Annotated in this window: 52 protein-coding genes (1 of these 52 only partly in view); 42 read left to right on the forward strand and 10 right to left on the reverse strand. The window is 72.9% G+C overall.

All coding sequences use genetic code 11. From position 1 onward, the window contains the following. The first annotated feature begins 205 nt into the window (after window positions 1–205). Window positions 206–1,582, forward strand: a complete 1,377-nt coding sequence (locus AB0M03_RS05640) for a transcriptional regulator (protein WP_363488748.1) — start codon at window positions 206–208, stop codon at window positions 1,580–1,582. A gap of 164 nt (window positions 1,583–1,746) precedes the next feature. Then, window positions 1,747–2,949, forward strand: coding sequence for a hypothetical protein (locus AB0M03_RS05645; RefSeq protein WP_363488750.1), 1,203 nt, complete (start codon window positions 1,747–1,749; stop codon window positions 2,947–2,949). An 81-nt stretch (window positions 2,950–3,030) separates the two neighbouring features. Here AB0M03_RS05645 and AB0M03_RS05650 read toward each other — a convergent pair whose 3' ends face one another. After that, the gene (locus AB0M03_RS05650; RefSeq protein ID WP_363488752.1) at window positions 3,031–4,347 is read right to left on the reverse strand and encodes an ABC transporter substrate-binding protein; all 1,317 of its coding nucleotides are present in this window, start codon (window positions 4,345–4,347) and stop codon (window positions 3,031–3,033) included. 172 nt (window positions 4,348–4,519) lie between these two features. Between AB0M03_RS05650 and AB0M03_RS05655 the strand changes: the two genes are divergently transcribed. Further along, window positions 4,520–5,038, forward strand: coding sequence for a hypothetical protein (locus AB0M03_RS05655; protein ID WP_363488754.1), 519 nt, complete (start codon window positions 4,520–4,522; stop codon window positions 5,036–5,038). 106 nt (window positions 5,039–5,144) lie between these two features. Further along, the gene (purU, locus tag AB0M03_RS05660; RefSeq protein WP_363488756.1) at window positions 5,145–6,011 is read left to right on the forward strand and encodes a formyltetrahydrofolate deformylase; all 867 of its coding nucleotides are present in this window, start codon (window positions 5,145–5,147) and stop codon (window positions 6,009–6,011) included. Window positions 6,012–6,058: 47 nt separating this feature from the next. Here the strand turns inward: purU and AB0M03_RS05665 are convergent, their stop codons facing one another. Next, a complete protein-coding gene (locus AB0M03_RS05665; protein WP_363488758.1) occupies window positions 6,059–7,192 on the reverse strand; it encodes a zf-HC2 domain-containing protein in 1,134 nt (377 codons plus the stop codon). Next, window positions 7,189–7,728 carry a sigma factor gene (locus AB0M03_RS05670; RefSeq protein WP_363488760.1) on the reverse strand — a complete coding sequence of 180 codons (540 nt, stop codon included), beginning with the start codon at window positions 7,726–7,728 and terminating at the stop codon, window positions 7,189–7,191. Before AB0M03_RS05670 ends, AB0M03_RS05665 begins: the two co-directional genes overlap by 4 nt. 575 nt (window positions 7,729–8,303) lie before the next feature. Here AB0M03_RS05670 and AB0M03_RS05675 point away from each other — a divergent pair. Continuing rightward, the gene (locus AB0M03_RS05675; RefSeq protein ID WP_363488762.1) at window positions 8,304–8,777 is read left to right on the forward strand and encodes an ATP-binding protein; all 474 of its coding nucleotides are present in this window, start codon (window positions 8,304–8,306) and stop codon (window positions 8,775–8,777) included. Between the two features lie 350 nt (window positions 8,778–9,127). Here the strand turns inward: AB0M03_RS05675 and AB0M03_RS05680 are convergent, their stop codons facing one another. Then, entirely contained in the window at window positions 9,128–10,201 is a 1,074-nt protein-coding gene (locus tag AB0M03_RS05680; protein ID WP_363488764.1) for a helix-turn-helix domain-containing protein, read from the reverse strand. 86 nt (window positions 10,202–10,287) lie between these two features. Here AB0M03_RS05680 and AB0M03_RS05685 point away from each other — a divergent pair, with 86 nt between their 5' ends. From AB0M03_RS05685 to AB0M03_RS05705, 5 genes are all read left to right on the forward strand, one after another. Beyond that, entirely contained in the window at window positions 10,288–11,562 is a 1,275-nt protein-coding gene (locus tag AB0M03_RS05685) for an MFS transporter (RefSeq protein WP_363488766.1), read from the forward strand. 97 nt (window positions 11,563–11,659) lie between these two features. Next, window positions 11,660–12,967, forward strand: coding sequence for an MFS transporter (locus tag AB0M03_RS05690; RefSeq protein WP_363488768.1), 1,308 nt, complete (start codon window positions 11,660–11,662; stop codon window positions 12,965–12,967). Window positions 12,968–13,077: 110 nt separating this feature from the next. Continuing rightward, window positions 13,078–13,605: a GNAT family N-acetyltransferase gene (locus AB0M03_RS05695; RefSeq protein WP_363488770.1), complete on the forward strand. Its 528-nt coding sequence runs from the start codon at window positions 13,078–13,080 to the stop codon at window positions 13,603–13,605. Between the two features lie 174 nt (window positions 13,606–13,779). Then, window positions 13,780–14,112, forward strand: coding sequence for a DUF4229 domain-containing protein (locus tag AB0M03_RS05700; protein WP_363488772.1), 333 nt, complete (start codon window positions 13,780–13,782; stop codon window positions 14,110–14,112). 2 nt (window positions 14,113–14,114) lie between these two features. Further along, window positions 14,115–15,113, forward strand: a complete 999-nt coding sequence (locus AB0M03_RS05705) for a LacI family DNA-binding transcriptional regulator (protein ID WP_363488774.1) — start codon at window positions 14,115–14,117, stop codon at window positions 15,111–15,113. Between the two features lie 62 nt (window positions 15,114–15,175). Here AB0M03_RS05705 and AB0M03_RS05710 read toward each other — a convergent pair whose 3' ends face one another. Continuing rightward, window positions 15,176–16,387: an MFS transporter gene (locus AB0M03_RS05710; RefSeq protein ID WP_363488776.1), complete on the reverse strand. Its 1,212-nt coding sequence runs from the start codon at window positions 16,385–16,387 to the stop codon at window positions 15,176–15,178. A 137-nt stretch (window positions 16,388–16,524) separates the two neighbouring features. Here AB0M03_RS05710 and AB0M03_RS05715 point away from each other — a divergent pair, with 137 nt between their 5' ends. The 3 genes from AB0M03_RS05715 (at window position 16,525) to AB0M03_RS05725 (ending at window position 20,362) form a co-directional block, all read left to right on the forward strand. Beyond that, window positions 16,525–16,662: a hypothetical protein gene (locus tag AB0M03_RS05715; RefSeq protein WP_363488778.1), complete on the forward strand. Its 138-nt coding sequence runs from the start codon at window positions 16,525–16,527 to the stop codon at window positions 16,660–16,662. Window positions 16,663–16,753: 91 nt separating this feature from the next. Then, window positions 16,754–18,073, forward strand: a complete 1,320-nt coding sequence (locus AB0M03_RS05720; protein WP_363488780.1) for a dicarboxylate/amino acid:cation symporter — start codon at window positions 16,754–16,756, stop codon at window positions 18,071–18,073. Window positions 18,074–18,277: 204 nt separating this feature from the next. Further along, the gene (locus AB0M03_RS05725; RefSeq protein WP_363488782.1) at window positions 18,278–20,362 is read left to right on the forward strand and encodes a glycosyl hydrolase family 28-related protein; all 2,085 of its coding nucleotides are present in this window, start codon (window positions 18,278–18,280) and stop codon (window positions 20,360–20,362) included. Between the two features lie 92 nt (window positions 20,363–20,454). On the opposite strand, the gene AB0M03_RS05730 is transcribed toward AB0M03_RS05725, so the two are convergent. From AB0M03_RS05730 to AB0M03_RS05740, 3 genes are all read right to left on the reverse strand, one after another. Next, the gene (locus AB0M03_RS05730) at window positions 20,455–21,657 is read right to left on the reverse strand and encodes an Ig-like domain-containing protein (protein WP_363488784.1); all 1,203 of its coding nucleotides are present in this window, start codon (window positions 21,655–21,657) and stop codon (window positions 20,455–20,457) included. A gap of 152 nt (window positions 21,658–21,809) precedes the next feature. Next, the gene (locus tag AB0M03_RS05735; protein WP_363488786.1) at window positions 21,810–22,853 is read right to left on the reverse strand and encodes a bile acid:sodium symporter family protein; all 1,044 of its coding nucleotides are present in this window, start codon (window positions 22,851–22,853) and stop codon (window positions 21,810–21,812) included. Between the two features lie 209 nt (window positions 22,854–23,062). Then, window positions 23,063–23,266 (reverse strand): cold-shock protein, encoded by a 204-nt coding sequence (locus AB0M03_RS05740; protein WP_095873528.1) that lies wholly within the window; start codon window positions 23,264–23,266, stop codon window positions 23,063–23,065. Between the two features lie 352 nt (window positions 23,267–23,618). On the opposite strand from AB0M03_RS05740, the gene AB0M03_RS05745 reads away from it, so the two are divergent. From AB0M03_RS05745 to AB0M03_RS05780, 8 genes are all read left to right on the forward strand, one after another. Continuing rightward, on the forward strand, window positions 23,619–24,503 hold the full coding sequence (locus AB0M03_RS05745; protein WP_363488788.1) for a menaquinone biosynthesis protein: 885 nt from the start codon (window positions 23,619–23,621) through the stop codon (window positions 24,501–24,503). 67 nt (window positions 24,504–24,570) lie between these two features. Next, a complete protein-coding gene (locus AB0M03_RS05750; protein ID WP_363488790.1) occupies window positions 24,571–26,202 on the forward strand; it encodes a serine/threonine-protein kinase in 1,632 nt (543 codons plus the stop codon). Window positions 26,203–26,321: 119 nt separating this feature from the next. Next, window positions 26,322–27,536, forward strand: coding sequence for a cyclic dehypoxanthinyl futalosine synthase (gene mqnC / locus AB0M03_RS05755; protein ID WP_363488792.1), 1,215 nt, complete (start codon window positions 26,322–26,324; stop codon window positions 27,534–27,536). A 10-nt stretch (window positions 27,537–27,546) separates the two neighbouring features. After that, complete coding sequence (locus AB0M03_RS05760; RefSeq protein WP_363488794.1) at window positions 27,547–28,155, forward strand: hypothetical protein; 609 nt, start codon at window positions 27,547–27,549, stop codon at window positions 28,153–28,155. Between the two features lie 206 nt (window positions 28,156–28,361). After that, a complete protein-coding gene (locus AB0M03_RS05765) occupies window positions 28,362–28,934 on the forward strand; it encodes a hypothetical protein (protein ID WP_363488796.1) in 573 nt (190 codons plus the stop codon). A 169-nt stretch (window positions 28,935–29,103) separates the two neighbouring features. Further along, entirely contained in the window at window positions 29,104–29,796 is a 693-nt protein-coding gene (locus AB0M03_RS05770; protein WP_363488798.1) for a demethylmenaquinone methyltransferase, read from the forward strand. Between the two features lie 91 nt (window positions 29,797–29,887). After that, window positions 29,888–31,168 carry a geranylgeranyl reductase family protein gene (locus AB0M03_RS05775; protein WP_363488867.1) on the forward strand — a complete coding sequence of 427 codons (1,281 nt, stop codon included), beginning with the start codon at window positions 29,888–29,890 and terminating at the stop codon, window positions 31,166–31,168. Window positions 31,169–31,227: 59 nt separating this feature from the next. Continuing rightward, window positions 31,228–31,776 (forward strand): DUF1707 and FHA domain-containing protein, encoded by a 549-nt coding sequence (locus AB0M03_RS05780; RefSeq protein WP_363488800.1) that lies wholly within the window; start codon window positions 31,228–31,230, stop codon window positions 31,774–31,776. 21 nt (window positions 31,777–31,797) lie between these two features. Here the strand turns inward: AB0M03_RS05780 and AB0M03_RS05785 are convergent, their stop codons facing one another. After that, entirely contained in the window at window positions 31,798–32,103 is a 306-nt protein-coding gene (locus AB0M03_RS05785; RefSeq protein WP_363488869.1) for a MazG-like family protein, read from the reverse strand. A gap of 565 nt (window positions 32,104–32,668) precedes the next feature. On the opposite strand from AB0M03_RS05785, the gene AB0M03_RS05790 reads away from it, so the two are divergent. From AB0M03_RS05790 to AB0M03_RS05875, 18 genes are all read left to right on the forward strand, one after another. After that, window positions 32,669–33,028, forward strand: a complete 360-nt coding sequence (locus tag AB0M03_RS05790) for an NADH-quinone oxidoreductase subunit A (protein WP_014137597.1) — start codon at window positions 32,669–32,671, stop codon at window positions 33,026–33,028. A 60-nt stretch (window positions 33,029–33,088) separates the two neighbouring features. Beyond that, window positions 33,089–33,643: an NADH-quinone oxidoreductase subunit B family protein gene (locus AB0M03_RS05795; RefSeq protein WP_363488802.1), complete on the forward strand. Its 555-nt coding sequence runs from the start codon at window positions 33,089–33,091 to the stop codon at window positions 33,641–33,643. After that, the gene (locus AB0M03_RS05800) at window positions 33,640–34,344 is read left to right on the forward strand and encodes an NADH-quinone oxidoreductase subunit C (protein WP_363488804.1); all 705 of its coding nucleotides are present in this window, start codon (window positions 33,640–33,642) and stop codon (window positions 34,342–34,344) included. Before AB0M03_RS05795 ends, AB0M03_RS05800 begins: the two co-directional genes overlap by 4 nt. Beyond that, window positions 34,344–35,672 carry an NADH-quinone oxidoreductase subunit D gene (locus tag AB0M03_RS05805; RefSeq protein WP_363488806.1) on the forward strand — a complete coding sequence of 443 codons (1,329 nt, stop codon included), beginning with the start codon at window positions 34,344–34,346 and terminating at the stop codon, window positions 35,670–35,672. Before AB0M03_RS05800 ends, AB0M03_RS05805 begins: the two co-directional genes overlap by 1 nt. Next, window positions 35,669–36,409: an NADH-quinone oxidoreductase subunit NuoE gene (gene nuoE, locus AB0M03_RS05810; protein ID WP_363488808.1), complete on the forward strand. Its 741-nt coding sequence runs from the start codon at window positions 35,669–35,671 to the stop codon at window positions 36,407–36,409. Before AB0M03_RS05805 ends, nuoE begins: the two co-directional genes overlap by 4 nt. Beyond that, window positions 36,409–37,767 (forward strand): NADH-quinone oxidoreductase subunit NuoF, encoded by a 1,359-nt coding sequence (gene nuoF / locus AB0M03_RS05815; protein WP_363488810.1) that lies wholly within the window; start codon window positions 36,409–36,411, stop codon window positions 37,765–37,767. Before nuoE ends, nuoF begins: the two co-directional genes overlap by 1 nt. Continuing rightward, window positions 37,764–40,223, forward strand: a complete 2,460-nt coding sequence (locus AB0M03_RS05820; RefSeq protein ID WP_363488812.1) for an NADH-quinone oxidoreductase subunit G — start codon at window positions 37,764–37,766, stop codon at window positions 40,221–40,223. Before nuoF ends, AB0M03_RS05820 begins: the two co-directional genes overlap by 4 nt. Further along, entirely contained in the window at window positions 40,223–41,569 is a 1,347-nt protein-coding gene (nuoH, locus tag AB0M03_RS05825; RefSeq protein WP_363488814.1) for an NADH-quinone oxidoreductase subunit NuoH, read from the forward strand. The genes AB0M03_RS05820 and nuoH overlap by 1 nt, the downstream gene beginning before the upstream one ends. Window positions 41,570–41,575: 6 nt before the next feature. Then, entirely contained in the window at window positions 41,576–42,178 is a 603-nt protein-coding gene (nuoI, locus tag AB0M03_RS05830) for an NADH-quinone oxidoreductase subunit NuoI (protein WP_363488816.1), read from the forward strand. Further along, the gene (locus AB0M03_RS05835; RefSeq protein ID WP_363488818.1) at window positions 42,175–43,032 is read left to right on the forward strand and encodes an NADH-quinone oxidoreductase subunit J; all 858 of its coding nucleotides are present in this window, start codon (window positions 42,175–42,177) and stop codon (window positions 43,030–43,032) included. The genes nuoI and AB0M03_RS05835 overlap by 4 nt, the downstream gene beginning before the upstream one ends. Continuing rightward, window positions 43,029–43,328, forward strand: coding sequence for an NADH-quinone oxidoreductase subunit NuoK (gene nuoK / locus AB0M03_RS05840; protein WP_030268988.1), 300 nt, complete (start codon window positions 43,029–43,031; stop codon window positions 43,326–43,328). Before AB0M03_RS05835 ends, nuoK begins: the two co-directional genes overlap by 4 nt. A 14-nt stretch (window positions 43,329–43,342) precedes the next feature. Continuing rightward, on the forward strand, window positions 43,343–45,241 hold the full coding sequence (nuoL, locus tag AB0M03_RS05845; protein WP_363488821.1) for an NADH-quinone oxidoreductase subunit L: 1,899 nt from the start codon (window positions 43,343–43,345) through the stop codon (window positions 45,239–45,241). A gap of 46 nt (window positions 45,242–45,287) precedes the next feature. Beyond that, the gene (locus tag AB0M03_RS05850; RefSeq protein ID WP_363488823.1) at window positions 45,288–46,904 is read left to right on the forward strand and encodes an NADH-quinone oxidoreductase subunit M; all 1,617 of its coding nucleotides are present in this window, start codon (window positions 45,288–45,290) and stop codon (window positions 46,902–46,904) included. Next, window positions 46,901–48,538, forward strand: a complete 1,638-nt coding sequence (gene nuoN / locus AB0M03_RS05855) for an NADH-quinone oxidoreductase subunit NuoN (protein ID WP_363488825.1) — start codon at window positions 46,901–46,903, stop codon at window positions 48,536–48,538. Before AB0M03_RS05850 ends, nuoN begins: the two co-directional genes overlap by 4 nt. A gap of 223 nt (window positions 48,539–48,761) precedes the next feature. Beyond that, the gene (locus AB0M03_RS05860) at window positions 48,762–49,775 is read left to right on the forward strand and encodes a polyprenyl synthetase family protein (RefSeq protein WP_363488827.1); all 1,014 of its coding nucleotides are present in this window, start codon (window positions 48,762–48,764) and stop codon (window positions 49,773–49,775) included. A gap of 49 nt (window positions 49,776–49,824) precedes the next feature. Next, on the forward strand, window positions 49,825–50,484 hold the full coding sequence (locus tag AB0M03_RS05865) for a response regulator transcription factor (protein WP_363488871.1): 660 nt from the start codon (window positions 49,825–49,827) through the stop codon (window positions 50,482–50,484). Between the two features lie 174 nt (window positions 50,485–50,658). Then, window positions 50,659–52,629 carry a 2-oxoacid:acceptor oxidoreductase subunit alpha gene (locus AB0M03_RS05870; RefSeq protein ID WP_363488829.1) on the forward strand — a complete coding sequence of 657 codons (1,971 nt, stop codon included), beginning with the start codon at window positions 50,659–50,661 and terminating at the stop codon, window positions 52,627–52,629. Further along, complete coding sequence (locus AB0M03_RS05875; protein WP_363488831.1) at window positions 52,626–53,669, forward strand: 2-oxoacid:ferredoxin oxidoreductase subunit beta; 1,044 nt, start codon at window positions 52,626–52,628, stop codon at window positions 53,667–53,669. Before AB0M03_RS05870 ends, AB0M03_RS05875 begins: the two co-directional genes overlap by 4 nt. A 76-nt stretch (window positions 53,670–53,745) precedes the next feature. Here the strand turns inward: AB0M03_RS05875 and AB0M03_RS05880 are convergent, their stop codons facing one another. Next, a complete protein-coding gene (locus AB0M03_RS05880) occupies window positions 53,746–54,354 on the reverse strand; it encodes a DUF5701 family protein (RefSeq protein WP_363488833.1) in 609 nt (202 codons plus the stop codon). A gap of 69 nt (window positions 54,355–54,423) precedes the next feature. Here AB0M03_RS05880 and AB0M03_RS05885 point away from each other — a divergent pair, with 69 nt between their 5' ends. From AB0M03_RS05885 to AB0M03_RS05895, 3 genes are all read left to right on the forward strand, one after another. Continuing rightward, window positions 54,424–55,194 (forward strand): TetR/AcrR family transcriptional regulator C-terminal domain-containing protein, encoded by a 771-nt coding sequence (locus tag AB0M03_RS05885; RefSeq protein ID WP_363488835.1) that lies wholly within the window; start codon window positions 54,424–54,426, stop codon window positions 55,192–55,194. A gap of 106 nt (window positions 55,195–55,300) precedes the next feature. Then, the gene (gene rarD / locus AB0M03_RS05890; RefSeq protein ID WP_363488837.1) at window positions 55,301–56,305 is read left to right on the forward strand and encodes an EamA family transporter RarD; all 1,005 of its coding nucleotides are present in this window, start codon (window positions 55,301–55,303) and stop codon (window positions 56,303–56,305) included. Window positions 56,306–56,481: 176 nt separating this feature from the next. Further along, a protein-coding gene (locus AB0M03_RS05895) for a hypothetical protein (protein ID WP_363488839.1) crosses the window boundary here: on the forward strand, window positions 56,482–56,722 show its 5' portion. It continues 200 nt past the right edge of the window; 241 of the gene's 441 nt are visible here — the first part of the coding sequence; the start codon lies at window positions 56,482–56,484; the stop codon falls past the right edge of the window.

The following is a 56,722-nucleotide window of genomic DNA, read 5'->3' on the forward strand; positions in this document are numbered from 1 at the left end:
GGCCGGTCGAGGGCGGTAACGGGCGCAGTGGGGGCGCACAGAGGCATTCACCAGGGCGCGTGGGGAGTGGATGCGTCACCCTGGGTATTCCGCTGGTGTCGCCGGGTACCCGGCCGGGGGAGGTCGCCCCGCCCGCCGGCGCAGGCACCAGCAGCAGAATCGTCGCCCCGCGGTCAGGGCCGGGGGCGTTGGGGAGGCGAAGTCCATGGCCGCGAGACCACTCGTCGCACGAGAGCCCAACGAGCGCTTGCAGCAGCTGATCCAGGAAGCGGGCTGCTCCAACGCGGGCCTCGCCCGCCGGGTCAACCTCTGCGGCGCCGAGCACGGCCTGGACCTGCGCTACGACAAGACCTCGGTGGCCCGCTGGCTGCGCGGGCAGCAGCCGCGCGGCCAGGCGCCGGCCGTGATCGCCGAGGCGCTCGGCCGCAAGCTGGGCCGCGGCGTCACGGTGGACGAGATCGGCATGGCCGACGGCAAGGGCCTCAGCTCCTCGGTCGGCCTGCAGTTCGCCCCCAACCTGAACGCCGCGCTGGAGCAGGTCTGCGAGCTGTGGCGCAGCGACGTGGGCCGGCGGGACTTCCTCGCCGGGGCCACCGTCGCCGCCTCCGCACTGGTCGAGCCCAGCCGGGACTGGCTGATCACCCCGCCGGACCCGGTCGTCGCCCGCGCCGGCGCCACCCGGGTCGGCCCGACCGACGTCGCCGCCGTCCGGGCCACCACCCAGATGCTGGTCGAGCTCGACCACCGCTTCGGCAGCGGCCACGTCCGCCCGGTGGTCGTCCACTACCTGAACAGCGTGGTGTCGAACCTGCTCTCCGGCGGCTACCGGGACGAGACGGGGCGTCAGCTCTTCGCCGCGGTCGCCCGGCTGACCGAGCTCGCCGGCTACATGGCGGTGGACACCGGGCAGCCCGGCCTCGCCCAGCGCTACTACATCCAGGCGCTGCGGCTGGCCCAGGCGGCCGACGACCGCGGTTACGGCGGCTACGTGCTGGCCGCCTCGATGAGCCACCTGGCGGCCACCCTCGGCAACCCGCGGGAGATCGCCCAGCTCGCCCGGGCCGCCCAGGAGGGCGCCCGCTCGGTCGCCACCCCGACCGCGATGGCGATGTTCTACGCGGCCGAGGCGCGCGGCCACGCGCTGCTCGGCGACGCCAGGGCGTGCGAGGCGGTGGCCGCCCGGGCCCAGGAGGCGATGACGCACCGCAACCCCGCGGACGACCCGGACTGGATCGTCCACTTCGACGAGGCGTACCTGGCCGACGAGCTCGCGCACTGCCACCGCGACCTGGAGCAGGGTGCGAAGGCGGAGGCGTACGCCCGTACTGCGCTGGAACTGCACCCCGTGAGCCGTGTGCGCCGGCGCGCCGTGGACCTCGTCCTGCTGGCCACGGCGCAGTTGCAGCAGCGCGAGGTGGAACGGGCCTGCGAGACGGGCACCCAGGCCGTGCGGCTGCTGAGCGGTCTGCGGTCGAACCGCGGTGTGGAGTACCTCCACGACTTCCGGAGCCGGCTGGAGCCGTACCGCGAGCACCGGGTCGTCCGGGAGTTCCAGGCCAGGCTGGCGGGGGAGGCCGCCTGAGCCGGGGACGGTCCGCTTCGTGAGGAGCAGGTGAGGAACGCCCTCCCTGCGTAGTCACCCGTGCAGGTGACGGGGTAGCGTGGGCGTGCTATGCAGCGTTACCCAGGTCGTCGAGCAGTTGTGGTCCGCCGTCAGCGTGCGCGCGGCACAGGTGAGGAATCGCGTTGAGCCAGCGCCGCTTCTCCCACTCCCATTCCTCCAGCGACTTCAATCTGGACGATCTGTTCAGGCCGGAGTCCGGAGGGGAGCAGGGTCAGCCGGGCGTGCCCGCACAGCAGGCACCGCCCGCCCAGCAGCCGGTGCCGCAGGCCGCGCCACCGGTGCCCGGCCAGGGCGGCCCGGAGTACTGGGGCCCGGCGCCGGGCGTCGCGCAGCAGGCTGCCCAGCCCGCTGCGCCGGCCGAGCACGCCCCGGAGACGCAGTACCTGCCGCCGTACCCGACCTCCGACCCCTCGGTGGGCGGGATGCCGCAGCAGACACCGGGTCAGCCGATGCCGGGTCAGCCCGGGCAGGGCACGGGGCAGTCGTACGGCGGCCAGCAGGCCTACGGGGACCAGCACGCCTACGGCGGCCAGCAGTCGTACGGGGGCCAGGCCTTCGGCGGCGGCTTCCCGGCCGAGGCGCAGCAGGCCGTTCCGCAGCCCGGGTACGGCGCGCAGCAGACCTTCGGCGGGCAGTCCTTCCCGTCCGCCCCGACGGTCGTTCCCGGGTCTGGCGGCCGCTCCGGCGGCTCCGCCGGGCGCCCGTCCAACAAGATGATCATCGGCGGTGTGATCGCCGGCTGCGCGGCGGCGGGCATCCTGGTCGCCGTGCTGATGAGCGGCGGCGACGAGACCCCCTCGGGGGCCGACGCCACCCCGGTGGCCAAGGCCTCCAGCGGCGCCCCGGCGACCTCGGGCGCCGGCGGGCTGAGCCCGGAGGCCAAGGAGCAGGCGAAGGCCCTTTCCGACCTGCTGGGTACCGCCAGCGCCAGCCGCCAGGCCGTGGTGGGTGCGGTGGCCGCGGTCGGCAAGTGCGAGAAGCTGCCGGAGTCGCAGGCCGCCCTGACCGACGCCGCGGCGCAGCGGCAGGGGCTGCTGACCAAGCTGGGCGCGCTCAAGACGGACAAGCTGACCGGCGGCGCCGAGCTGTCCTCGCAGCTGCAGAAGGCCTGGCAGGCCTCGGCCAACGCGGACACCGAGTACGCGGCCTGGGCGGGCGACGCCGCGGCCGGCTGCGACCCGGCGACGGTCAAGAACAACCCGCACCTGAAGTCGGCCACCGAGGCCAGCGGCACGGCGACCGGGGCGAAGGAGAAGGCCTCCTCGCTGTGGAACGCGATCGCCGCCCAGGCCGGCCTGCCGACCAAGGACAAGACCGAGCTCTGAGGCCCTGCAGCAGGCCTTGAACGGCGCGAGGGGCGGACGGGATGATCTCCCCGTCCGCCCCTCGCGCCGTTCAGGCCGCTGTCACGCCGTGGGCTTGCCCCCGGCGAGCACCCAGCGGATGTCGACGAAGCCCTTGTGCTGCTCCACCAGCCGGCCGCCCTGCACCTGCTGGAAGGTGACCGAGGTGTTGACCAGCCGGGGCGAGTCGGCGCTGGCGAGCATGTTGGTCATGCCCCAGCTCAGCGGCGGGGTGGCCCCGCTGGTCTCGATCGGGTCGCCGCTGTCCAGCACGGCCCGCAGGGTCTTGGCGGTGAGCGGCTTGGACGCGTCCACCCGTGCGGCCGCGGCCCGCAGCACCTCGTATGCGACCCAGGTGGTCTGCACGCCCGGGTCGGCGGTGTCGATGGCGGTGTCGCCGGCACCGTAGCTGCGGACGGTGCCGCGCAGGGCGTCCCAGACGGGCGAGGACTCGGCGGGGAACCAGCCGGTGGCGTAGGCGCCGCCGAGCGGGCCGTTGTCGCCGCCGGTGGAGTCCACCACGGACTGCTGGAAGCTGCCGATCACCGAGGCCAGCGCGGTGTGCTTGGGGCCGAGCCGGCGGAACGGGTCGAGCAGGTTGGCGGTGGGCTCGGGGCCGAGCGCGACCGTCACGCAGTTGCCGTTCCGGTCGTCGCCGATGGCCTTCTGGGCGATCGGGGTGTAGTCGTTCGACCGCTCGGGCGCCTTGACGTCGGTCAGCTTGATGTTGGCGGGCCGCAGCGCCGCGTCCAGGTAGCCGACCAGGGTGTCGCCGGCCCGGGTGTCCGGGCGGATCAGCGAGACGGTCTTGCAGCCGGCCTCGACCAGCTGCCGGCCGCTGCCGGCGATCAGGGCGGGCGTGCCGCCGGCCACCGGGTAGGACAGCGGGCTGCTGAACTCCGGCGTGGAGAGGCCGTAGCCGCCCAGGTAGGGGATGCCGGCCCGCTCCAGCATGGCGACGAAGCCGGAGCCGTACTGGCTGTAGGAACCGACCACGGCGATCGCGTGCGCGTCCACGGCCTGCCGGGCGCAGGCGGTGACGCCCTCCGAGGTGTTGTGCTCGTTGCAGGACAGCACCCGCAGCTTGCGGCCGTGCAGGCCGCCCTTGGCGTTGATCTCGCGGCCGACCGCCTCGGCCAGCGCGGTCATGCCGGGCCGGTCGGCGGAGCCGGTGCCGGCCGGCGCCCAGGTCATCACGGTCAGGTCGGCGGAGGCGGAGGCGGCGTCCGCCGGGCCGCCGCAGGCGGAGGTGGCGAGCAGGGCGGGAACGAGGGCCGCCGCGGCGGCCAGGGCGCCCGCTCTGCGGCGCGCTCCCCGACGGGGGCCGGCGATCCGCCGACCGGTCGGCTGATGGTCGTCGGGCGATCCGTTCCGCCTCATGATGACTCCCTCCCCGGGTCCTCACGGCCGCTGCGACCGGCCGAAAACAAGCCTTGACCTGACCGGGCAAGGCGAGAGGGACGAAAGGCGAACGGAAAGCCAACGCGGGCGGAACTCCGGGGGGTGACGCGTGTAGAGCGCAACTCGTCGGGGAACGTACGATCGAAGGACGATGTCCGACAGCACAGATTCTTCGTATCGGTCCGCCAACAGCTCTTCTCGCGGCGGCCGTCGCTCCAGCACGATGGGCCGCATGCCGCTCAACGACCTGCCCTGGTGGCGCTGGCGCGCCCGCATCCGCTCGGCGCTGCACATGCTCTCCGACCCGACCTTCCAGCAGCACGCCTGGCTGGCCGGCCTGGACGGGTACGGCGACGTCACCGACGCCGTCTACCGCCTCGTCGAGGACAGCTGGCTCGACCGCTGGTCCGCCGAGAAGTACATCGGCACGGTCGTCCGCGACGCCGCCGAGGCCGCGGCCGTGGACGCCGCCGTGCTCCGCGTCCTCCGGGTGCTGCACCAGGTCGGCGCGGACGCCCCCGCCGCCGCCTACCTCGGCCACCAGCTCTGGCCCGAGGCGGTCGCCGCCGCCCGCGAGGCGCACGTCCTGCTGGCCGTCAACGACGGCGAGGACCCGGACACCCCGCCGCGCAGCCTGGAGGTGCTGCGGATCATGACCCGGGCGGCCTGACCCGGGGCGTCCGGGCGGCGTCCCGGAGTCCGGTCAGTGGCGCACGGGCCGTCCGGAATGTGACACGCTTGGCCGGCCCGTCGTGAACGAGTGGAGGAAGCCGCACGTGGAAGAGCAGAGGGCCGACGCCCAGTACGTCCTCACGCTGTCCTGCCCGGACAAGCAGGGCATCGTGCACGCGGTCTCCAGCTACCTCTTCATGACCGGCTGCAACATCATCGACAGCCAGCAGTTCGGCGACGCCGACAGCGGGCTGTTCTTCATGCGCGTGCACTTCTCCGCGCCCGGGCCGGTCACCGCGGAGAAGCTGCGGGCCAGCTTCGCCGCCGTCGGGGCCTCGTTCCACATGGACTGGCACCTGCACTCGACCGCCGAGCGGATGCGTGTCGTGCTCATGGTGTCGAAGTTCGGCCACTGCCTGAACGACCTGCTGTTCCGCACCCGGATCGGCGCCCTGCCGGTGGAGATCGCCGCGGTGGTCTCCAACCACACCGACTTCCGCGCGCTCACCGAGTCCTACGGCATCCCGTTCCACCACATCCCGGTCACCCGGGAGACCAAGGCCGACGCCGAGCGCCGGCTGCTGGAGCTGGTCGCCGAGGAGCAGGTCGACCTGGTCGTGCTCGCCCGCTACATGCAGGTGCTCTCGGACGACCTCTGCAAGGAACTGTCCGGCCGGGTGATCAACATCCACCACTCCTTCCTGCCGAGCTTCAAGGGCGCCAAGCCGTACCACCAGGCGCACGCCCGCGGCGTGAAGCTCATCGGCGCCACCGCGCACTACGTGACCGCCGACCTCGACGAGGGCCCGATCATCGAGCAGGAGGTGGCCCGGGTGACCCACGACGTGACCCCCGAGCAGCTGGTCGCCCTCGGCCGGGACGTCGAGTGCCAGGCGCTGGCCCGCGCGGTCAAGTGGCACAGCGAGCGCCGCGTCCTGCTCAACGGCAGCCGCACCGTCGTCTTCGCCTGACGCAGCACCGGGCGGCACCTGGGGCGGCACCCCGGGCGGTCCCGTGCTCAGGGCCGGGACAGCAGCGGCAGCGCGTGCAGCACCTGCCGGATGGCCTCCCGGTCGCCCTCCTCGCCGACCGGGATGCGGTCCGGGTCGCGGTGGGCCGCCGCCAGGTAGCAGAACTCCAGCCCGTCGAGGGCCATTTCGGCGACCGGCTCGGCGCCCTCGCCCGCCCCGTCCAACGGGATCAGCCACTCCCCGGCCGCCGGACCGTCGATCACCAGCCGCAGCGCCCGCCCGGGGACGGCCGCGGCAGCGGTCGGCTGCGCCCGGCGGCGGGCCGCCAGCAACTGCGGCAGTATCCGGGCGCCGAGGTCGATCAGCCGCCGCAGGTGCGCCGGGGCCGGCGGCGGGTAGGGGTAGTCCACGGCGCGGGCGATGTCGTCGCCGTGGATCCAGCACTCGAAGGCGCGGTCCAGGAAGGCGTCGCGCAGCGGCAGCACGGCGAACCCGTAGTCGACCGGGACGCCGCCGTCGCCGCCGTGCACCGAGGCGGCCTGCAGCAGGTCGTGGCTCTGCCGGCGCCAGCGCCGGCGCACCTGCTCAGGGTCCTCCCCGCCGGCAGCCGTGATGAGTGCCCAGGTGCGGCCCAGGACGCCGGACGGGCCGCCCTGCTCCGGGCCTCCCTGCTCAGGGACGCGGGACACCGGCGGACGGCGGCCGACCAGCGGCGGGCGGGCACCGCCCAGCGGGTCGGGCAGGCCGACCGAGCGGGCGAGGTAGCCGTCGACCGCGGTGAGGTGGCAGAGCACCTCGGCGGGCCGCCAGCGCTGCACCCCGCCGTGCCAGGGCAGCTCGGCGACCTCCTGCCACTCGGCGGGGCCGAGGTCGCGCATCAGGGCGTCCAGTTTGGCGCTCTCCGCCGCGTACGGGCCGGCCCAGGCCGGTATCGGCAGCCGGGCCGGACGGCGGGTCAGGCACCAGTCGAGGACCTGGCGGCGGAGCGCGGAGGACAGGTCGAGCGGGTCGTCCGGGGTGAGTTCGGCGGCGGCGCCGCTCAGCCGGGCGGCCTCCTCGGCGCACTCCGGACAGCCGGCCAGGTGCCGGGCCACCTCGGCGGCCTCGTGCCGCGGGCAGGCACCGAGCGCCCACGCCCCCAGCAGGGAGCGCAGTGCCTCGTGCCGCCCGGGCGCCGTCACGGCCCCGGCCGTCCGGCCACCGGGACGGGCTCCGGGCGGCAGCCCTCGCGGGCGGCGGCGAGCTCCCCGGCGACGAGCTGCAGGCCGAGCCGCATCCGGTGTTTGGCCGCCTGGTCGCTGATGCCCAGTCGGCGGGCGGTGTCGCGGTAGGTCCGGCCGTCGTGGTGGCCGGGGGCGATGGTCTCGCGCAGCGGGTCGGGCAGCGAGGCGACGGCGTGGTGGGCGCGGGCGGCGGCGGAACGGGCGGCGACCTCCCGCTCGTCGCCGCAGGCGGCGCGCAGCTGCTGCACCGCGCAGCGGTGGGTGAGCGTGCCGAGCCAGGACCGCAGGGTGCCCTGCTCGGGGTCCCAGGCGCCCGGGTCCGTCCAGACCCGGGCGAAGACGTCGCGGGTGAGCTGCTCGGCGGCGTCCTCGTCGTCCAGGACGCGCAGCGCGAGGCCGTGCACGAGCGGCGCGAACCGGTCGTACAGCTCGCCGAGGGCCGTCTCCTCGCCGCGGACGAGGCGGAGCACGAGTCGTTCGTCGCAGCTGCTCATGCGGTGCCGCCCTCTCTGCTCACGAGGGTGTCCCTCCCCGCTCTCCCCGGCGTGTCGCCGACGCGTTCTCCTTGCGGCGGACGGCCGGCGGGCCATGCCTGCCACCACGGTATCCAAGAGCGCGGACCGGCCGGGTGAAATGCGGAAATGAGAGGGCGGGAAGTTTCACCCCGTCAGATCCTGCTGCCATCCCGGCGGCGACGGCGGGTTCGGACAGATGCGGGAAGGGTGGTTCGCTCGTGGCGGGCGCTCCGTTCGGCCGTGGTGGGGGGTACCGTCGTTGTGCTCGTGCACAGGCCCCGACCCGGCCGGACGATCATCGGCGCGTACGACGCTCGTCAGGGTGAGCGGGACAGTATGCACCGAGCTGTCCCCCGATCGCTGGAATATGCCCGAAGCGCTTGCTGCGACCCTCCGGTCGAATCATCCTGAGGCGTATTCGTGTCGAAGCCATGGGTAATCCGACCAGGCAGACCGGCCGAGCGCGGCCGGCCGACCGGTGTGATGAAGGCGCTGCCGCCCGGGCCGGGCGGCAGGGTGTGGGTGGCCGAATACCGAGTGCGGGTGGTGGAGCGGTGCAGGTACTTCAGGTGCAGCTGGCGGTCCAGGCGGACCCGGCGGAGGTCGGCAGGGCACGCCGCTGGGTACGGACCAGGCTTCAGGGCCACGGGCTCGACCCGGACGCGCCCATCTCCGAGACCCTCGTGCTGGTCGTCTCGGAACTGGTCACCAACGCGGTGGTGCACACGGGCTGTCCGGCCGTGCTGAGACTCACCATGCCGGTGCCCGATGCCGCGGCGCCTGACGCGTCCTCATCGCCGGTACGGGTCGAGGTCGCCGACGCCAGCCGCACCGCGCCCGCCCCCCGCCACGCCGGCCGGGACGCGACCAGCGGCCGCGGCCTGGAGCTCGTCGAGCTGCTCTGCGCGCGCTGGGGCTGGTACCCGGAGGGCTCCGGCAAGCGGGTCTGGTGCGAGATCGACCCCGCCGCGCAGGCCGCCCTCCCGGCCGAGGCGCCCGTCCTCAACGAACTCGCCTGGCAGCTCTGACCGCGCACCGCGGCACGCCCGCGGCCGCGCCGCACGGCTCCGCGCCGGACCGCGCCCCTGCACCCGCTCCCGCACAGCGCGGGTGCCCCCGCCCGGCGGCGCCCCGGCGCGCGGGAGCGCGGCGGTCGTCCGTGTCGGACCGGGCGTGCTTCCGGCCCCGCCCGGTGCGCCGCAACCTTGCCGAATTTACGACAAGCCATTGACGTGACGTATCCGACTGATCACTCTTGGGTGCAGCTCCGTCGCGAGGGGACGCCGAGGGACGCCCGGGTGGTGCCAGCACATCAGGGGGACCGGCTGCCGACCGCCCGCAGGCCTCCTCGGCGAGTGCGGAGCGCAGGCGCGCGGGTTCAGGGCTCGTGCGTCCGCTCGGACGGTGTTCCGGCGTGCCGTGCTCGGGGCGTGCGCGGCGGGGCACCGTCCGGCGAGCGGCGCCGCACCGGCGCCGTACTGCGGAAGGTTCGCCGGTAGGCGCTCGGCGCCACGTCCAGCCGGCCGCGCAGCCGCAGCCGCAGCGAGGCCGCCGTGCCGAACCCGGCCCGCCGGGCCACCTCCTCGACCGGCAGGTCCGTCTCCTCCAGCAGCTGCCGGGCCAGCTCGGTGCGCTGCACCGCCAGCCACTCGCCCGGGCTGCTCCCGGTCTCCTCGCGGAAGCGCCGGGTGAAGGTCCGCACGCTCATGCCGGCCCGGGCGGCCAGCTCGCCCAGCGGCAGCGGGCGGTCAAGGTGCTCCAGCGCCCAGCCGCGGACGGCGGCGGTGCCCGCGCCCTGCAGCGGGTCCGGGCCGGGCACGCCGACGTACTGCTTCTGCCCGCCCTCCCGCCACGGCGGCACCAGGCAGGTCCGGGCCACCGCGTTGGCGACCGCGCTGCCGTGGTCGCGGCGGACCAGGTGCAGGCAGACGTCGACGCCCGCGGCGACCCCGCCGGAGGTCAGCACGTCGCCGTCGTCGGTGAAGAGCACGTCCGGGTCCAGCCGCACCTGCGGGAACATCCGGGCGAAGCGCTCGGTGTACGCCCAGTGCGTGGTCGCCGGGCGGCCGTCCAGCAGGCCGGCCGCGGCGAGCACGAAGGCGCCGGTGCAGATCGACACCAGCCGGGCGCCGGGGCGGACCTGCGCCAGGGCGGCGGCGATCCGCGGGTCGAGGACCCCGTCGACCACGTCGCCGGGGCCGTCCTGCTGCGCCGGGATCACCACGGTGTCGGCCTCGGCGAGGAGTTCGGGGCCGTGGTCGACCGCGATCCGGAAGTCCGTGCCGGTGGCGACCGGCCCGCCGTCCACGGTGCAGGTGGCCACCCGGTAGAGCGGGACCCCGTCCGGGTCCTTCGCCGACTCGAAGATCCGCGCCGGGATGGCCAGTTCGAAGGCGATCACCCGGTCCAGGGCCAGCACCGCGACCCGGTGCTGCCGCGCGGCCTCTGCCATCCTGGTCTCCCTTCGCGCGGGGCGGTGCCACATTGTGACCCGTAAACCCCTGGCTTGCGGAAGTGGTCTGGACCAAAACTGCTGCTGTGCCCGAACCGACACCCCCGCCCGCGCCTGCCGGCGCCCCGGCCGCCCCCTGCGCCGCACCCGCCCCGCCGGCCGCCGGCCCGGCCATCTGGACCCGCAACTTCCGGCTCTACTTCACCGCCCGCAGCTCCGGCCTGCTCAGCGACGCCATGCTCCCGGTCGCCGTCGCAGCCGGCCTGATCGGTGCCGGCCACCCGCTCGGAAGCGTCGGCTACGCCATGGCCTTCCTGATGGCCCCCTTCGCCGGCCTGGTGCTGGTCGGCGGCGTCCTCGCGGACCGTTTCACCGCCCGCCGGCTGATGATCACCGCCGACCTGGTGAACCTCGCCACCCGGGTGCTGATGGCCTGGCTGTTCTTCGCCGGCGTCGACCGGCTCTGGCAGCTGTACGCACTGCTCGCCCTGGCCGGCACGGCCGCCGCCATGTTCCAGCCCGGCGCCGCCTCCACCGTGCCGCTCACCGCCCGCGACGTGCACGGCGCCAACGGCGTCCTGCGCACCTCCGAGGCGCTCACCGCCCTGCTCGGCCCGGCCGTCGCCGGACTGCTGGCGGGCGCGGCCGCCACCGGCTGGGTCATGGTGCTCGCCGCCTGTGCCTACGCACTGAGCGCCTGCTGCCTGCTCGCCCTGCGGCTCGGCCCGGCCCCCGCGCCGCCGCCCGGCAACAGCCTCTGGCGCAACCTGGTCGAGGGCTGGCACGAGTTCCGCTCCCGCACCTGGATGTGGGGCGTCATCGTGATCTGGTTCTTCTACAGCGCCCTCAGCTTCGGCCCGCTGCTGCCGGTCGCCGCCGGCCTGCTCGTCCCCGAGCACGGCTCCACCGCGTACGGCGTGCTCAACGCCGTCTTCGGGGCCGGCACGGTGCTCGGCGGACTGCTCGGCATCCGGATCAGGCCCCGGCACCCGTTGCGAGGCGGGGCGCTGGCCATGCTGGCCTTCCCGCTCACCCCGCTCGGCATCGCCCTCGGCCTGCCCGTTCCGGTGCTCGCCGCCTGCTTCCTCGTCACCGGTGTCGGCGTCACCTTCTGGGGCGTCATGTGGGCCACCAACGTGCAGACCCAGGTGCCGGCCGAGGTGCTCAACCGGATCCACGCCTACGAGGTGGCCGGATCGGTCTGCATGGCGCCGGTCGGCTCCGCCCTGGCCGGGCCGGCCTCCGAGGCCTTCGGCCCGAGGGCGGTACTCCTCGCCGGAGCCGCGGTCGCGGTGCTGGTGGTGGCCACGCTCCTGCTCGTCCGCCCGATCCGCGACCTGCGGCAGGCGGCCGGCCACTGACCGCGGGCCGGGCGGCCGGGACCGTTTGGCCCGATCCTGACGAAAGCTGGCAGTCAGGCCACTCGTTCGCGGCCGCCCCGCCCGGGAGACTCGTCCGGTGACCGAACTGACCACCCGCAGACCCGCACCCCCGACGGACAGCCGCACCCCCCGCCTGCACTACGCCTGGGTGGTGGCCGGCGTCTCCCTGCTCGTCCTGCTCGGCTCGGCCGGGTTCCGCTCCACCCCCGGCCTGATGATGGACGCCCTGAACGGCGAGTTCGGCTGGTCGCACGCCACCATCGGCAGCGCCGTCTCGGTCAACCTCACCCTCTACGGGCTCACCGCGCCGTTCGCCGCCGCGCTGATGGACCGCTTCGGCATCCGCCTCGTCGTGGTCGGCGCCCTGCTCGCCATCTCCACCGGCGCCGGGCTCACCGTCCTGATGACCGAGAGCTGGCAGCTCGTCCTCTGCTGGGGCGTCCTGGTCGGCCTCGGCAGCGGTTCCATGGCCGGCGCCTTCGCCACCACCGTCACCGGCCGCTGGTTCCAGGCCCGGCAGGGCCTGGTCACCGGCGTCCTCACCGCCGCGGGCGCGGCCGGCAACCTGGTCTTCATGCCGCTGCTCGCCGCCCTGGTCGAGAACCACGGCTGGCGGACCGCGGTCGTCGTGGTCTCGCTGTCGTCCACCGCGGTCGCCGTCCCCGTCCTGCTGCTGATGCGCGAGCGCCCCGCCGACCTGGGCCTCCTCCCGTACGGCGCCACCGAGGCGCCGCCCGCCCCGGTCACCGACGGCAGCGCGCTCGCCCGCTCGCTGCGGGTGCTGCGGGACGCCGCCCGGAGCCGCGCGTTCTGGCTGCTGGCCGGTTCCTTCGCGATCTGCGGCGCCACCACCGCCGGCCTGGTGGGCACCCACTTCATCCCGGCCGCGCACGACCACGGGATGCCGGTCACCACCGGCGCGAGCCTGCTCGCCCTGGTCGGCGTGTTCGACGTCGCGGGCACCATCGCCAGCGGCTGGTTCACCGACCGCTTCGACTCCCGCCGCCTGCTGGTCGTCTACTACGGCCTGCGCGGGCTGTCGCTGCTCTTCCTGCCGCAGCTGTTCGGCCACTCGCTGCAGCCGCCGATCCTCGCCTTCGTGATCTTCTACGGCCTGGACTGGGTCGCCACCGTCCCGCCCACCGTCGCCCTCTGCCGCCGCCACTTCGGCGAGGACGCCCCGATCGTCTTCGGCTGGGTGCTCGCCGCGCACCAGATCGGCGCCGCCGTGGTGGCCGGCCTGGCCGGCCTCGTCCGCGACCGCTTCGGCGACTACGACCTCGCCTGGTACGCCGCCGGCGGGCTCTGCGCGATCGCCGTGCTCCTCTGCCTCGCCCTGCGCGGCGGCACGCCGAAGCGCGCGGCCGTGCCGGCGGCCGCCTGAGCACCGGGGCGGGTCGGTCCGGCGGCGACGGGAGGCCGCCGGAGCCGCCGGTGTCCGGTCCGTGGCGCGGAACGGGCAGCTGCCGTAAGGACCGGATAGCCTCATCGGCTATGACACTGTCCTTCACGCTGGACCCCGAACCCACCCCGGAACTGCGCGCCGAGATCATCGCGCTCTGGACGGACGTCAGCAATGCGGGCGGCGCGGTCGGCTTCGTCCCCCCGGTCACCGCGGAGCAGGTCCGGCCCACCGCCGAGGAACAGTTCGCCGGCCTCGGCCCCGGCGGCCCGGACCGCCTGCTGATCGGCCGCGACCCGGACACCGGCCGACTGGCCGCCCTCCTCGTCTTCGTCTCGCAGCGCTTCGAGCTCATGGAGCACTGGCGGCTGCTCCAGCGGGTCATGGTCGACCCCGGCCTGCAGGGCCGCGGCCACGGCGCGGAACTGCTCGCCGAGGCCGAGCGCATCGCCCGCGGCTGGGGCCTGGCCGGCCTCAAGCTCACCCTCCGCGGCGGCCTCGGGCTGGAGAAGTTCTACGGCCGCTCCGGCTGGAACGAGGTCGGTCGGGTGCCCGGCGCGATCCGCGTCGGCCCCGGCGACGACCGCGACGACGTCGTCATGTGGCTCGACCTCCGGTAGGCGCACCCGGCCCACCGGGGCGCCCCGCCGACCCGATCGGCAGGCACGCCCGGCCCCGTGCGGGCGCGGGCGTCCGGCATGCTTCACTGGGAGACCGGCACCAGGAGACGGCCGCCCCGCGGCGGCCCGCACCCGCGCCGCCCGTCGTACCCCCGGCCGAGAAGGACGCCACCCGTGAGCAGCCGCAAGTCGCACGCCACGCTCCGCTACACCTCCCTGCGGGCGAGTATCTTCCTCGGCTGCCTGCTGCTCTCGCTGATGCTCGGGCACTTCGGCGTCATCCCGGTCGCCGGCAGCAGCGGCGTCGTCTTCCTCGTCCTGATCGCCATGCTGGTCTCCGCCCCGATCAGCTACGTGGTGCTCAGCAAGCAGCGCGACGCGATGTCCGAGGAGATCGCCGGCAAGGTCGGCGGCCTGCGCGAGCGCACCGCCCGGCGGATCGCCGAGCAGAACGCCGAGGAGGACGCGGCCGTCGACGCCGCCCGCTCCGCCGCCCGCCAGGACTGACCTTGGCCGACCCCGCGCCGCCGCGCCGCCCCACCGGGCGCGACGTGGCCCGGCTGGCCGGCGTCTCGCAGGCCACCGTCTCGCTGGTCTTCTCCGGCGCCCGCGGCCACCGCGTCTCGGAAGCCACCCGCGAGCGCGTCCGCGAGGCCGCCCGAACCCTCGGCTACCAACCGCAGGCCGCCGGCCGACAGCTGCGGCTCGGCCGCAGCGGCACGGTGATGCTCGCCGTCCCCAACCTGCTCGGCCCGTTCTTCGGCCGGGTGCTCTCCGGCGTGCACGAGGAGGCGCACCGGCGCGGCCTCGCCGTGGTGGTCTCCTCCGGCTGGGACGGCGCCACCCTGGCCGAGGCCGCCACCGCCGGCCGCTTCGACGGCCTGCTGATCTGCTCCCCGGACGACAGCCAGCTCGGCGACCTCCCCGCCGGCACCCCGGCGGTCTTCCTGGACGCCGACCCGGCCCGCAACCCCGGCCGCCCCACCGTCGAACTCGACGTCGCCGACGGCATGCGCGCCGCCGTCGAACACCTGGCCTCGGCCGGCCACCGCAGGATCGGCCACCTGCGGTCCACCCTCTCCGCCCACACCTTCCGCACCCGGCAGGCCGGCTTCGAGGCCGCCGCCGCCGCGCTGGAGGTGATCGAGGTCGGCGTCAGCCTCAACGAGGGCGCCGAGGCCGCCCGCGAGGCCGCCCGCACCCTGCTCGGCCGGCCCGACCGGCCCGCCGCCGTGATCTGCGACGACGACGTGGTCGCCTCCGGCCTCTACCAGGCCGCGGCCGAACTCGGCCTGCGCATCCCCGACGACGTCTCCGTGATCGGCATCGACAACATCCCGGTGGCCGGCCTGCTCGCCCCGCCGCTCACCACCGTCGACCTCCCGGGCGAGGAACTCGGCCGCACCGGAGTCCGGGCCCTCGCCGCCCTCCTCGACGGCGACCCGGTCACCCCCGTCCCCGCTCTCCCCACCACCCTGGTCGTCCGCTCCTCCACCCGCCCGGCCTAGGCGCGCGCCCCTGTCGGCGCACGAATCGCATTCCCTGGGGGCGGCCCGCCTTCGCTCCCGGTTCAGGCCGCCAGGACCGTTCGGGCCGGGGCGTCGGCCGGGGTGGCGGGACGGAACCAGCGGCGGCAGCCGAACAGCAGCAGCCCGCCCACCCCGATGCCGGCCGCCGCACACACCGCCACCCGGAACAGCGACCCTTCCACCAGGGCCCCGGACACCGCGTACCCCGCCGCATTGCCGGTCGCGAACAGCGTGATCAGCCAGGCGAAGGCCTCGGTCACCGTGCCGGTCGGCGCCAGCTCGGCGATCAGGACGAAGGCGGCCGCCAGCAGCGGGGCCAGCCCGATCCCCGACAGCAGGGCGAGCCCCGCCATGGCGTACGGGCCCGGGAGCGCCAGCAGCGGCAGGTAGGAGGCGGCCATCAGCAGGGCGATCACCCAGGTGCGGGTCGCGGTGGTGCTGCGCCAGCGGACCGCGCCGTAGCCGAGGGCGCCGAGCAGCCCGCCGAGCGCGGCGAGCGCCAGCATCAGCCCGGCCCCGCCGGGCAGTGCGCCGGGGTGCTGCTCCGCGTACGCGATGAACAGCACGCTCTGGGCGCCGACCGTCCAGCCGGCGCCGGCCAGGCCGATGAGCAGCAGGACCAGGCCGGGGGAGCGCAGCGGACCGAGGAGCCCGGCGGACGCCTCGCGGGCGGGTGCGCGCCAGGCCCGGGCGGGTGCGGCGGTGGCGACGACGAGGGAGCCGAGCAGGCCGAGCGCGGCGGCCGTCCACAGGGCTGTGGACGGGCCGAAGCCGGCGGCGATCCCGGCGACGGCGAGCGGGCCGGCGACGTAGAGGATCTGCTGCGAGGCGGAGTCGAAGGCGTAGGCGGTGTCGAGCTGCTCCTCCTCGACGACGGAGGGCCACAGGGCGCGCAGGCAGGGTTCGAGCGGTGGCATGGCGAGGCCGGCCAGGGCGGCGCCGGCCGGTGCGGCGACCGCGGAGCCGGGGGCGAGCGCGAGCAGGGCGTAGCCGAGGCCGGCGACCAGGGCGGTGGTGAGCAGGACGCGGGGCTGGCCGGTGCGGTCGACGATCCGTCCGAGCACCGGGCCGCCGACCGCGGCGGCGACGGCGTAGGCGGCGGTGGCCAGGCCGATCCGGCTGTAGGGCGCACCGGCCTCGCGCAGGGCGAGGGCGATCACCAGGCCGGTCATGCCGGCCGGGAGCCGGCCGAGCAGGGTGCCGAGGAGGAGCCTGGTGACGTGCGGGGCGCGGAGCAGCGCGAGATAGCCCATGCCTGAAGTTATACGTATAACCAGCCCGGCCGGTCAATCTGCGCCGACTGCGGCTGCTGCAGCCACTGGCTGGTTCGTGGCCATAGCTCAAACCAATACTTTGAACATCTCAAATGTTTACTGCTAACGTTCCGGCCATGACCATCGCAGGCGCCGCGCTCCAGGCCGGGACGAGCACCCCGCTCGCCCCCCGCCGCGCCTGCACGCCCCGAGCCGTGGCCGGCCCCCGCGCCTGCCGCGCCTGCGGCTGTACCGGGGCGGCACGCCTCTCCTGACGGTCCCTCCGCGGCCCCCGCCCGGAAGGCCCCGCGCGTGCCGCCGTGTCCGACCTCCCCCGTCTGCCACCCGACCCGGAGTCGCATCCCCATGCCCGGTCCCCTGACCAGAATCCGCCGCGTCCCCTTCTGGGCCCAGATCGCCGCCGGCCTCGTGCTCGGCCTGCTGCTCGGCTGGATCGCCCGCGCCGGCGACGTCGCCTGGCTCACCACCACCCTCGACACCGTCGGCAAGACCTTCGTCCAGCTGCTCAAGCTGGCCGTGCCGCCGCTGGTCTTCACCGCCATCGTCGTCAGCGTCGCCAACCTGCGGAACGTCGCCAACGCCGCCCGGCTGGCCGTCCGCACCCTGCTCTGGTTCCTCGCCACCTCGTTGATCGCGGTGGCCGTCGGCCTCGGGCTCGGCCTGCTCACCGACCCCGGCCGCGGCGCCGGCCTCTCCACCGAGGGCCTCAAGGCGCCCGAGGAGGCCGGCAGCTGGGTCGACTTCCTGACCGGCATCGTCCCGACCAACATCGCGACGGCCTTCGTCGAGGTCAACGTCCTGCAGATCGTCTTCCTCGGCGTCGTCACCGGCGCCGCCGTGCTGAAGATCGGCGAGAAGGCCGAACCCGTCCGCCGGCTGAGCGAGTCCGTCCTCGACCTCACCCAGACCGCCCTCTGGTGGGTCATCAGGCTGGCCCCGCTCGGCACCCTCGGCCTGATCGGCAAGTCCGTGGCCAAGTACGGCTGGGACCTGCTCACCCCCTTCGCCACCCTGACCGCCGACGTCTACATCGGCTGCGCGATCGTCCTGTTCGGCGTGTACCCGCTGCTGCTGCGCTTCGCCGCCGGCCTCAACCCGCTGCCCTTCTTCCGCGGCGCCTGGCCCGCCATCCAGCTGGCCTTCGTCTCCCGCTCCTCCGTCGGCACCCTGCCGGTCACCCGCCGCGTCACCGAGCGCCTCGGCGTGCCCGGTGAGTACGCGTCCTTCGCCGTCCCGTTCGGGGCGACGACGAAGATGGACGGCTGCGCCGCGATCTACCCCTCGCTGGCCGCGATCTTCGTCGCCCAGGTGTACGGCATCGACCTCGGCATCGGCGACTACCTGCTGATCGCCTTCGTCTCGGTGATCGGCTCGGCCGCCACCGCCGGCCTCACCGGTGCGATCGTCATGCTGACGCTCACCCTGTCCACCGTCGGCCTCCCCCTGGAGGGCGTCGGCCTGCTGCTCGCGATCGACCCGATCCTGGACATGATCCGCACCGCCACCAATGTGGCGGGACAGGCGGTCGTGCCGGTCCTGGTCTCGGCGCGGGAGAAGACGCTCGACCTGGTCGCGTACAACCGGCCGACGGGTGATCTGCTCGCCGAGCCCGCCGCTGCTCCGGTGCCCGCGCAGACCTCGGCTCCCGAGGCCGCTGCGGCCTGACGCCCCGTTCGATCAGGGCCCCTCCCCACCCCGGGGGAGGGGCCCTGATGCGTTGTCGGGATCGCAAGAATTGATACTTGGCCCTGCATCAAATCAACAGATCGGCGAAAATATCTTGCACGACTCTTGTGGGGTGGGATGCCGGAGCCCTACGCTCCGCGGCGAGCCACCTGGTGCCACCTCCCCGAGAGAATCGAGCAAACGATGTCACGGAGCATCACAGGAGCCGCAGCGCGCCGGGTCGGCACGCCGCCGCGGCGGGCGGCGGCGGTGCTCGCGGCGGTGACCGCGGCCACCGTCGGCTACGCGGGCCCGGCCGCCGCCGACAACGGCAGGGCCGGCGGCGCGGCGGCGGTGGTGACGCGGGCCGGCCTCGCGCCGGCTCTCGTCGCGGGCCGCGGCGCCGACCTCGGCACGGCCGAGCAGGAGGCGGAGAACGCCCGGAGCACCGGCACGGTGATCGGCCCGGACCGCACCGCGTACACCCTGCCCTCGGAGGCGTCCGGCCGCTCCGCGGTGAAGCTGCTGCCCGGCCAGTACGTGGAGTTCACGCTGCCCGCCGCGGCCAATGCGATCACCGTGCGCTACAGCATCCCGGACGCGCCCGACGGCGGCGGCATCACCGCGCCGCTGGACGTCACGGTGAACGGCCGCAACCGCAGCACCATGACGCTGACTTCGCAGTACTCCTGGCTGTACAACCAGTACCCGTTCAGCAACGACCCGAAGGCCGGGCTGCTCCACCCCGACTGGTGGATCACCGAGTGCTCCTGCGTGCCGAGCGCCACCACCCCCGCCCCGGAGATCTCCAAGCCGTTCCGGCCCACGCACTTCTACGACGAGCAGCGCCTGCTGCTCGGCCGCACCCACAAGGCGGGCGACACCGTCCGGCTGACCGTCCCGGCGGGCAGCAGGGCCGCGTGGACGGTGATCGACCTGCTCGACTCGCAGCTCGTGGCCGCCCCGCACGTGAACCCCGCCGCCGTGAACGTGCTCGCCTTCGGAGCCGACCCGACCGGCCGCCGCGACTCCGCGGACGCGATCGACCGGGCGATCGCCTTCGCCCGCCGGGTCCACCTGCCGGTGTACCTCCCGCCGGGCACCTTCCAGGCGAACCGCCACATCGTGGTCGACGACGTGACGATCGAGGGCGCCGGCAGCTGGTACACGATCGTCAAGGGGCGCCAGGTCGGCCTGGCCACTCCTGCCGCATGGGGGTCCCCCCGGCCGGAGGCTGGGGGAGGTTCGGTGCACACCGGCGTGGGCTTCTACGGCAAGGACGCCGCCGCGGGCGGCAGCCGCAACGTCCACCTGTCCGGCTTCGCGATCGAGGGCGACGTCCGCGAGCGGATCGACACCGACCAGGTGAACGGCGTCGGCGGCGCGATGAGCGACTCCACGATCGAGGGCCTGTACATCCACCACACCAAGGTGGGCCTCTGGTTCGACGGCCCGATGAAGAACCTCGGGGTCACCCGCAATGTGATCGCCGATCAGATCGCCGACGGCCTGAACTTCCACACCGGCGTCACCGACTCGGTGGTCTCGCACAACCTGGTCCGCAACACCGGCGACGACGGCCTCGCCATGTGGTCGGAGAGGACCGCGGACGCCCGCAACACCTTCGACCACAACACCGTGCAGTCGCCGGTGCTGGCCAACGGCATCGCGATCTACGGCGGCAGCGACAACACCGTCTCCGGCAACCTGATCGCCGACCCCGTCCGGGAGGGCAGCGCGATCCACGTCGGCTCCCGCTTCGGCGCCGAGCCGTTCGCCGGGCACCTGTGGATCACCGACAACACCACGGTGCGCTCCGGCACCTACGAGCTGAACTGGAACATCGGCCTCGGCGCCATCTGGTTCTTCGCGCTGGAGAAGGACATCGCCGCGGACGTCCGGGTGACCGGGGACGACTTCCTCGACAACACCTACAACGCGGCGATGGTGGTGGCCGACTGGCCGGTGAAGGACCTGTACGAGGTGACCGGCCTGCACTTCAAGGACATCAGGGTCGACGGCACCGGCACCTCGGTGTTCAGCGCCCGCGCGGCCGGCTCGGCCGACTTCGAGAACGTGGACGCCCGCAACGTCGGCGCGGTCGGCGTCAACAACTGCGGCACCTTCCGCTTCACGCCGGCCGGCTCGGAGTTCTCGCTCACGGACCTCGGCGGCAACGACGGCGGCGGCACCACCGGTGCCTGGCTGGCCCCGTGGGAGCTGCCCAACACCATCACCTGCGACGACCGCCCGCCGGTGGTGGCCCCGCCGGCGCCGTCCGCCTGGTGACGCCGAGCGGGAACCACCCCTGACGAGCAGTCGGGGCGCCCGTCCGGATCCCCCCTCCGGACGGACGCCCCGACGGCGTTCGGGTCAATGCGTCACCACTTGTCCCACGAGATGTTCCAGCCGCTCATGCCGTTGTCCGGGCGGACCTGCTGGCCGACCGAGTTCTGCACGGTGACCGGGTCGCCGACGATGGCGGCCGCGTAGAAGAGGCCGGCCGAGGAGCCGTCCGAGCCGTCCTTGCCGGAGGTGTCCTCCAGGCCGATGCAGCCGTGGCTGGTGTTGGTGCGGCCGAAGACGCCCGGGGCGTACTTGCCGTGCACGTAGGTGCCGGTCGGGGTGAGGCGCAGGGCGTGCGGCATCTCGACCTTGTAGGCCGGGCCCTCGTGGTTGACCACGGTGGAGGAGTCCATGACGGTGGTCCCCTCCTTCGCCATGACCACCATGGTGCCGTTGAAGGTGTTCTGCGAGGCGGGCGAGGTGGCGCCGGCGCTGATCGGGATGGTGGCGTCGGGCTTGCCGTCCTCCTTGACCACCATCTGCTTCGAGGAGGCGTCGGCGACGGCGACCCGGGAGCGGCCGATGGTGAAGGTCTGGTCGCTGTCGACCTCGCCGTAGACGTCCTTGGCCACCTCGACGCTCTTCAGCTTGTAGTGCACGGTGACCTTGGTCTGCGGCTTCCAGAACTTCTCCGGGCGGAAGTCCACGCGGTTGTTGCCGAACCAGTGCGGCTTGACCACGGTGCCGTCGGAGGCCTCGAAGGTGACGGCCTTCTCGACCGCGGCCTTGTTCTCGACCGCCTTCTTGAAGCTCAGCGAGACGATCATGCCGACGCCGTAGGTCTGCCCGTCGGCGATGTTGTCGTACGGGCTCGCGCCCTTGGTGGGCGTCAGGGTGGTGAAGGTGCTCTCCGCGGTGGTCGCCACGCCGGAGGCATCGGCGGCCTGGGCGCTGACCTTGTACTCGGTGGAGACCGCGAGGTTCTGCGAGGGCGTCCAGCCGAGGCCGTCGGCGGTGAGGGTGCCGGGCACCTCCTTGCCGTCCTTGCCGGTCACCTTGACCGCGGTGAGCTTGCCGTTGGCCACCGCGACCTTCAGCGCACCGGACGGCTTCACCTTGGTGGCGCCGTTGGCGGGTTCGATGCTCACGACCGCCTGGGACTTCTTCTGCTCCTCCTGCTTGCCGGAGCCCGTAGACGAGCTCCCGCCCCCGCTGCTGCTGCACGCGGTGGTCAGCACCAGCGCGCCACCGAGCACCGCAGCCGCCACAACCCTGCCTGCCGCCCGCTTCACTGCCATACCCCTTCGCCGTATTCCCCCCGTTAGACGCACGGGAGGGCCCGGCAGTTTCGCCTCGGGTGCGAATCGTCCGGTCACGAATCGACAACGTGCCCGCCCCGCGTCCTGAGGATCACCCGATCGAGCGAAGGCCGTCCGCCGACGAGCGTACGTCACTCCTCGGACGGGGCGTTCCCCCGTGATGCGTCCGCGGTGCGGCGGCCCCAGCGCCGGGCGAGCACCGTGCACACCATCAGCTGGAGCTGATGGAAGATCATCAGGGGCAGGACGGCGATGCCCACCGCCGCCGGCGGGAAGAGGACGGTCGCCAGTGGCAGCCCGTTGGCCAGCGACTTCTTCGATCCGCAGAACCGGGCGGTGATCCGGTCCGCCCGGTCGAGGCCGAGGCGCCGTGCGGCCGCGCCGCTGACCGCCAGCACCACGCCGAGCAGGACGAGGCACAGCGCGGCCAGCCACAGCAGCTGACCGGCGGTCACCCGGTGCCAGATCCCGTCGCGGACCCCTGCGCCGAACGCCGCGTAGACGATCAGCAGGATCGATCCGCGGTCCACGGCCATCGTGACCGCGCGGTGCCGGCCGAGCCGGGGGCCGATCCACCGGTGCAGCAGCTGGCCGAGCAGGAAGGGCACCAGCAGCTGCAGGACGACGTCCGCCACCCGGCCCGCGTCGACCGTCACCCCGGACCCGCCGGGCAGCAGCCAGGCCGCGAGCAGCGGGGTCAGCACGATGCCGGCCAGGCTGGAGAAGGTGGCGGCGCAGACCGCCGCGGCGACGTTGCCGCCCGCCATCGAGGTGAAGGCGATCGAGGACTGCACGGTGGACGGCAGCAGGGTGAGGAAGAGCACGCCGATGTACAGCCGGGCGGGCAGCACCTGCTCGGGCAGCAGCCGGGCGGCCTCGCCGAGCAGCGGGAAGAGGACGAAGGTGCACCCCAGGATCAGCAGGTGCAGCCGCCGGTTCCGGGCGCCGGCCAGCGCCTCCCGGGGGGAGAGCCGGGCGCCGTAGAGGAAGAAGAGCAGGCCGACGGCGACCCGTACGCCGTCGGCGACCGCGTCGGCGGAGTGCCCGCGGGCGGGCAGCGCGGTGGCCAGGCCGACGGTGGCGAGCAGCAGCAGGATGTAGCCGTCGATGCCGATCCGGTGCAGGGCCCGGTCGGCGCGGCGGGCTGCGGCGCGGAGCCTGGACGGGCGGGGCATACCGTCGATCATGCCGGGGCGGGTGCGCGGAGGCGGGCAGGGGCGTGCGGAGCCGGCGAGGGGCGTGCGGGAATCGCGCGGGAAAGAGGCAGGGGGCCCACCACAGTCGTGGCGGGCCCCCTTGGTACTGCTCTTCGTGCTCGTGAGGCGGCCGGTGGCCGCCGGCGGACCCGGAGGTCCTGAGCGATCAGATCATCATCAGAGGATCGTCAGACAGCGGTGACGTTCTCCGCCTGCGGGCCCTTCGGGCCCTGGGTGACGTCGAAGGTGACCGCCTGGTTCTCCTCCAGCGAACGGAAGCCGCTCGAGTTGATGGCGGAGTAGTGGACGAAGACGTCGGGGCCGCCGCCCTCCTGGGCGATGAAGCCGAAGCCCTTCTCAGCGTTGAACCACTTGACGGTTCCCTGAGCCATGCCGTTCTCCTTGCGAGGGACGTATTGGAGGCCACACCGTGTGACCTCCGGTCCGCTGCGCTGATCGCCCTGCCTCCGGGAAGCTCCGGAGTTTTTCGCACAGTGCTCAATCAATGCTCAATTGCGCTGAAACTGCTGAAAAACTACGAAAAGCCCGCGGTTACATGCTCCGCAGGCTTCAAGTACTGCAAGGGGAATCAAACTGCAACTGGAAGAGACGTTAGCACGCGGGCGCGGCCCCGACCAGGGGTGACCGAAAGGCGCGCGCCGGTGTGTCGCCCGCCTGGTGTCAGGACCTGAAGACGGCAGGCATACGCTGCGGGGAGAGTACGAACATCAGAGGGAGCACGCGGTGACCGGTCGGGACGAGAGCAGCTCCGTGGCGGTAAGGCCCCGGGTCGGACATATTCAGTTCCTCAACTGTTTGCCCCTCTACTGGGGCCTCGCACGGACCGGCAGCCTCCTCGACCTCGACCTCACCCGGGACACCCCGGAGAAGCTCAGCGACCACCTCGTCGGCGGCCGCCTCGACATCGGCCCGATCACCTGCGTCGAGTACCTCCGGCACGCCGACGAGCTCGTCGTCCTCCCCGACATCGCCGTCGGCAGCGACGGCCCGGTGATGTCCTGCGTGATCGTCAGCAAGGTGCCGCTCGCCGACCTGGACGGCCGCCCGGTCGCCCTCGGCTCCACCAGCCGCACCTCCGTCCGGCTCGCCCGGCTGCTGCTGGAGGAGCGCGAGGGGGTCCGGCCCGAGTACTTCTCCTGCGCGCCCGACCTGGACGCCATGCTGGCCCGCGCCGACGCCGCCGTCCTGATCGGCGACCCCGCCCTGCGCGCCTCCCTGGAGCAGGCCCCCCTCCAGGGCCTCGCCGTCCACGACCTCGGCGCGATGTGGAAGGAGTGGACGGGCCTGCCCTTCGTCTTCGCGGTCTGGGCCGCCCGCCGCTCCTACGCCGAGCAGCAGCCCGGCTCCGTCGCCGCCGTGCACCGCGCCTTCCTGGAGTCCCGCGACCTCTCGCTCACCGAGGCCGCCAAGGTCGCCGAGCAGGCCGCCCGCTGGGAGTCCTTCGACGCCCCGCTGCTGGAGCGCTACTTCACCGAGGCCCTGGACTACTCGCTCGGCGACCGCCAGCTCGCCGGGATCGCCGAGTTCGCCCGCCGGGTGGCGCACGACAGCGGCTTCGCCCCCGACGTGGCGGTGAGCCTCCTGGAGTCCGTGCCCGCCGCCGGGTAACACCACCCCAGGAGCCCCCGGTTGGTACTGTCCGGCGGGGAGCACGGCCGTACGGGAGGCGGGGGCGATGGAACCACTGAGCGGGGCGGACCCGGCACGGGTCGGCGCCTACCGGCTGCTGCGCCGGCTCGGCGCCGGCGGCATGGGCCGCGTCTACCTCGGCCGCACCGCCGGCGGCCGGACGGTCGCGGTCAAGGTGGTGCGCGGCGAACTCGCCGACGACCCCGAGTTCCGGGCCCGGTTCCGCCAGGAGGTCGCCGCCGCGCGCCTGGTCGGCGGCCGCTGGACGGCCCCCGTGCTGGACGCCGACACCGAGGGCGACCAGCCCTGGGTGGCCAGCGGCTACGTCGCCGGGCCCTCGCTCGACGCCGCCGTCCGGCGGCACGGCCCGCTGCCCGTCCCCGCCGTCCGCACCCTCGGCTCGGCGCTCGCCGAAGCCCTGGAGCAGGTGCACGGCCTCGGCCTCGTGCACCGGGACGTCAAGCCCTCCAACGTGCTGCTCGCCCTCGACGGGCCGCGCCTGATCGACTTCGGCATCGCCCGCGCCCTGGACGCCGCCACCGCTCTCACCCGCTCCGGCTACGTCGTCGGCTCGCCCGGCTACCTCTCGCCCGAGCAGGCGTCCGGCGAACCGGCCGGGCCCGCCGGGGACGTCTTCTCGCTCGGCGCCGTCCTCGCCTTCGCCGCCACCGGCACCGCCCCCTTCGGCGAGGGCGTCAGCGCCGCCGTCCTGCTCTACCGGGTGCTCCACGAGGAGCCCGCCCTCGACGGGATCACCGGCCCGCTGCACGACGCCGTCCGGGCCTGCCTCGCCAAGCACGCCGCCGACCGGCCCACCCCGGCCGAGCTGCGGGCCCTGCTCGCCCCCGGGGCCGTCCCCGCCGGCGGCGACTGGCTGCCGCCCGCCGTCTCCGCCGCCGTGGCCCGCACCGCCGTCGAACTCCTCGACCTGGAGGCCCACGGCCCGGACGCCGAGGCCGCCGCCCCGCTGCGCCCGACCGCCCCGCCACCACCCGCACCCGCCGGCACCCCGGCCGGCACGCCCGCACCCGCGGCCGCCCCGCCGATGCCGCACGACCGCACCCCGACCGAGCTCGACCGCCCCGCCCCGCGCCGCACCCGGTCCCGCGCCCGCTGGGCGGTGCCGCTCGCCGTGCTGGCCGTCCTCGCCGCAGGCGGCGGACTGTGGCAGGTGCTGCACCAGTCCGGCGACCGGGGGAGCAGCCAGGACGCCAGAACCACCCTCCCGTCCGGCTGGGCCTCGGCCCCCGGCTCCTCGGGCGGCAGCGGGCCGGGCAGCGGCGGGCCGACCGGTACGGCACCGAGCAGCGCCGGATCGACCGACACCCTCCCTGCCGGCTACCTCGGCAGCTGGCAGGGCACCATCACCACCCGGGTCGGCGGCCTGCCCAGCACCTTCCGGGTGGAGTTCACCGCGGGCCGGGTCGGCCAGGTCGTCGGGCGCACCAGCAACGCCTCGGCCTTCAGCGACACCGTCTGCCGCGGGGAGCTCACCCTGCTCACCGCCTCCGCCGACCGGATCGAACTCCAGGAGCGCCCGGTCGGCACCGACCCCAAGTGCACCGGCCAGCCCGAGAAGCAGACCTACAACCCGGCCGGGAACCGGCTGCTGCACATGGAGGTGAGCGGCGCAGCACTCGGCATGGACCCCTCCGGGGACCTCGCCAAGCAGGGGTGACGGGGCGGCGAAAAGCCCTGGCGTAGGCTGGTTCGGTCCTGCCGTCCGGGTGCTCCGCCCGTCCGGGGGCGCCCCGCCGCCCACCGGCCCCGCCGTTGGAAAGAAAGTAGGCCCGCCAGGTGTCCGAGCAGACCCTCGACTCCCCCGCCGCCGACCTGCAGGCCGTCCTCGACCGTGCGGCCGCCGGCGGCCGGATCACCCCCGAGGAGGCGCTGGAGCTGTACCGCTCCGCGCCGCTGCACGCCCTCGGCTCGGCCGCCGACGCGGTGCGCCGCCGCCGCTACGCGGGCGTCGAGCACATCGCCACGTACATCATCGAGCGGAACATCAACTACACCAACGTCTGTGTGACGGCGTGCAAGTTCTGCGCGTTCTACGTGCCGCCCAAGAGCGACAAGGGCTGGTCCCGCGACCTCGACGAGATCCTCCGCCGCTGCGCCGAGACGGTCGAGCTGGGCGGCACCCAGATCATGTTCCAGGGCGGCCACCACCCGGACTACGGCGTGGAGTACTACGAGCGCGCGTTCTCCGCGATCAAGGCGGAGTTCCCGCAGCTGGTGATCCACTCGCTGGGCGCCTCCGAGGTCGAGCACATGGCCCGGATCTCCGGGGTCACCGTCGAGGAGGCCGTCACCCGCATCCACCGGGCGGGCCTGGACTCCTTCGCCGGCGCCGGCGCCGAACTGCTGCCCGAGCGTCCCCGCAAGGCGATCGCCCCGCTCAAGGAGTCCGGCGAGCGCTGGCTGGAGATCATGGAGGTCGCGCACGGCCTCGGCGTCGAGTCCACCTCCACCATGCTGATGGGTACCGGCGAGACCAACGCCGAGCGCATCGAGCACCTGCGGATGATCCGCGACGTGCAGGACCGCACCGGCGGCTTCCGGGCCTTCATCCCGTACACCTACCAGCCGCAGAACAACCACCTGAAGGGCCGGACCCAGGCCACCGTCTTCGAGTACCTGCGGATGATCGCCGTCGCCCGCCTGTTCCTCGACAACGTCGCCCACATCCAGGGCTCCTGGCTGACCACCGGCAAGGAGGCCGGCCAGCTGTCGCTGCACTACGGCGCCGACGACCTGGGCTCCGTGATGCTGGAGGAGAACGTCGTCTCCGCGGCCGGCGCCAAGCACCGCTCCAACCTCACCGAGCTGATCCACCTGATCCGGGCCGCCGGCCGCACCCCTGCACAGCGCTCCACCACCTACGAGCACCTGCGCGTCCTCGACGACCCGGCGAACGACCCGGTCGACCCGCGGATCGCCTCGCACATCGCCTCCACCGCCATCGAGGGCGGCACCGCCCACCCGGAGCTGAAGATCCTCTCGGCGAACTGACCGCGCACCGATGCTGACGCTGCACCGCGCCGCGCTGCTCCTCGCCGACCCGGCCGACCCGGCGGCGCAGGCCGTACCCGACGGCGCGGTGCTCGTCGACGGTGCCGGGGTCGCCTGGCTCGGCCCGTACGCCGAGCGGCCCGGCACCTCCGCCCGCCTGCGGGAATGGCCGGGGCTGCTGGTGCCCGGCCTGCTCAACCCGTACGGGGCGTGGCTGCTGGAGCGGCTCTACCACCCCGACCCGCGCGAGGAGCTCGGCGACCGGCCGCTGGCCGTCGAGGTGCCCGAGGGCGCACTCGGCGGCTCCGCCCGGCGCGGCCTGCAGCGGATGCTCGGCCACGGCACGACCGCCGTCGCCGGCCCGTTCGAACACCCGGCCGTGCGCACGGCGGTGGCCCGCTCCGGGCTCACCGCCGTGCCCGGCGACGGCGCCGAGGGCGGCCTCGACCCGCTGGCCGGGCGCAGCCTCGCCCGAGCCGTGCACCGCCCGCTGCGGGCCGGCGGCCCGGCCGACTTCGCGGTCTTCGACGCCGCCTCGCCGGCCGCCCTGGAGCAGGCCGGCGCGGGCTGCTGCCTGGCCACCGTGCTCGGCGGACGGCTGCTCTACCGCGGCCGCTGACGGCCCCTCGCCGGCTGCCGGACACATCCTTCCCCGGCTGACACCGCAGAAGGTCGTACAAACCGCACACATCCTGCCGTGACCTGAGGCACCGCCAGCGGCTACGATCCCGGACAGCCACTCAGGGACGGCTGCTCGGGACGCCCCCGGGGTGCGTCCCTCACCACCGGGCCCCGACCGGGCCCCGGCCGCCAGGACAAGGACCGATGCGACCCGCCACCGCCCCCCGCCAGCCAGCCCCCCGGCTCGGCCGCGGCTGGTACCTCGGGGCGGTGCTGAGCGCCGTGCTCGCCCTCGGCATGTGCCTGCTCGGCTGGCGCCAGGCCGACCAGGCGGACCGGATCACCGCCAACCCCGTCCGCGTCCAGGGCACCGTCACCCAGCTCCCCGGCGGCAGCGGCTCCTACAGCGAGGTCGGCTACACCGCCGAGGGCCGCCGCCTCACCGCCGCGGACCTGTGGCTGCCCGAGGGCGCCAGGCTCGGCGACACCGTCTGTCTGGAGCACGCCGCCGACGACCCGGGCGCCGTCCGGGTCTGCGGCAACCGCTACCCGCAGCCGGTCGGCATCACCCTCGCCCGCACCAGCGTCCCGATCGCCCTGCTCTTCCTCGTCCTGTGCCTGGCCCGCATCCTGCGCGACCGCCGCACCCGGCCAGCCCGCACCGGGCGCGGCGGGGTGCGGACCACCATGGTGCTGGCCGCCGAGGGCATGCCCGCCCTCACCCACGGCAAGCGCTCCCGCCGCCGCCGCAGGGGCGGCCGCCGCAGGCAGTCCTAGACAGGGCACCCGGTCAGCCGCTCAGGGCCCCACGCGCCCTGACGGGACTCCCGGGTGCCCGTGATGCGTCCGGCGGTTCCGCCGCGAAGCATCCGGCTGCGGGCGGGCCGCGCCACCCCGAGGTGCACCCGTGTCCCGCAGCGTCCGACCCAGGGTGAACAATGGGGGCGTGACCCGAGCCTCCCTGGACAAACAGCCCCACGAAGTCGCCGCCATGTTCGACGACGTCGCGGCCAAGTACGACCGCACCAACGACGTGCTCTCCCTCGGCCAGGCGCGCGCCTGGCGGCGGGCGGTCGCCGACGCGGTCGCGGCCGAGCCGGGCCAGCTCGTCCTCGACCTGGGCGCGGGCACCGGCACCTCCTCGCTGCCCTTCGCCGAGGCCGGCGCCAAGGTCGTGCCCTGCGACTTCTCCACCGGCATGCTCGCCGAGGGCAAGCAGCGCCACCCCGAGCTGGCGATGACCGCCGGCGACGCGACGAAGCTGCCCTTCGCCGACGCCACGTTCGACGCCGTCACGATCTCCTTCGCCCTGCGCAACGTGCAGGACACCGACGCCGCGCTGCGCGAGATGCACCGTGTCACCAAGCCCGGCGGAAAGATCGTCATCTGCGAGTTCTCCACCCCGACCTGGACGCCGTTCCGCACGGTCTACACCGAGTACCTGATGCGCGCCCTGCCGCCGGTCGCCACCGCGGTGAGCAGCAACCCCGACGCGTACGTCTACCTCGCCGAGTCGATCCGCTCCTGGCCGGACCAGCCCGAACTCGCCGCCAAGCTGCAGCAGGCCGGCTGGGCGAAGGTCGCCTGGCGCAACCTCACCGGCGGAATCGTGGCGCTGCACCGCGGTTTCCGCGCATAAGCCCTGGCTAGACTCAGTCGGGGCCAGCCCGGCCCAGCCGTCCGCCGTTCCAGTGCAGGAGTGTGCCCCTGTGTCCGAGACCGCCATCGACCTGAGCGGCCCCGTCGAGAGCACCGCTGACGTCATCGTGGTCGGTGCCGGCCCCGCGGGTTCCACCACCGCGTACTACCTGGCGCAGGCCGGCCTGGACGTCCTGCTGCTGGAGAAGACCGAGTTCCCCCGGGAGAAGGTCTGCGGCGACGGCCTGACCCCGCGCGCCACCAAGCAGCTGGTCGACATGGGCATCGACGTCTCCACCGAGAACGGCTGGCTGCACAACAAGGGCCTGCGGATCATCGGCGGCGGCGTCCGGCTGGAGCTCGACTGGCCCGAGCTGTCCGCCTTCCCGGACTACGGCCTCGTCCGCAAGCGGGCCGACTTCGACGAGCTGCTGGCCCGTCAGGCCTCCAAGGCCGGCGCCCGGCTGTACGAGAACTGCAACGTCACCGGGCCCGTGCTGGACGAGCGCAGCGGCCGGATCACCGGTGTCACCGCGAAGCTCGGCGACGAGAAGCGGCCGGTCGTCTTCCGCGCCCCGCTGGTCGTCGCCGCCGACGGCAACTCCACCCGGCTGTCGGTCGCGATGGGCCTGCACCGCAGGGAGGACCGCCCGATGGGCGTCGCCTACCGCACGTACTTCACCTCGCCGCGGCACGACGACGACTACCTGGAGTCCTGGCTGGAGCTCTGGGACACCCGGCACGGCCAGCGCAAGCTGCTGCCCGGCTACGGCTGGATCTTCGGCATGGGCGACGGCACCAGCAACGTCGGCCTCGGCATCCTCGACTCCTCGCCCGCCTTCGGCGACCTCAACTGGCGCGAGGTGCTGAAGAGCTGGTGCGCCAGCATGCCCGAGGAGTGGGGCTACACCCCGGAGAACATGACCGACCCGATCCGCGGTGCGGCCCTGCCGATGGCCTTCAACCGGCAGCCGCACTACACCCGGGGCCTGCTGCTGGTCGGCGACGCCGCCGGCATGGTCAACCCGTTCAACGGCGAGGGCATCGCCTACGCCATGGAGTCCGGCCAGATCGCAGCCGGAGTCATCGTCCAGGCGCTGGCCCGGGTCACCGACGCCGGCCGGGAGCGCGCCCTGCAGCGCTACCCGCAGATCCTCAAGGACGTCTACGGCGGCTACTACTCGATGGGCCGCGTCTTCGTGAAGCTGCTCGGCAACCCGAAGATCATGCAGACCGCGGCCGAACGCGGCCTCACCCACCCGATCCTGATGAAGTTCCTGCTCAAGCTGCTCGCCAACCTCACCGACCCGCAGGGCGGCGACGCGATGGACCGCATCATCAACGGCCTCGCCAAGGTCGCGCCGAGGGCCTGACGGCCCGTCCGCACGGCGCCGCTGGACAGGGAAGTTCGGCTGGCCGGACAATCCCTTCCATGGCGTCAGCAGAGTTCGGGGCAGAGGTGGCCCGGCCGTCCGAGGCCGACCGCGAGCGGGCGCTCGGAGTGCTGCGCGACGGGGTCGGCAACGGACGGCTGTCCCACGACACCTTCATGCGGCGGATGGAGCTCGTCCTCGTCGCCCGTACCCGCGCCGAGATCGACGAGGCGCTCGCCGGCCTGCCGGGCGGCGGACCGGTCGGCCGCTTCGTACTGCGCGCCGTCGGTGGGGTCTCCGCCTTCCACGTCCGGCTGCGGCGCACCTGGCGCAACCAGCAGCTGCCCGAACTCGGTCTGCCGCAGCCCGGCCCCGAGCCGCTGCGGATCGGCCGCAACCACGGCAGCGGCCTGCGGCTGTCGGACTCCACCGTCTCCCGCACCCATGCGGAGCTGCGCTACCAGGACGGCGGCTGGGTGCTGTACGACCTCGGCTCGGCCAACGGCACGTTCGTCAACGGCCGCCGGGTGACCGGCCCGGTACGGGTCCGCCCGGGCGACCAGGTCGGCTTCGGCCGCACGTCCTTCCGCCTCAGCGGCACCCGGTAGCCGAAGGCACCGGGCAACCCGTCAGCGTTCCCGGTGGGCGGCCAGGGAGCGGGCCTCGATGCGGGCGAGGCGGTCCTCGAAGACGGCCCGGGCGTCCGGGGTGAGGGTGCGCAGGGCGACCAGGGCGCTGACCACCACGTCGCACAGTTCGGCCTGGACGTCCTCCCAGCTGTGGGTGACGCCCTTGCGCGGGTTCTGCCCGAGCGCCCCTATCACCGCCTGTCCGACCTCGCCGACCTCCTCGGACAGCTTGAGGACGCGCAGCAGCCGCTCCTCCCCGGCGGGCAGGCTGCTCGCGCCGTCCAGCCAGCCCACCAGGCGGTCGATGCTCTCCCAGCTGCGGGTCTCCACGGTGGCGGCTCCTGTGCGGCGTCGGACGGGCGGGGCTCCACCGTACGGGAGCGGGGCCGAAGGCGGTGGCGCCCGCCGCGGGCCGCTTCGGCAGCAGCCGCAGCCCCCGTGTTCGTGAGCTTGTGAAGGAAAGGTCAATCGGCTGCAACGGCGTCGCACCCGGGCGGGTGAGGACCTATATCACGCCTGATGGAGTGCTCCGAAATTTGCGGTGGCAGCAGCATGATTGATATAGGCGCAAGGCTCTGACCAGTCGCTTCAGAAGTGAATGCGACTGTTTGTGACCATTTGCCTTCGTTGGGTGGTTAACGCGCGACTTGATCACCTTGGTGATCGTTTGTCAGGTGGCGCAGATCACAAAGATCGTTCAGAACCGCGTGTCGCAGATCACAAGCCGACGGGCATAGGATGCGCTCGATCCGGGCTTTGTGAACTGCCTCACATGGGGTTGATCTCACGGTCCGGATCACCGGATCACCCCAGCGTGACCCGGCGGTTCCTATCTGCAGTCAAGGACGACTGGACGGAGGGAGCGGGGGCTATGAATGCCTACGCGCCGATCCTCGTACTCGGTGCCATCGCGGCGGCGTTCGCGGTCGGCTCCGTCGTGATGGCCTCGCTCACCGGCCCGAAGCGCTACAACCGGGCCAAGTTGGAGGCGTACGAGTGCGGCATCGAGCCGACCCCGCAGCCGGTGGGCGGCGGGCGGTTCCCGATCAAGTACTACCTGACGGCGATGCTCTTCATCGTCTTCGACATCGAGATCGTCTTCCTCTACCCGTGGGCGGTCAGCTTCGACGCCCTGGGGATCTTCGGGCTGGTCGAGATGCTCCTGTTCATCGCCACCGTCTTTGTTGCGTACGCCTATGTCTGGCGCCGCGGCGGTCTGGAGTGGGACTGACCGCTGACTTTGTGAACGGGCGGACAAGCCACCGGACTTGAGGGCATTGAGAGGGATCTGATGGGTATCGAGGAGAAGCTGCCGAGCGGCTTTCTGCTCACCAGCGTGGAGGCCGCCGCTGGGTGGGTGCGGAAGGCGTCGCTCTTCCCCGCCACCTTCGGCCTGGCCTGCTGCGCGATCGAGATGATGACGACCGGCGCCGGCCGCTACGACCTGGCCCGGTTCGGCATGGAGGTGTTCCGCGGCTCCCCGCGGCAGGCCGACCTGATGATCGTGGCCGGCCGGGTCAGCCAGAAGATGGCCCCGGTCCTGCGCCAGGTCTACGACCAGATGGCCAACCCGAAGTGGGTCATCTCGATGGGCGTGTGCGCCTCCTCCGGCGGCATGTTCAACAACTACGCGATCGTCCAGGGCGTGGACCACATCGTTCCCGTCGACATCTACCTGCCGGGCTGTCCGCCCCGCCCGGAGATGCTGATGGACGCGATCATCAAGCTGCACGAGAAGATCCAGCACGAGAAGCTCGGCGTGAACCGCCGCCGCGCCGAGGAGCAGGCCGAGCAGGTCGCCCTGCACGCCACCCCGGTCAGCGAGATGCGGGGGCTGCTGCGATGAGCGAGCAGAACGGCGTCCCCGCCACCCGCAAGGAGATCCCCGTCGAGGTGATCGGCAAGCGCCAGGGCATGTTCGGCGCCCAGGACACCGGCGACACCTCCGGCTTCGGCGGCCTCACCCGCCCCGTCGCCCTGCCGCCGGCGAGCACCCGCCCCTACGGCGGCTGGTTCGACGAGGTCGCCGACGAACTCGAGGGCGCCCTCGAGGAGCAGGGCCTCGACGTCGCCGACGTGATCGAGAAGACCGTCGTCGACCGCGGCGAGCTCACCTTCCACGTCGCCCGCGAGCACCTGCTGCAGACCGTCCGCACCCTGCGCGACGACCCGGCGCTGCGCTTCGAGCTCTGCCTCGGCGTGAGCGGCGTCCACTACCCGGCCGACGAGGGCCGCGAGCTGCACGCCGTCTACCACCTGCGGTCGATCACCCACACCCGGCTGATCCGGCTGGAGGTCACCGCCCCGGACACCGACCCGCACATCCCGTCCGTCGTCAGCGTCTACCCGACCAACGACTGGCACGAGCGCGAGACCTACGACTTCTTCGGCCTGGTCTTCGACGGCCACCCCGCCCTCACCCGGATCATGATGCCGGACGACTGGCTGGGCCACCCGCAGCGCAAGGACTACCCGCTCGGCGGCATCCCCGTCGAGTACAAGGGCGCCCAGATCCCGGCGCCCGACCAGCGGAGGTCGTACAGCTGATGACCACTCACTACGAAGAAGCGGGATCCCGCGAGACCACCGAGGGGCGGGTCTTCACCGTCACCGGCGGCGACTGGGGCGAGGTCGTCGACGCCGTCGCCCGCGCCGACGACGAGCGGATCATCGTCAACATGGGCCCCCAGCACCCGTCCACCCACGGCGTGCTCCGGCTCATCCTGGAGATCGACGGCGAGACGGTGAAGGAGGCCCGCTGCGGCATCGGCTACCTCCACACCGGCATCGAGAAGAACATGGAGTTCAGGACCTGGGTCCAGGGCACCACCTTCGTGACCCGCATGGACTACCTGACGCCGCTGTTCAACGAGACCGCCTACTGCCTGGCCGTCGAGAAGCTCCTCGGCATCACCGCGGACGTCCCCGAGCGGGCCAGCGTCATCCGCGTCCTCATGATGGAGCTCAACCGCATCTCCTCGCACCTCGTGGCGCTCGCCACCGGCGGCATGGAGATCGGCTCCACCACGCTGATGATCTACGGCTTCCGCGACCGCGAACTCATCCTGGACATCTTCGAGCTGGTCACCGGCCTGCGGATGAACCACGCCTACGTCCGCCCCGGCGGCCTCGCCCAGGACCTCCCGCCCGGCGCCGTCGACAAGATCCGCGAAGCGGTCCAGCTGTTCCGCTCCCGGATGCACGAGTACGACAAACTCGCCACCACCAACCCGGTGTTCAAGGCCCGCCTGGTCGACGTCGGCCACCTCGACCTCGCCGGCTGCCTCGCCCTCGGGGCCACCGGCCCGATCCTGCGCGCCACCGGCCTGCCGCACGACCTGCGCAAGACCGACCCGTACTGCGGCTACGAGGACTACGACTTCGAGGTCTCCACCGCCGACACCGCAGACTCCTACGGCCGCTTCCTGATCCGCCTGGACGAGATGAAGCAGTCCCTGCGGATCGTCGAGCAGTGCCTCGACCGGCTGAAGCCCGGCCCGGTCATGGTCGGCGACAAGAAGATCGCCTGGCCCGCCCAGCTCGCCGTCGGCCCCGACGGCATGGGCAACTCCCTCGACCACATCCGGAAGATCATGGGCACCTCCATGGAGGCCCTGATCCACCACTTCAAGCTGGTCACCGAGGGCTTCCGGGTGCCCGTCGGCCAGGCCTACGCGGCCGTCGAATCGGCCAAGGGCGAACTCGGGGTGCACGTGGTCAGCGACGGTGGCACCCGGCCCTACCGGGTCCACTTCCGCGACCCCTCGTTCACCAACCTGCAGACGATGGCGGCGATGTGCGAGGGCGGCCAGGTCGCCGACGTCATCGTCGCAGTGGCCGGGATCGACCCGGTGATGGGAGGCGTGGACCGGTGACCAACGTCGAACTCGGGCTCCCGGCACTGCCGGCCAAGCCGTACCCGCGGGACGTCCACGAGCGGCTCGCCGCCGACGCCCGCGAGCTGATCGGCCGCTACCCGGTCGCCCGCTCCGCCCTGCTCCCGCTGCTCCACCTCGTCCAGGCCGAGGAGGGCTGCGTCACCCCGACCGGCATCCGCTTCTGCGCCGAACAGCTCGACCTCACCACCGCCGAGGTCACCGCCGTCGCCACCTTCTACACCATGTACCGGCGCCGGCCCGCCGGCGACTACCACGTCGGCGTCTGCACCAACACCCTGTGCGCCGTCCTCGGCGGGGACCAGATCTTCGACGAGCTCAAGCAGCACCTCGGCATCGAGAACAACCAGACCACCGACGACGGCGCGATCTCCATCGAGCACATCGAGTGCAACGCCGCCTGCGACTACGCCCCCGTGGTGATGGTCAACTGGGAGTTCTTCGACAACCAGACCCCCGAGAGCGCCAGGCAGCTCGTCGACGACCTGCGCGCCGGCCGGGAGGTCCGCCCCACCCGCGGCGCCAAGCTCTGCTCCTTCAAGGAGACCGCCCGCATCCTCGCCGGCTTCCCCGACGAGCGCCCCGGCGCCGTCGACGAGTCCGGCGCCGGCGGCACCCCCTCCCTCGCGGGCCTCAAGCTCGCCAAGGGCGAGGCCCTCCCCGGCACCCCCGGTACCAAGGTGGTCGCCCCCCGGCACGAAGGGACCGAAGCGTGATGACCTCCGCCGAACCGGCCGAGAAGCTCCTCTCGCCGGTCCTCTCCGCCAGCTGGGACGACGAACGCCCCTGGACGCTGGAGACCTACCTGCGCCACGACGGCTACGCCGGCCTGCGCAGCGCCCTCGCCATGCCGCCCGACGAGGTCATCGCCCTCGTCAAGGACGCCGGTCTGCGCGGCCGCGGCGGCGCGGGCTTCCCCACCGGCATGAAGTGGCAGTTCATCCCGCAGAACGACGGCAAGCCGCACTACCTGGTGGTCAACGCCGACGAGTCCGAGCCGGGCACCTGCAAGGACATCCCGCTGCTCTTCGCCAACCCGCACTCCCTCATCGAGGGCATGGTCATCGCGTCCTACGCGATCCGCTGCAACCACGCGTTCGTCTACCTGCGCGGCGAGGTCGTCCCGGTGCTGCGCCGGCTGCAGGCCGCCGTCGCCGAGGCCTACGAGGCCGGCTACCTCGGCAAGGACATCCTCGGCTCCGGCATCGACCTGGACATCACCGTCCACGCCGGCGCCGGCGCCTACATCTGCGGCGAGGAGACCGCCCTCCTCGACTCCCTGGAGGGCCGCCGCGGCCAGCCCAGGCTCCGCCCGCCGTTCCCCGCCATCGCCGGCCTCTACGCCTGCCCGACCGTCGTCAACAACGTCGAGTCGATCGCCTCGGTGCCGCCGATCCTCAGCCGCGGCAAGGACTGGTTCAAGGGCCTCGGCACCGAGAAGTCCCCCGGCTTCACCCTCTACTCGCTGTCCGGCCACGTCACCAACCCCGGCCAGTACGAGGCCCCGCTCGGCATCACCCTGCGCCAGCTGCTGGAGATCAGCGGCGGCATCCGGGCCGGCCACCGCCTCAAGTTCTGGACCCCGGGCGGCTCCTCCACCCCGATGTTCACCGACCAGCACCTCGACGTCCCGCTCGACTACGAGGGCGTCGGCGCCGCCGGCTCCATGCTCGGCACCAAGGCCCTCCAGGTCTTCGACGAGACCACCTGCGTCGTCCGCGCCGTCACCCGCTGGACGGAGTTCTACGCCCACGAGTCCTGCGGCAAGTGCACCCCCTGCCGCGAGGGCACCTACTGGCTCGTCCAGCTCCTCAAGCGGATCGAGGCCGGCCAGGGCGAGACCGGCGACCTGGAGAAGCTCCTCGACATCGCCGACAACATCAACGGCAAGTCCTTCTGCGCCCTCGGCGACGGCGCGGCCAGCCCCATCGTCTCCTCGCTCCAGTACTTCCGCGAGGAGTACGAGCAGCACCTCACCGAGCGGCGCTGCCCGCTCGACCCCGCCGCCTCCACCGTCTGGGCCGGGCGGCCCCACGCCAACGAGTCCGCCACCGAGAGGGAGGTGCACGCGTGACCGTCACCACTCCGACGAACAGCGGCTCCGCCGCGGGATCCACCGACCTCGTCACGCTCACCATCGACGGCGTCGAGGTCCAGGTCCCCAAGGGCACCCTGGTCATCCGCGCCGCCGAGCAGATCGGCACCCAGATCCCGCGGTTCTGCGACCACCCGCTGCTCGACCCGGCCGGCGCCTGCCGCCAGTGCATCGTCGAGATCGAGGGCCAGCGCAAGCCGGTCGCCTCCTGCACGATCCCGGTCGCCGAAGGCATGGTCGTCCGCACCCAGCTGAGCTCCCCGGTCGCCGAGAAGGCCCAGCGCGGCGTCATGGAACTGCTGCTCATCAACCACCCGCTGGACTGCCCGGTCTGCGACAAGGGCGGCGAATGCCCCCTGCAGAACCAGGCCATGTCCACCGGCGACGCCGACACCCGCTTCGACGGCGTCAAGCGCACCTACCCCAAGCCCGTCCCGATCTCCACCCAGGTCCTGCTCGACCGCGAACGCTGCGTGCTGTGCGCCCGCTGCACCCGCTTCTCCCAGCAGATCGCCGGAGACCCCTTCATCGACCTCGTCGAACGCGGCGCCCTCCAGCAGGTCGGCACCGGCGAGGGCGACGACTTCCACTCCTACTTCTCCGGCAACACCATCCAGATCTGCCCGGTCGGCGCCCTCACCTCCGCCGCCTACCGCTTCCGCTCCCGCCCCTTCGACCTGGTCTCCTCACCCAGCGTCTGCGAACACTGCTCCTCCGGCTGCTCGCTGCGCACCGACCACCGCCGCGGGAAGGTCCTGCGCCGCCTCGCCGGCGACGACCCGCAGGTCAACGAGGAATGGAGCTGCGACAAGGGCCGCTTCGCCTTCCGCTACGCCCAGCTGCGCGACCGCCTCGCCACCCCGCTGGTCCGCGGCGAGGACGGCGAACTCGCCCCCGCCTCCTGGCCCGAGGCCCTCGCCAGGGCCGCCGAGGGCCTGCGCGGCGCCCGCACCGGCGTACTCGTCGGCGGCCGGGTCACCGTCGAGGACGCCTACGCTTACGGCAAGTTCGCCCGCCTGGTGCTCGGCACCAACGACGTCGACTTCCGCGCCCGCCGGCACAGCAGCGAGGAGGCGGACTTCCTGGCCGCCGCCGTCGCCGGCCGCGGCACCGACCTCGACGGCAGCGGCACCACCTACGAGCAGCTGGAGAACGCCCCGGCCGTCCTGCTCGCCGGCCTCGAGCCCGAGGAGGAGTCGCCGATCGTCTTCCTGCGGCTCCGCAAGGCCGTCCGCGGCAACGGCCAGCGCGTCTACGCGATCGCCTCGCACGCCACCCGCGGCCTCATCAAGCTCCGCGGCGCCCTGCTGCCCGCCGCCCCCGGCACCGAGGCCGAGTGGCTCGCCGCCCTCGCCGGCGACGAGGTGCTCGCCGACGACGCCGGCCGCGCCGCCGACGCGCTGCGCTCGCCCGGCTCGGTGATCCTGGTCGGCGAGCGGCTCGCCGCCGTCGCCGGCGGCCTCACCGCCGCCCTGCGGCTCGCCCACGCCACCGGCGCCGCACTCGCATGGGTCCCGCGGCGCGCCGGCGAACGCGGCGCCGTCGAGGCCGGCGCCCTGCCCGGCCTGCTGCCCGGCGGCCGCCCGGTCACCGTGCTCGCCGCCCGCGCCGAGGCCGCCGCCGCCTGGGGCGTGCCCGACCTGCCGTCCCGGCTCGGCCGCGACACCGACCAGATCCTGGCCGCCACCGCCGCCGGCGACCTGGACGCCCTGCTGGTCGGCGGCGTCGACACCGACGACCTGCCCGACCCGGCACTCGCCGAGGAGGCGCTCACCCGCGCCGCCTTCGTCGTCTCGCTGGAGCTGCGGCCCTCCGCCGTCACCGCGCACGCCGACGTGGTGCTGCCGGTCGCCGCGGTCGCCGAGAAGGCCGGAACCTTCCTCGACTGGGAGGGCCGGGTCCGGATGTTCGAGCCCGCGCTCAAGGCCGACCAGCTGATGCAGCGCCACCTGCACTCCGACGTACGGGTCCTGCACATGCTCGCCGACGCCCTCGACCGCCCGCTCGGCCTGCCGGACGTCACCGCCGCCCGCCGCGAACTCGACCGCTTCACCCCGTGGACGGGCGACCGGCCGGCCGCCCCCGCCGCACACCCGGCGCCGCTGCCCCGCCCCGCCACCGGCCAGGCCGTCCTCGCCGGCCACCGGATGCTCCTCGACAACGGCACCCTCCAGAGCGGCGACGAGCACCTCGCCGGCACCAGGCACCCGGTCGTCGCCCGGATCTCCCCGGTCACCGCCACCGAGATCGGCGCCACCGCCGCACTGCGGGTCACCGGCCCGGCCGGCTCCGTGGTGCTGCCGCTGGAGATCACCCAGGACATGCCCGACCGCACCGTCTGGCTGCCCCTCAACTCCACCCCGGGCGGCGCCCAGCGCGCACTCGGCACCACCGTCGGCCACCTGGTCACCATCGCACCGGCTCAGGAGGCGTGATGCACAACCTCGCTGCCCCCCAGCTGCTCGCCGCCTACGACACGCTCGCCTTCTTCGGCCGCGACCCCTGGTGGCTGGTGCTGCTCAAGGCGGTCTTCGTCTTCGCCTTCCTCGTCCTCACGGTGCTGATCGCCATCGTCTGGGAGCGCAAGGTCGTCGCCTGGATGCAGCTGCGCATCGGCCCCAACCGGCACGGCCCCTGGGGCATGCTGCAGTCGCTCGCCGACGGCATCAAGCTGGCCCTCAAGGAGGACCTGGTCGTCACCGGGGCCGACAAGGTGGTCTACGTCCTCGCGCCGATCGTCAGCGCCATCCCGGCGTTCATGGCCTTCGCGGTGATCCCCTTCGGCCCGGCGGACGACCAGGTGTCGATCTTCGGCACCCGCACCCCGCTGCAGCTCACCGACCTGCCGATCGCCGTGCTCTACATCCTGGCGACCGCCTCCGTCGGCATCTACGGCATCGTGCTGGCCGGGTGGTCCTCCGGGTCGACCTACCCGCTGCTCGGCGGCATCCGCTCCTCCGCCCAGATGATCAGCTACGAGATCGCGATGGGCCTGTCCTTCGCCGCGGTCTTCATCTACTCGGGCTCGATGTCCACCTCGGAGATCGTCGCCTCCCAGCAGCCGACCTGGTTCGCGGTGCTGCTGCCGGTCTCGTTCATCGTCTACATCATCGCGATGGTCGGCGAGACCAACCGGGCGCCGTTCGACCTCCCGGAGGCCGAGGGCGAGCTGGTCGGCGGCTTCAACACCGAGTACTCCTCGCTGAAGTTCGCGATGTTCATGCTCGCCGAGTACGTCAACATGGTGACCGTCTCGGCCGTCGCCTCGACCCTCTTCCTGGGCGGCTGGCGCGCACCCTGGCCGATCTCCGCGTTCTGGGAGGGCGCCAACCACGGCTGGTGGCCGATGCTCTGGATCATCATCAAGATCCAGCTGCTGCTGTTCTTCTTCATCTGGCTCCGCGGCACGCTGCCCCGGCTGCGCTACGACCAGTTCATGAAGCTCGGCTGGAAGATCCTCATCCCGGTCTCGCTGGCCTGGCTGGTGATGGTGGCCAGCGTCCGGGCCCTGCGCAACGAGGGCTACGACTTCGCCCAGGTGGTGCTCTGGGTCGGCGCACCGATCGCCGCCGTCCTGCTGCTCGCCCTGGTCTGGGACCTGCTGCGGAAGAAGCCCGCCGAGGCGAAGCCCGCCCCGCCCGCCGCGTTCGACCCCATGGCCGGCGGCTATCCGGTGCCGCCGCTGCCCGGCCAGGAACTCCCACCGGTGCCGCGCCGGCGGCGCCGCGCCCCGCAACTCCAGGACGCCCTCAACGGGGCCGACCACACCGAAGGGAGCTGAGCCGACATGCCGTCCGACGACACCTCGGGGCACGACACGACAGCCCGGCCGTCGATCCTCGGCCCGGCCGCCGGCTTCGGCGTGACCTTCCGGGCCATGTTCAAGAAGCGGCTCACCGAGCAGTACCCGGAGCAGAAGAAGCCCACCGCGCCGCGCTTCCACGGCCGCCACCAGCTGAACCGGCACCCGGACGGCCTGGAGAAGTGCATCGGCTGCGAGCTGTGCGCCTGGGCCTGCCCGGCCGACGCCATCTACGTCGAGGGCGCCGACAACCGGGACGACGAGCGCTACTCGCCCGGCGAGCGCTACGGCGCGGTGTACCAGATCAACTACGCTCGCTGCATCCTCTGCGGGCTCTGCATCGAGGCCTGCCCGACCCGCGCGCTCACCATGACCAACGAGTACGAGCTCGCCGACTCCACCCGGGCAGACCTGATCTTCACCAAGGAGCAGCTGCTGGTCGGCCTCACCGAGGGCATGGTCGACAGCCCGCACGCCATCTACCCCGGGGCCGACGAACAGGCCTACTACCGGGGCGAGATCACCCAGGCCGCGCCCGGCACCGTGCAGCAGGAGCGGCACCAGCACGAGAAGGAGGTGCAGCCATGACCTCCACCGGAGAGGCCGTCCAGTTCTGGGTCCTCGCGGTGATCGCCGTCGGCGGTGCGCTCGGCATGCTGCTGATGAAGAAGGCGGTGCACAGCGCGCTCTGCCTGGCGGCGACGATGCTGGCGCTCGCGGTCTGCTACATGGCCCAGGGCGCGGTGTTCCTGGGCGTGGTGCAGATCGTCGTCTACACCGGCGCGATCATGATGCTCTTCCTGTTCGTGGTCATGCTGGTCGGCGTCACCAGCGCGGACTCGCTGAAGGAGCAGCTCAAGGGCCAGCGGTTCGCCGCGGTGCTCTGCGGGCTCGGCTTCGGCGTGCTGCTGATCGCGGGCCTGGCCAACGCCAAGCTGCGGGACTTCACCGGCCTGTCGGCGGCCAACGCCGAGGGCAACGTGCCGGGCCTGGCCCGGCTGATCTTCACCAAGTACGTCTGGGCCTTCGAGGTCACCGGCGCGCTGCTGATCACCGCGGCGATCGGCGCCATGGTGCTGACCCACCGCGAGTACGTGCGGAAGCCGAAGACCCAGCGCGAGCTGGCCTCCCAGCGGGTCAAGGACAACCTGCAGGTGCCGCCGATGCCCGCGCCCGGCGTCTACGCCCGGCACAACGCCGTCGACGTTCCCGGCCTGCTGCCCGACGGCACCGTCGCCGAGGACTCGGTGATGGGCACCCTGCGTGAGCGCGGCCAGATCCGCGACGTCAGCCAGGAGATGCTGCAGCGGATGGCGGAGCTGGAGGATTCCACCGCCGAGTGGCTGGGCCGCCCGTCCTCCGCCCGCCCGGCGACGCCCGAGCAGCGCGCCGCGCTGGAGACGGTGCCGACGAAGGAGAAGAAGGAGGAGGACGAGGCGTGAACCCGGTCAACTACCTCTACCTCTCGGCCCTGTTGTTCACCATCGGCGCGTCCGGTGTGCTGATCCGGCGGAACGCGATCGTGCTGTTCATGTGCGTCGAGCTGATGCTCAACGCCTCGAACCTGGCGCTGGTGACCTTCTCCCGGATGCACGGCAACCTGGACGGCCAGATCATCGCGTTCTTCACCATGGTGGTCGCGGCGGCCGAGGTCGTGGTCGGCCTCGCCATCATCGTGAGCATCTTCCGGACCAGGCACACCGCCTCGGTCGACGACAGCAACCTGATGAAGCTGTAGGCGGAGGGCCCTCGGTGAACTCACTCATTCCGCTGCTGGTCGCGGCCCCGCTGGCCGGCGCCGCCCTGCTGCTGCTCGGCGGGCGCGCGCTCGACCGGTTCGGCCACTGGCTCGGCACCCTGGCCGCCGCCGCCTCCTTCGGCCTCGGCCTCGTCCTCTTCTCCCAGATGCTCGGCCGGCCCACGGAGGAGCGGCCGGTCGTCGAATTCCTGTACAGCTGGATCCCGGTGAACGGCTTCCAGGCCGATGTCGCCTTCCAGCTCGACCAGTTGTCCATGACCTTCGTCCTGCTGATCACCGGCGTCGGCACGCTGATCCACGTCTACTCGGTGGGTTACATGGCCCACGACGAGCGCCGCCGCCGCTTCTTCGGCTACCTCAACCTGTTCCTGGCCGCCATGCTGCTGCTGGTGCTGGCCGACAACTACCTGCTGCTGTACGTCGGCTGGGAGGGCGTGGGCCTCGCCTCGTACCTGCTGATCGGCTTCTGGCAGCACAAGCCGAGCGCGGCGACGGCCGCCAAGAAGGCGTTCATCGTCAACCGGGTCGGCGACATGGGCCTGTCGATCGCGATCATGCTGATGTTCGTCGAGTTCGGCTCCTTCACCTTCGGCCCGGTCTTCGGGGCGGCGGACGACGCGAGCGAGGGCAAGCTCACCGCGATCGCGCTGATGCTGCTGCTCGCCGCCTGCGGCAAGTCCGCCCAGGTGCCGCTGCAGTCCTGGCTCGGCGACGCCATGGAGGGCCCGACCCCGGTCTCCGCACTGATCCACGCGGCGACCATGGTGACCGCCGGCGTCTACCTGATCGTGCGCTCGGCGGACATCTTCAACCTGGCGCCCGACGCCCAGCTCGTGGTGACGGTCGTCGGCGCGGTCACCCTGCTCTTCGGTGCGATCGTCGGTTGTGCCAAGGACGACATCAAGAAGGCGCTGGCCGGCTCGACCATGTCGCAGATCGGCTACATGGTGCTGGCCGCGGGCCTCGGCCCGATCGGCTACGTCTTCGCGATCATGCACCTGGTGACCCACGGCTTCTTCAAGGCCGGGCTCTTCCTCGGCGCCGGATCGGTCATGCACGGCATGAACGACGAGGTGAACATGCGGCACTACGGCGGCCTGCGCAAGTACATGCCGGTCACCTTCGTCACCTTCGGCCTCGGCTACCTCGCCATCATCGGCTTCCCCGGCCTGTCCGGTTTCTTCTCCAAGGACAAGATCATCGAGGCGGCGTTCGCCAAGGGCGGCACCGAGGGCTGGATCCTCGGCCTGTGCGCCCTGGTCGGCGCGGCCGTCACCGCGTTCTACATGACCCGCGTGATGATGATGACCTTCTTCGGCGAGAAGCGCTGGCAGCCCGACCCGGAGACCGGCGAGGAGCCGCACCCGCACGAGTCCCCGAAGGTCATGACGCTGCCGATGGTCGTGCTCGCGGTCGGCTCGGTCTGCGCGGGCGCGCTGTTCACCTACGGCGACGCCTTCCTGAAGTGGCTGGAGCCGGTCACCGGCTTCGAGGAGGGCCACCCGCCGATCCCGGCGGCCGTCGTCACCGGGCTCACCACCGTCTGCATGCTGGCCGGCGTCGGCCTCGCCTACGCCATGTACGGCCGCAGCCGCATCCCGGTCACCCCGCCGGTGGGCTCCCCGCTCACCCGGGCCGCCCGCCGCGACCTGCTGCAGGACGACTTCAACCACGCCGTGCTCGTCCGCCCCGGCTCCGCGCTCGCCGCGACGCTGGTCTGGTTCGACATCCGCGGCCTGGACGGCTTCGTCAACGGCCTCGCCGCCACCATCGGCGGCGTCTCCGCCCGCCTGCGGAGGGTGCAGACCGGCTTCGTCCGCACGTACGCGCTCTCCATGTTCGGCGGCACGCTCGTCCTGGTCGCCACCACCCTGCTGATGAGGTCGGTCTGATGGAAGGTCACAAGATGACTGCTGAGGCTCCGCGGGGAGGCCGGCCATGAGCTACCTGCTGACCGCGACCTGCGCCGTGCCCGCCGCGGGCGCGGTGGTCACCGCCGCCCTGCCGGCCGGCAACAGCGAGGCCCGCCGGCGCACCACCAAGGCCGTCGCGCTGGCCGTCTCCACGGCCACGCTCGCGCTGACCGCCGCCGTCGCCGCCCGGTTCGAACCGGGCGGCCCCCGCTACCAGCTGACCGAGTCCCACAGCTGGATCCGCTCCTTCGGCATCTCCTTCTCGCTCGGCGTCGACGGCATCGGCGCCGTGCTGGTCCTGCTCACCGCGGTGCTGGTGCCGCTGGTGATGCTCGCCTCCTGGCACGACTCCGACCCAGCCCCCGCACCCGAGGGCAGCTTCGAGGCCAAGCGCCGCACCCAGGGCTTCTTCGCCCTGATCCTGGCGGTCGAGGCGATGGTGCTGGTGTCCTTCCTGGCCACCGACGTCTTCGTCTTCTACGTCTTCTTCGAAGCCATGCTGATCCCGATGTACTTCCTGATCGGCGGCTTCGGCGACCGGGCCGGCGGCCCCGACGCCGGGAAGCAGCGCTCCTACGCCGCGGTGAAGTTCCTGCTGTACAACCTGCTCGGCGGCCTGGTCATGCTGGCCGCGGTGATCGGGCTGTACGTCACCGCCGCCGACCAGGACCTCGCCACCTTCGACCTGCCGACGCTCACGGGCGCGATCGCCGACGGCAAGCTGGTGATCGACCCGTCCGTGGAGAAGGCGCTCTTCCTCGGCTTCTTCTTCGCCTTCGCGGTGAAGGCCCCGCTCTGGCCGCTGCACACCTGGCTGCCCAACGCGATGGGCGAGTCCACCGCCGGAACGGCCGTCCTCATCACCGCGGTCGTCGACAAGGTCGGCACCTTCGCGATGCTGCGGTACTGCCTCGGCCTCTTCCCGGACGCCTCCAAGGACCTCGCCCCGGCGATCCTCGTGCTCTCGCTGATCGGCATCGTCTACGGCGCGCTGGTGGCGATCGGCCAGAAGGACATCAAGCGGCTGGTGGCCTACGCCTCCATCTCGCACTTCGGCTTCATCATCATGGGCATCTTCGCGTTGACCAGCCAGGGCCAGACCGGAGCCACCCTCTACATGGTCAACCACGGCATCTCCACCGCCGCGTGGATGCTCGTCGCGGGCTTCCTGATCTCCCGCCGCGGCTCCCGCCTGATCGCCGACTACGGCGGCGTGCAGAAGGTCGCCCCGGTGCTCGCCGGCACCTTCCTGATCGGCGGCCTGGCCACCCTGTCGCTGCCCGGCATGGCGCCCTTCGTCAGCGAGTTCCTGGTGCTGGTCGGCACGTTCAGCCGGTACCCGGCCATCGGCATCGCCGCCACCTTCGGCATCGTGCTCGCCGCGCTGTACGCCCTGCTGCTCTACCAGCGCACCATGACCGGCCCGGTCAAGCCCCGCATGGAGGGCATGCCCGACCTCAAGGTCCGCGAACTCGCCGTGGTGGCGCCCCTGGTGGCACTCACCCTGCTGCTCGGCGTGTACCCCAAGCCGCTCACCGACATGGTGAACCCGGCCGTGGACGCCACGCTCTCCCAGGTCCACCGGACCGACCCGGCACCGGCCCACCCGGTCGCCGCCACCACCGGAGGTGAGCACGAATGAGCCCCACCCAGTGGCTCGCCGCCGCGGGCGGCAACAGCGCGAGCATCCCCGCCCCGCACGTCGAGTACGGCCAGCTCTCCCCGATGCTGATCGTCTTCGGCGCCGCGATCGCGGGCATCCTCGTCGAGGCCTTCCTGCCGCGCCGGGCTCGCTACGCCACCCAGATCGGCATCTCGCTGCTCGGCCTCGGCGGGGCCTTCGCCGCGGTCGTCGTCCTCGCCGCGCAGGGCCACGCCACCACTCAGGCCGGCCTGCTCGCCATGGGCGCGGTCGCCATCGACGGCCCCGCGCTGTTCCTGCAGGGCGTCATCCTGCTGACCGCCGTCCTCGCCGTCCTCACCTACGCCGAGCGCCGGCTGGAGCCGCGCCGAGGCGGCCACGGCGTCGACGCGTTCACCGCGCAGGGCGCCGCCGTCCCCGGCGGCGATCAGGAGCGCGAGGCCACCCGGGCCGGCTTCACCACCACCGAGGTCTTCCCGCTCACCCTGTTCGCCGTCGGCGGCATGCTGCTCTTCCCCGCCGCCAACGACCTGCTGACCATGTTCGTGGCGCTGGAGGTCCTCTCCCTGCCGCTCTACCTGCTCTGCGGGCTCGCCCGGCGCCGCCGGCTGCTCTCCCAGGAGGCGGCGCTCAAGTACTTCCTGCTCGGTGCCTTCGCCTCGGCGTTCTTCCTGTTCGGCACCGCGCTGCTGTACGGCTACGCGGGCAGCGTCCAGCTCGGCGACATCGCCGACGTGGTCTCCGGCGTCGCCCCGGTCACCCCGGCGCTCACCGTCACCACCCAGAACGACGCGCTGCTGCTGATCGGCCTGGCCATGCTCGCCGTCGGTCTGCTCTTCAAGGTCGGCGCCGTCCCCTTCCACGCCTGGACCCCGGACGTCTACCAGGGCGCCCCGACCCCGGTCACCGGCTTCATGGCCGCGGCCACCAAGACCGCCGCCTTCGGCGCCTTCCTCCGCCTCTTCTACGTGGCCTTCCCCGGCCTCAAGTGGGACTGGAGGCCGGTCATGTGGGGCGTCGCCATCCTCACCATGGTGGTCGGCGCGATCCTCGCCGTCACCCAGCAGGACGTGAAGCGGCTGCTCGCGTACTCCTCGATCGCCCACGCGGGCTTCATCCTCACCGGTGTGATCGCCACCAACCGGCAGGGCCTGGGCGCCGTCCTCTTCTACCTGCTCGCCTACTCCTTCGTGACCCTCGGCGCCTTCGCCGTGGTCACCCTGGTGCGCGACTCGAAGGGGGAGGCCACCCACCTCTCCAGCTGGGCCGGCCTCGGCCGGCGCTCCCCGCTGGTCGCCGCGGTCTTCGCACTCTTCCTGCTGGCCTTCGCCGGCATCCCGCTGACCAGCGGCTTCACCGGCAAGTTCGCGGTCTTCCAGGCCGCGGCGGCCGGCGGTGCCACACCGCTGGTGATCGTCGGCGTGCTCAGCTCGGCCGTCGCGGCGTTCTTCTACATCCGCGTCATCGTGCTGATGTTCTTCTCCGACCCGCAGCCGCAGGGCCCGTCCGTGGCCGTCCCCAGCCCGCTCACCGCCACCGCCATCGGCGTCGGCGTGCTGGTCACCCTCGGCCTCGGCCTGCTGCCGCAGTACTTCCTCGACCTGGCGTCGAAGGCCTCGCTCTTCGTCCGCTAGTCCCGCGCACCGCGCACCGGCCCCCGCCGTCCGGCGGGGGCCGGTGCGCATTTCCCTGTCCGGGGCAGTGCCGTACGGTGCCCGACGCGCTGGTTGGGGCCCATGCCCGTGCAGTGATCCACTCGTGACCGGATACGCTGCCTAGTGCGTGCAGCCGTACGCGCAGAGGCGGCGACCGGGGGGACCAGGCCGCTGGGATCGACCAGGGACAGGAGTGGTCTGCGTGACCGTCGTGGGGCCCTTCGGGCTGACCGTGCAGGACCGCGATCTGACCCGTGACGTCCAGGCCGGGATGGACGCCGTGGAAGCGGCGCTCGGCGAGGCGGTGAAGAGCGAGGTTCCGTTCATCACCGTCACGGCCAGCCACCTGATCGAGGCCGGCGGCAAGCGCTTCCGCCCGCTGCTGGTCATGCTCGCCGCCCAGTTCGGCGACCCGTACGCGCCCGGCGTGGTGCCGGCCGCCGTCGTCGTCGAACTCACCCACCTCGCCACGCTGTACCACGACGACGTCATGGACGAGGCCCCCGTCCGCCGCGGCGCCCCCAGCGCCAACTCCCGCTGGGACAACTCGGTCGCCATCCTCACCGGCGACTTCCTCTTCTCCCGCGCCTCCCAGGTCCTCGCCGACCTCGGCCCGGAGGCCGTCCGCATCCAGGCCGACGCCTTCGAGCGCCTCGTCACCGGCCAGATCCTGGAGACCGCCGGCCCCCGCCCCGGCGACGACCCGCTCCAGCACTATCTGGACGTCATCGCCGGCAAGACCGGCTCGCTGATCGCCGTCTCCGGCCGCTTCGGCGCCATGACGGCCGGCGCCGAGCCGTGGATCACCGACATCCTCACCCAGTACGGCGAGCGGATGGGCACCGCCTTCCAGCTCGCCGACGACGTCCTGGACATCGCCAGCGACAGCCACGAGTCCGGCAAGACCCCCGGCACCGACCTGCGCGAGGGCGTCCCCACGCTGCCCGTGCTGCTCCTGCGGCAGACCCCGGTGGACGAGGACGACCCCGCCGACCTGCGGCTGCGCGAGCTCCTCGACGGCGACCTCTCCGAGGACGACGAGCTGCACGCCGAGGCGCTGCGCCTGCTGCGCCGCCACCCGGCGCTGGAGCGGGCCCGCCGGGAGACCCTGCGGTACGCCGAGGAGGCCCGCGCCCTGCTCGACCCGCTGCCCGAGTGCCCGGCCAAGGCGGCCCTGCAGGGGCTCTGCGACGCCGTCGCGATCCGTACCATGTGAGACCGGGCCGGTCACGGGGGCGGCCCTCCGCCGAAGGGGGCTCTTCATGCTGCGCGTCGTGATCGCCGAGGACTCCGTCCTCCTGCGGGAGGGCCTGACCCGCCTGCTGACCGACCGCGGCCTCGAGGTGGTCGCCGGGGTCGGCGACGGCGACGCGCTGCTCAGGACCGTCCAGGAGCTGGCCGCGGCGGGCGCCCTGCCCGACGTGGTGGTGGCGGACGTCCGGATGCCCCCCACCCACACCGACGAGGGCGTGCGCGCCTGCGTGGCGCTGCGCGGGCTCCACCCGGAGCTGGGCGTGCTGGTGCTGTCGCAGTTCGTCGAGGAGCGGTACGCCGGCGAGCTGCTGGCGGGCTCCACCCGCGGTGTCGGCTACCTGCTCAAGGACCGGGTCGCGGACGTCCGCGAGTTCGCCGACGCCGTCGTCCGGGTCGCCGGCGGCGGCACCGCGCTCGACCCCGAGGTGGTGCAGCAGCTGCTCAGCCGCAGCCGCCGCGGCGACGTCCTGGAGGGCCTCACGCCGCGCGAGCGCGAGGTGCTGGGGCTGATGGCCGAGGGCCGCACCAATGCGGCGATCGCCCGCCAGCTGGTCGTGTCGGACGGCGCGGTGGAGAAGCACGTCAGCAACATCTTCCTCAAGCTGGGCCTGGGCCAGAGCCCCGAGGACCACCGCCGGGTGCTCGCCGTGCTCACCTACCTCAACTCCTGACCGCCCGGGTGCGGGCCGTGGTCGTCCGTCGATCGAAGATGGCGCATCGAGTGATTCCACCTGCCCGAGTTACGGTCGAGTGATCCCCGGCCGTCTTAGGATGCGATAGGTGCACCAGGCGGACGGGGCACACGGCTCACGCCCGCGGCTGGCGCCACGAGGAGGTCCGCGGCAGTGACCAGTCAGGTCGATCAGTCAGAGGCAGTGGACGGCTCGGACGGGGGCGAGGGCCGGGCCGGCTCGGCGCCTCCGTCGGCCAGGCAGGGGCGGCCCGTCAAGCCCACCCGCCGGCTGGACCGGGTGATCATCCGGTTCGCCGGCGACTCCGGTGACGGCATGCAGCTCACCGGTGACCGCTTCACCTCGGAGACGGCGTCGTTCGGCAACGACCTCTCCACCCTCCCGAACTTCCCGGCCGAGATCCGGGCACCCGCCGGCACCCTGCCGGGCGTGTCCAGCTTCCAGCTGCACTTCGCCGACCACGACATCCTGACCCCCGGCGACGCGCCGAACGTCCTGGTGGCGATGAACCCGGCCGCGCTCAAGGCCAACCTGCCGGACGTGCCGCGCGGCGCGGAGATCATCGTCAACACCGACGAGTTCACCAAGCGCGCCCTGGCCAAGGTCGGCTACGCGGCCGACCCGCTGGCCGACGGTTCGCTGGACGCCTTCCGGCTGCACAGGGTGCCGCTGACCACGCTCACCCTGGAGGCGCTCAAGGAGAGCGGCCTGGCCCGCAAGGACGCCGAACGCGCCAAGAACATGTTCGCGCTCGGCCTGCTCTCCTGGATGTACCACCGGCCGACCGGCGGCACCGAGGCGTTCCTGCGGCAGAAGTTCGCCAAGAAGCCGGACATCGCCGAGGCCAACATCCTGGCCTTCCGGGCCGGCTGGAACTTCGGCGAGACCACCGAGGACTTCGCGGTCTCCTACGAGATCGCCCCGGCCTCCCTGCCGTCCGGCACCTACCGCAACATCTCCGGCAACCTGGCGCTCTCCTACGGCCTGATCGCCGCCGCCGAGCGCGCCGGACTGCCGCTGTTCCTCGGCTCGTACCCGATCACCCCCGCCTCGGACATCCTGCACGAGCTGTCCAAGCACAAGAACTTCGGCGTGCGCACCTTCCAGGCCGAGGACGAGATCGCGGGCATCGGCGCCGCCCTCGGCGCGGCCTTCGGCGGCGCGCTCGGCGTCACCACCACCTCCGGCCCCGGCGTCGCCCTCAAGTCGGAGACCATCGGCCTGGCCGTCTCGCTCGAACTGCCGCTGCTGGTCGTGGACATCCAGCGCGGCGGCCCGTCCACCGGCCTGCCCACCAAGACCGAGCAGGCCGACCTGCTGCAGGCCATGTTCGGCCGCAACGGCGAGGCCCCGGTGCCCGTCGTCGCCCCGGCCACCCCCGCCGAGTGCTTCACCGCCGCCCTGGAGGCGGCCCGCATCGCGCTGACCTACCGCACGCCCGTCATGCTGCTCTCCGACGGCTACCTCGCCAACGGCTCCGAGCCGTGGCGCATCCCCGCCGTCGACGAACTGCCCGACCTGGCCGTCGACTTCGCCACCGAGCCGAACCACGAGCTGGAGGACGGCAGCCGTGTCTTCTGGCCCTACAAGCGGGACGCGCGCACCCTCGCCCGCCCGTGGGCGGTGCCCGGCACCCCCGGCCTGGAGCACCGGATCGGCGGCATCGAGAAGCAGGACGGCACCGGCAACATCTCCTACGACCCGGCCAACCACGACTTCATGGTCCGCACCCGGCAGGCCAAGATCGACGGCATCGGCGTGCCCCCGGTCACCGTCGACGACCCCTCGGGCCGGGCCCGCGTCCTCGTCCTCGGCTGGGGCTCCACCTACGGCCCGATCACCGCCGCCGTGCGCCGGGTCCGCGCCGACGGCGGGCACGTCGCCCAGGCGCACCTGCGCCACATCAACCCCTTCCCGGCCAACCTCGGCGCGGTGCTGCACGGCTACGAGAGGGTCATCGTCCCGGAGATGAACCTCGGTCAGCTCGCCCTGCTGCTGCGGGCCAAGTACCTCGTCGACGCCCAGTCCTACAACCAGGTCCGCGGGCTGCCCTTCAAGGCCGCCCAGCTGGCCGACGTGCTGCAGGCGGCGATCGGCACCCTCGATGCGGAGGACCAGCGATGACCGAGTTCCGCCTGCTCGACCTGGTGCCCAAGGCCGACGGCCCGCAGAGCGCCAGGGAGTTCAAGACCGACCAGGAGGTCCGCTGGTGCCCCGGCTGCGGTGACTACGCGATCCTCGCCGCCGTCCAGGCCTTCATGCCCGAGCTCGGCATCCGCCGGGAGAACACCGTCTTCGTCTCCGGCATCGGCTGCTCCTCGCGCTTCCCGTACTACATGAACACCTACGGGATGCACTCCATCCACGGCCGTGCCCCGGCGATCGCCACCGGCCTCGCCGCATCCCGGCGCGACCTCAGCGTCTGGGTGGTCACCGGCGACGGCGACGCGCTCTCCATCGGCGGCAACCACCTGATCCACGCCCTGCGGCGCAACGTCAACCTGAAGATCCTGCTGTTCAACAACCGGATCTACGGCCTCACCAAGGGCCAGTACTCGCCCACCAGCGAGGTCGGGAAGATCACCAAGTCCACCCCGATGGGCTCCCTGGACGCGCCGTTCAACCCGCTGTCGCTGGCGATCGGCGCCGAGGCCACCTTCGTCGCCCGCGCCATCGACTCCGACCGCCAGCACCTGCAGTCCGTGCTGCGGGCGGCCGCCGAGCACGAGGGCACCGCGCTGGTGGAGATCTACCAGAACTGCAACATCTTCAACGACGGCGCCTTCGAGGTGCTCAAGGAGCCCGGCACCCGCGACGAGGCGCTGATCCGCCTCGAACACGGCCGGCCGATCCGCTTCGGCACCGATCAGGGCGTCTTCCGCGGCCCGGACGGCGAACTGTTCGTCGACGCGGTCACCCCGGAGAACGAGGCCGCGGTGCTCGTCCACGACGCGCACGCCGCAGGCCCCGCCACCGCCTTCGCGCTGACCCGCCTCGCCGACGCCGACACCCTGCACCACACCCCGATCGGCGTGCTCAGATCGGTCCGGCGGCCGGTCTACGACACCCTGATGGCCGATCAACTGGAGAAGGCCAGGGCCGACCGCGGCCCCGGCGACCTCGCCGACCTGCTCACCGGCAACGACACCTGGACGGTGGTCTGACCCTCCGTCCGCCGCGGGCCCCGGGGTGCACGACCCCGGGGCCCGTCGTGCTGTCCGCCCCCGTTGTGCTGCGCGGTCAGGCGCGGCCGCCGGCCGAGGCCATGCCGAGCCAGGTGTGCGGGTTGCCCTCCCAACACCAGCCGAGCTTGGGCGCGCCCTTGCTGATCCACAGCGCGGGCACCCGCCTGTCGCCGCAGCGCGAGGCGCCGAGCGAGAAGCACTTGTTGGTGGCCAGCAGCTCCGGGTACTGGGTGACCACGGCGACGCCCTCCTCGACGGTCAGCAGGGTGCGGCCCCGTCCGGCGACCACGGCCATGGCGTCGCGCGGCACGGCGCCGCAGAACTCCTCGCCGCGGTCGATGTCGAGCAGCAGGTAGGCGCGGCCCGCGGGCAGCTCCACGGTCGGCGTGAAGCGGGCGAGGTCGCCCTCCGGGTAGAGCCGGTCCACGATCCCCGGGCGGCTCCGCCCTGCCAGTGCGGTGAGCGGCACCGCCTGCTCGATCGGCACCAGGTCGCGGGTCACCACGAGCACGTACGGCACCCGGCCGCCGTCGGGCGGTCCGCCGGGCCCGGCGGCCTCCCGGAGCGGGGCGAGCAGGTCGGTGAAGTCGCCCTCCGGCAGTCCGGCCAGGGCGGGGTAGCCCAGGTCGATCAGCCGCTGCAGCTGTCGGTCGAACTCGGTCATGCGCCTCCTATTCTCCGTACTGCGTACAGTATACACAGTACGGAGAATAGGGATGGGAGAATTCCGGCCATGGCGACCGACCGCAGCAGTGCAGGCGACCCGGCGCGGACCCTCGCGCTGCTCTGGGGGGAGCCCGCCGTCGGGCCCGGTCGGCGCGGACCCCGCCAGGCCAGGACCGCCCCGGAGATCGCCGCCGCCGCGATCGCCCTGGCCGACGCCGAGGGCACCGCCGCCGTCACCATGCGCCGGGTCGCCCGGGAACTCGGCCTCTCGCCGATGGCGCTCTACACCTACGTGCCGGGCAAGGCCGAACTGCTCGACCTGATGCTCGACACCGTCTACGCCGCCATGCCCCGCCGCGCCCCCCGGGGCAGCGGCTGGCGGGCCCGCCTGGCCGCCGTCGCCGACGACAACGCCGCGCTGTACGCCGCCCACCCCTGGGTCGCGGACGTCGCCACCGGCCGCCCCCCGCTCGGCCCCGGCCTGATGGCCAAGTACGAGTACGAGCTGCGCGCCGCCGAGGGCCTCGGCCTCGGCGACGTCGAGACCGACGCCGCCCTCGCCTTCCTGCTGGCCTTCGTGCACGGCTGCGCCCGCGCCGCCGCCGACGAGCGGGCCGCCGAGCAGGAGAGCGCCATGAGCGACGCCCAGTGGTGGGAGGGCAACGCCGACCTGCTGGCCAGGGTCTTCGACCCGGAGCGCTTCCCGACCGCCGCCCGGATCGGCTCCGCGGCCGGCGAGGCCTACGGCGGCGCCTCCAGCTCGGCCCACGCGTACGCCTTCGGGCTGCAGCGGGTGCTGGACGGACTGGCCGCGCTCCGCCCGGAATCCGACGAGTGAGACCGGCCGGCAGCTGTCATGACCAAACGGTGGATACGGGCGTGACAACCGGAGGTTCCGCCGCTACCGTCGACCCGACACCAGCGCGCGCGGAAGGCAGGGCGGCATGGCCGGCACCAACGACGGGCACGACACCGGCCGCGGCTTCTGGTACGGCGCCGCCGCCTACGGCATGTGGGGCCTCTTCCCGCTCTTCTGGCCACTGCTCGAACCCGCCGGCGCCGCCGACATCCTCGCCAACCGCATGGTCTGGTCCCTGGTCGCCGTCGCCCTGATGCTCCTCGTGCAGCGCCGCTGGGCCTGGATCCGCCCGCTGCTCTCCCAGCCCCGCCGCCTCGCCCTGGTCGCCCTCGCCGCCGCCGTCATCTCCGTCAACTGGGGCGTCTACATCTGGGGCGTCAACTCCGGCCACGTCGTCGAGACCAGCCTCGGCTACTTCATCAACCCGCTCGTCACCATCGCCTTCGGCGTCCTGCTGCTCCGCGAGCGGCTGCGCCGCGCCCAGTGGGTCGCCGTCGGCATAGGCGCCGCCGCCGTCGCCGTCCTCACCGTCGGCTACGGCCGACTGCCCTGGATCGCCCTCACCCTCGCCCTCAGCTTCGCCACCTACGGCCTGCTGAAGAAGAAGGTCGCCCTCGGCGGACAGGAGAGCTTCGCGCTCGAGAGCGCCGCCATGTTCCCCTTCGCCCTGGGCTTCCTGATCAGCCTGCAGATCCGCGGCGAGGGCAGCTTCGGCCACGCCGCAGGCTCCGGCTCCGCCTGGGCCCACTCCGGCCTGCTCGTGCTCAGCGGCGTCATCACCGCGATCCCGCTGCTCTGCTTCGGCGCCGCCGCCGTCCGCGTCCCGCTCACCACCCTCGGCCTGCTCCAGTACCTCGCCCCGGTCTTCCAGTTCCTCATCGGCATCACCGTCTTCCACGAGTCCATGCCGCCCGCCCGCTGGGCCGGCTTCGCACTCGTCTGGGCCGCCCTCGCGGTGCTCACCTTCGACGCGCTGCGCCGGGTCAGGTCCGACCGCACCGCGCTCCCCGCGGCGGCCACTGCCGCCGCCGGACAGTCGGCCGCGACCGCCCCCGAGGACGCTCCCACCCCCTCCACCGTCACCCGCTGAAACCGTCCGGATGCGCTCCGCGCGCGGGCCGTTCGCACCGGCACTCCTGCTGTGAAGAAGTCCCCGCCGGATCTCCTCAACCAAGGTCTCGGACTGCTAACGTCCGGGGTGCCACCGCCGCCGACCGACGGAAACCCCGTCCTGAGGAGGCGCCGCACGGCCACAGGAGGGTTGTGATGGTTCACCTCACGGGTCATCTCACAGGGCAGCTCGCCCGGCCGTTCCGCCGTGTCGCCGAGAGTCCCGGCCGCGCGGCCCAGACGCTGCGCGACGCCGCCGACGACCTCCTCGCCCGCGGTGCGGCCCTCCGCCTGCCCGCCGTCCGGCGCGAACTCGACGCCGCCGAGACCGGCGAACTCCTGCTCACCGGCGCCCCCGCCGGCGGCGCAGTGCGCATCGAGTGGCAGCGCCACGGCC

This window comes from Kitasatospora sp. NPDC051914 (genome assembly GCF_040680995.1).
In the GTDB taxonomy this organism is placed as follows: domain Bacteria; phylum Actinomycetota; class Actinomycetes; order Streptomycetales; family Streptomycetaceae; genus Kitasatospora.

Excerpts from the sequence above, each read along its gene's own strand:
- AB0M03_RS05720 (WP_363488780.1), top strand. The coding sequence starts at position 16,754 with ATGCCCGGTCCCCTGACCAGAATCCGCCGCGTCCCCTTCTGGGCCCAG.
- AB0M03_RS05800 (WP_363488804.1), top strand. The coding sequence starts at position 33,640 with ATGAGCGAGCAGAACGGCGTCCCCGCCACCCGCAAGGAGATCCCCGTC.
- AB0M03_RS05640 (WP_363488748.1), top strand. The coding sequence starts at position 206 with ATGGCCGCGAGACCACTCGTCGCACGAGAGCCCAACGAGCGCTTGCAG.
- AB0M03_RS05710 (WP_363488776.1), bottom strand. The coding sequence starts at position 16,387 with ATGGGCTATCTCGCGCTGCTCCGCGCCCCGCACGTCACCAGGCTCCTC.
- AB0M03_RS05670 (WP_363488760.1), bottom strand. The coding sequence starts at position 7,728 with ATGAGCAGCTGCGACGAACGACTCGTGCTCCGCCTCGTCCGCGGCGAG.
- AB0M03_RS05795 (WP_363488802.1), top strand. The coding sequence starts at position 33,089 with ATGGGTATCGAGGAGAAGCTGCCGAGCGGCTTTCTGCTCACCAGCGTG.
- AB0M03_RS05760 (WP_363488794.1), top strand. The coding sequence starts at position 27,547 with ATGCTGACGCTGCACCGCGCCGCGCTGCTCCTCGCCGACCCGGCCGAC.
- AB0M03_RS05765 (WP_363488796.1), top strand. The coding sequence starts at position 28,362 with ATGCGACCCGCCACCGCCCCCCGCCAGCCAGCCCCCCGGCTCGGCCGC.
- AB0M03_RS05735 (WP_363488786.1), bottom strand. The coding sequence starts at position 22,853 with ATGCCCCGCCCGTCCAGGCTCCGCGCCGCAGCCCGCCGCGCCGACCGG.
- nuoF (WP_363488810.1), top strand. The coding sequence starts at position 36,409 with ATGACCTCCGCCGAACCGGCCGAGAAGCTCCTCTCGCCGGTCCTCTCC.
- AB0M03_RS05725 (WP_363488782.1), top strand. The coding sequence starts at position 18,278 with ATGTCACGGAGCATCACAGGAGCCGCAGCGCGCCGGGTCGGCACGCCG.
- AB0M03_RS05790 (WP_014137597.1), top strand. The coding sequence starts at position 32,669 with ATGAATGCCTACGCGCCGATCCTCGTACTCGGTGCCATCGCGGCGGCG.
- AB0M03_RS05695 (WP_363488770.1), top strand. The coding sequence starts at position 13,078 with ATGACACTGTCCTTCACGCTGGACCCCGAACCCACCCCGGAACTGCGC.
- nuoN (WP_363488825.1), top strand. The coding sequence starts at position 46,901 with ATGAGCCCCACCCAGTGGCTCGCCGCCGCGGGCGGCAACAGCGCGAGC.
- AB0M03_RS05780 (WP_363488800.1), top strand. The coding sequence starts at position 31,228 with ATGGCGTCAGCAGAGTTCGGGGCAGAGGTGGCCCGGCCGTCCGAGGCC.
- AB0M03_RS05885 (WP_363488835.1), top strand. The coding sequence starts at position 54,424 with ATGGCGACCGACCGCAGCAGTGCAGGCGACCCGGCGCGGACCCTCGCG.
- AB0M03_RS05850 (WP_363488823.1), top strand. The coding sequence starts at position 45,288 with ATGAGCTACCTGCTGACCGCGACCTGCGCCGTGCCCGCCGCGGGCGCG.
- AB0M03_RS05680 (WP_363488764.1), bottom strand. The coding sequence starts at position 10,201 with ATGGCAGAGGCCGCGCGGCAGCACCGGGTCGCGGTGCTGGCCCTGGAC.
- AB0M03_RS05750 (WP_363488790.1), top strand. The coding sequence starts at position 24,571 with ATGGAACCACTGAGCGGGGCGGACCCGGCACGGGTCGGCGCCTACCGG.
- AB0M03_RS05835 (WP_363488818.1), top strand. The coding sequence starts at position 42,175 with ATGACCTCCACCGGAGAGGCCGTCCAGTTCTGGGTCCTCGCGGTGATC.
- AB0M03_RS05805 (WP_363488806.1), top strand. The coding sequence starts at position 34,344 with ATGACCACTCACTACGAAGAAGCGGGATCCCGCGAGACCACCGAGGGG.
- nuoI (WP_363488816.1), top strand. The coding sequence starts at position 41,576 with ATGCCGTCCGACGACACCTCGGGGCACGACACGACAGCCCGGCCGTCG.
- AB0M03_RS05715 (WP_363488778.1), top strand. The coding sequence starts at position 16,525 with ATGACCATCGCAGGCGCCGCGCTCCAGGCCGGGACGAGCACCCCGCTC.
- AB0M03_RS05650 (WP_363488752.1), bottom strand. The coding sequence starts at position 4,347 with ATGAGGCGGAACGGATCGCCCGACGACCATCAGCCGACCGGTCGGCGG.
- AB0M03_RS05740 (WP_095873528.1), bottom strand. The coding sequence starts at position 23,266 with ATGGCTCAGGGAACCGTCAAGTGGTTCAACGCTGAGAAGGGCTTCGGC.
- AB0M03_RS05880 (WP_363488833.1), bottom strand. The coding sequence starts at position 54,354 with ATGACCGAGTTCGACCGACAGCTGCAGCGGCTGATCGACCTGGGCTAC.
- nuoH (WP_363488814.1), top strand. The coding sequence starts at position 40,223 with ATGCACAACCTCGCTGCCCCCCAGCTGCTCGCCGCCTACGACACGCTC.
- rarD (WP_363488837.1), top strand. The coding sequence starts at position 55,301 with ATGGCCGGCACCAACGACGGGCACGACACCGGCCGCGGCTTCTGGTAC.
- AB0M03_RS05730 (WP_363488784.1), bottom strand. The coding sequence starts at position 21,657 with ATGGCAGTGAAGCGGGCGGCAGGCAGGGTTGTGGCGGCTGCGGTGCTC.
- AB0M03_RS05875 (WP_363488831.1), top strand. The coding sequence starts at position 52,626 with ATGACCGAGTTCCGCCTGCTCGACCTGGTGCCCAAGGCCGACGGCCCG.
- AB0M03_RS05655 (WP_363488754.1), top strand. The coding sequence starts at position 4,520 with ATGTCCGACAGCACAGATTCTTCGTATCGGTCCGCCAACAGCTCTTCT.